This is a genomic window from Thermococcus aegaeus (assembly GCF_055393685.1).
The window spans coordinates 1828599-1883185 of the sequence record NZ_AP042464.1 but is presented as its reverse complement, the minus strand read 5'-3'; the positions used below and the strand labels follow the sequence as shown (position 1 = coordinate 1883185).

The 54587-nt window shown below is 42.5% G+C and carries 64 protein-coding genes and 1 other RNA gene (2 of these 65 cut by a window edge); 39 read left to right on the top strand and 26 right to left on the bottom strand.

Annotation, left to right across the window (positions count from 1 at the left end):
• Both ACZ5NL_RS10390 and ACZ5NL_RS10385 read right to left on the bottom strand, forming a co-directional pair.
• On the bottom strand, positions 1-154 hold the beginning of the coding sequence (locus tag ACZ5NL_RS10390; RefSeq protein WP_464842234.1) for a metal-dependent hydrolase. Its footprint begins 377 nt before the window's first position; 154 of the gene's 531 nt are visible here — the first part of the coding sequence; the start codon lies at positions 152-154; its stop codon lies off the left edge, out of view.
• Positions 151-1353, bottom strand: coding sequence for an ATPase (locus ACZ5NL_RS10385; RefSeq protein WP_464842233.1), 1203 nt, complete (start codon positions 1351-1353; stop codon positions 151-153). Before ACZ5NL_RS10385 ends, ACZ5NL_RS10390 begins: the two co-directional genes overlap by 4 nt.
• 64 nt (positions 1354-1417) lie before the next feature.
• Here ACZ5NL_RS10385 and ACZ5NL_RS10380 point away from each other — a divergent pair, with 64 nt between their 5' ends.
• A complete protein-coding gene (locus ACZ5NL_RS10380; RefSeq protein ID WP_464842232.1) occupies positions 1418-1912 on the top strand; it encodes a THUMP domain-containing protein in 495 nt (164 codons plus the stop codon).
• 48 nt (positions 1913-1960) lie between these two features.
• Here ACZ5NL_RS10380 and queC read toward each other — a convergent pair whose 3' ends face one another.
• The 3 genes from queC to ffs all read right to left on the bottom strand — a co-directional run bounded on the left by queC (position 1961) and on the right by ffs (position 3481).
• Entirely contained in the window at positions 1961-2680 is a 720-nt protein-coding gene (queC, locus tag ACZ5NL_RS10375) for a 7-cyano-7-deazaguanine synthase QueC (RefSeq protein WP_464842231.1), read from the bottom strand.
• A 32-nt stretch (positions 2681-2712) separates the two neighbouring features.
• Positions 2713-3129, bottom strand: coding sequence for a hypothetical protein (locus ACZ5NL_RS10370; RefSeq protein ID WP_464842230.1), 417 nt, complete (start codon positions 3127-3129; stop codon positions 2713-2715).
• A gap of 39 nt (positions 3130-3168) precedes the next feature.
• An RNA gene (gene ffs, locus ACZ5NL_RS10365) (signal recognition particle sRNA) lies at positions 3169-3481 on the bottom strand.
• A gap of 98 nt (positions 3482-3579) precedes the next feature.
• Here ffs and ACZ5NL_RS10360 point away from each other — a divergent pair.
• Positions 3580-3915, top strand: a complete 336-nt coding sequence (locus ACZ5NL_RS10360) for a hypothetical protein (protein ID WP_464842229.1) — start codon at positions 3580-3582, stop codon at positions 3913-3915.
• On the opposite strand, the gene ACZ5NL_RS10355 is transcribed toward ACZ5NL_RS10360, so the two are convergent.
• Both ACZ5NL_RS10355 and cutA read right to left on the bottom strand, forming a co-directional pair.
• Positions 3902-4489 carry an endonuclease dU gene (locus ACZ5NL_RS10355; RefSeq protein ID WP_464842228.1) on the bottom strand — a complete coding sequence of 196 codons (588 nt, stop codon included), beginning with the start codon at positions 4487-4489 and terminating at the stop codon, positions 3902-3904. The genes ACZ5NL_RS10360 and ACZ5NL_RS10355 overlap by 14 nt on opposite strands.
• Complete coding sequence (cutA, locus tag ACZ5NL_RS10350; RefSeq protein WP_464843482.1) at positions 4486-4791, bottom strand: divalent-cation tolerance protein CutA; 306 nt, start codon at positions 4789-4791, stop codon at positions 4486-4488. The genes ACZ5NL_RS10355 and cutA overlap by 4 nt, the downstream gene beginning before the upstream one ends.
• Before the next feature lie 81 nt (positions 4792-4872).
• Between cutA and ACZ5NL_RS10345 the strand changes: the two genes are divergently transcribed.
• Positions 4873-5148: an acylphosphatase gene (locus ACZ5NL_RS10345; RefSeq protein WP_464842227.1), complete on the top strand. Its 276-nt coding sequence runs from the start codon at positions 4873-4875 to the stop codon at positions 5146-5148.
• Here ACZ5NL_RS10345 and ACZ5NL_RS10340 read toward each other — a convergent pair.
• Positions 5145-5738, bottom strand: a complete 594-nt coding sequence (locus tag ACZ5NL_RS10340; protein WP_464842226.1) for a regulator of amino acid metabolism, contains ACT domain protein — start codon at positions 5736-5738, stop codon at positions 5145-5147. The genes ACZ5NL_RS10345 and ACZ5NL_RS10340 overlap by 4 nt on opposite strands.
• Positions 5739-5862: 124 nt before the next feature.
• On the opposite strand from ACZ5NL_RS10340, the gene ACZ5NL_RS10335 reads away from it, so the two are divergent.
• The gene (locus tag ACZ5NL_RS10335) at positions 5863-7851 is read left to right on the top strand and encodes a DUF460 domain-containing protein (protein WP_464842225.1); all 1989 of its coding nucleotides are present in this window, start codon (positions 5863-5865) and stop codon (positions 7849-7851) included.
• On the opposite strand, the gene ACZ5NL_RS10330 is transcribed toward ACZ5NL_RS10335, so the two are convergent.
• Together ACZ5NL_RS10330 and ACZ5NL_RS10325 are read right to left on the bottom strand one after the other, a co-directional pair.
• A complete protein-coding gene (locus tag ACZ5NL_RS10330; RefSeq protein ID WP_464842224.1) occupies positions 7848-8144 on the bottom strand; it encodes a transcriptional regulator in 297 nt (98 codons plus the stop codon). The genes ACZ5NL_RS10335 and ACZ5NL_RS10330 overlap by 4 nt on opposite strands.
• A gap of 4 nt (positions 8145-8148) precedes the next feature.
• Positions 8149-8763: a hypothetical protein gene (locus tag ACZ5NL_RS10325; RefSeq protein ID WP_464842223.1), complete on the bottom strand. Its 615-nt coding sequence runs from the start codon at positions 8761-8763 to the stop codon at positions 8149-8151.
• A gap of 103 nt (positions 8764-8866) precedes the next feature.
• Here ACZ5NL_RS10325 and ACZ5NL_RS10320 point away from each other — a divergent pair, with 103 nt between their 5' ends.
• Positions 8867-9874 carry a radical SAM protein gene (locus ACZ5NL_RS10320; RefSeq protein ID WP_464842222.1) on the top strand — a complete coding sequence of 336 codons (1008 nt, stop codon included), beginning with the start codon at positions 8867-8869 and terminating at the stop codon, positions 9872-9874.
• Here ACZ5NL_RS10320 and ACZ5NL_RS10315 read toward each other — a convergent pair.
• Positions 9861-10826 carry a TIGR00269 family protein gene (locus ACZ5NL_RS10315; RefSeq protein ID WP_464842221.1) on the bottom strand — a complete coding sequence of 322 codons (966 nt, stop codon included), beginning with the start codon at positions 10824-10826 and terminating at the stop codon, positions 9861-9863. The two genes, ACZ5NL_RS10320 and ACZ5NL_RS10315, sit on opposite strands and share 14 nt — an antisense overlap.
• Positions 10827-10940: 114 nt before the next feature.
• Between ACZ5NL_RS10315 and ACZ5NL_RS10310 the strand changes: the two genes are divergently transcribed.
• Positions 10941-11675 (top strand): RAD55 family ATPase, encoded by a 735-nt coding sequence (locus ACZ5NL_RS10310; protein WP_464842220.1) that lies wholly within the window; start codon positions 10941-10943, stop codon positions 11673-11675.
• Here ACZ5NL_RS10310 and ACZ5NL_RS10305 read toward each other — a convergent pair.
• From ACZ5NL_RS10305 to ACZ5NL_RS10285, 5 genes are all read right to left on the bottom strand, one after another.
• Positions 11668-12180 carry a TIGR00725 family protein gene (locus ACZ5NL_RS10305; RefSeq protein WP_464842218.1) on the bottom strand — a complete coding sequence of 171 codons (513 nt, stop codon included), beginning with the start codon at positions 12178-12180 and terminating at the stop codon, positions 11668-11670. The two genes, ACZ5NL_RS10310 and ACZ5NL_RS10305, sit on opposite strands and share 8 nt — an antisense overlap.
• A gap of 4 nt (positions 12181-12184) precedes the next feature.
• Entirely contained in the window at positions 12185-13318 is a 1134-nt protein-coding gene (locus tag ACZ5NL_RS10300) for a site-2 protease family protein (protein WP_464842216.1), read from the bottom strand.
• 139 nt (positions 13319-13457) lie between these two features.
• On the bottom strand, positions 13458-14207 hold the full coding sequence (locus ACZ5NL_RS10295; protein WP_464842215.1) for a lipoate--protein ligase family protein: 750 nt from the start codon (positions 14205-14207) through the stop codon (positions 13458-13460).
• Between the two features lie 126 nt (positions 14208-14333).
• Positions 14334-14843 (bottom strand): signal peptidase I, encoded by a 510-nt coding sequence (locus ACZ5NL_RS10290; RefSeq protein WP_464842213.1) that lies wholly within the window; start codon positions 14841-14843, stop codon positions 14334-14336.
• A complete protein-coding gene (locus tag ACZ5NL_RS10285) occupies positions 14825-15373 on the bottom strand; it encodes a DUF531 family protein (protein WP_464842212.1) in 549 nt (182 codons plus the stop codon). The genes ACZ5NL_RS10290 and ACZ5NL_RS10285 overlap by 19 nt, the downstream gene beginning before the upstream one ends.
• A 100-nt stretch (positions 15374-15473) precedes the next feature.
• Between ACZ5NL_RS10285 and ACZ5NL_RS10280 the strand changes: the two genes are divergently transcribed.
• From ACZ5NL_RS10280 to ACZ5NL_RS10260, 5 genes are read left to right on the top strand one after another with little or no spacing between them, the layout of a single operon-like run.
• Complete coding sequence (locus ACZ5NL_RS10280) at positions 15474-16514, top strand: hypothetical protein (RefSeq protein WP_464842211.1); 1041 nt, start codon at positions 15474-15476, stop codon at positions 16512-16514.
• Positions 16515-16541: 27 nt separating this feature from the next.
• Positions 16542-17474: a dipeptidase gene (locus ACZ5NL_RS10275; protein WP_464842210.1), complete on the top strand. Its 933-nt coding sequence runs from the start codon at positions 16542-16544 to the stop codon at positions 17472-17474.
• A 47-nt stretch (positions 17475-17521) separates the two neighbouring features.
• A complete protein-coding gene (locus ACZ5NL_RS10270) occupies positions 17522-18361 on the top strand; it encodes a class I SAM-dependent methyltransferase (RefSeq protein WP_464843481.1) in 840 nt (279 codons plus the stop codon).
• Positions 18362-18373: 12 nt separating this feature from the next.
• Positions 18374-19189 (top strand): DUF7411 family protein, encoded by an 816-nt coding sequence (locus tag ACZ5NL_RS10265; RefSeq protein WP_464842209.1) that lies wholly within the window; start codon positions 18374-18376, stop codon positions 19187-19189.
• Complete coding sequence (locus ACZ5NL_RS10260; protein ID WP_464843480.1) at positions 19167-20153, top strand: AIR synthase family protein; 987 nt, start codon at positions 19167-19169, stop codon at positions 20151-20153. The genes ACZ5NL_RS10265 and ACZ5NL_RS10260 overlap by 23 nt, the downstream gene beginning before the upstream one ends.
• Here ACZ5NL_RS10260 and ACZ5NL_RS10255 read toward each other — a convergent pair whose 3' ends face one another.
• A complete protein-coding gene (locus ACZ5NL_RS10255) occupies positions 20154-21224 on the bottom strand; it encodes an mRNA surveillance protein pelota (RefSeq protein WP_464843478.1) in 1071 nt (356 codons plus the stop codon).
• A gap of 157 nt (positions 21225-21381) precedes the next feature.
• Here ACZ5NL_RS10255 and ACZ5NL_RS10250 point away from each other — a divergent pair, with 157 nt between their 5' ends.
• The 3 genes from ACZ5NL_RS10250 to ACZ5NL_RS10240 all read left to right on the top strand — a co-directional run bounded on the left by ACZ5NL_RS10250 (position 21382) and on the right by ACZ5NL_RS10240 (position 23223).
• The gene (locus ACZ5NL_RS10250) at positions 21382-21966 is read left to right on the top strand and encodes a 50S ribosomal protein L15e (protein WP_464842207.1); all 585 of its coding nucleotides are present in this window, start codon (positions 21382-21384) and stop codon (positions 21964-21966) included.
• Between the two features lie 163 nt (positions 21967-22129).
• Positions 22130-22585, top strand: coding sequence for an RNA-binding protein (locus tag ACZ5NL_RS10245; protein ID WP_152880772.1), 456 nt, complete (start codon positions 22130-22132; stop codon positions 22583-22585).
• A complete protein-coding gene (locus ACZ5NL_RS10240) occupies positions 22582-23223 on the top strand; it encodes a Ribonuclease P protein component 3 (RefSeq protein WP_152880762.1) in 642 nt (213 codons plus the stop codon). Before ACZ5NL_RS10245 ends, ACZ5NL_RS10240 begins: the two co-directional genes overlap by 4 nt.
• Before the next feature lie 7 nt (positions 23224-23230).
• On the opposite strand, the gene ACZ5NL_RS10235 is transcribed toward ACZ5NL_RS10240, so the two are convergent.
• The 3 genes from ACZ5NL_RS10235 to ACZ5NL_RS10225 form a co-directional block, all read right to left on the bottom strand.
• On the bottom strand, positions 23231-24334 hold the full coding sequence (locus ACZ5NL_RS10235) for a DUF835 domain-containing protein (RefSeq protein WP_463280647.1): 1104 nt from the start codon (positions 24332-24334) through the stop codon (positions 23231-23233).
• Position 24335: 1 nt separating this feature from the next.
• A complete protein-coding gene (locus ACZ5NL_RS10230; RefSeq protein WP_464842204.1) occupies positions 24336-24518 on the bottom strand; it encodes a hypothetical protein in 183 nt (60 codons plus the stop codon).
• Positions 24519-24585: 67 nt separating this feature from the next.
• Positions 24586-25383: a hypothetical protein gene (locus tag ACZ5NL_RS10225; protein ID WP_464842203.1), complete on the bottom strand. Its 798-nt coding sequence runs from the start codon at positions 25381-25383 to the stop codon at positions 24586-24588.
• Between the two features lie 127 nt (positions 25384-25510).
• Between ACZ5NL_RS10225 and ACZ5NL_RS10220 the strand changes: the two genes are divergently transcribed.
• Positions 25511-26788: an AMP-binding protein gene (locus ACZ5NL_RS10220; protein ID WP_152880640.1), complete on the top strand. Its 1278-nt coding sequence runs from the start codon at positions 25511-25513 to the stop codon at positions 26786-26788.
• Positions 26789-26857: 69 nt separating this feature from the next.
• Positions 26858-28108 carry an HD domain-containing protein gene (locus tag ACZ5NL_RS10215; protein WP_464842202.1) on the top strand — a complete coding sequence of 417 codons (1251 nt, stop codon included), beginning with the start codon at positions 26858-26860 and terminating at the stop codon, positions 28106-28108.
• On the opposite strand, the gene ACZ5NL_RS10210 is transcribed toward ACZ5NL_RS10215, so the two are convergent.
• Entirely contained in the window at positions 28101-29057 is a 957-nt protein-coding gene (locus ACZ5NL_RS10210; RefSeq protein WP_042700619.1) for a transcriptional regulator, read from the bottom strand. The two genes, ACZ5NL_RS10215 and ACZ5NL_RS10210, sit on opposite strands and share 8 nt — an antisense overlap.
• A gap of 87 nt (positions 29058-29144) precedes the next feature.
• Here ACZ5NL_RS10210 and tiaS point away from each other — a divergent pair, with 87 nt between their 5' ends.
• On the top strand, positions 29145-30428 hold the full coding sequence (tiaS, locus tag ACZ5NL_RS10205) for a tRNA(Ile2) 2-agmatinylcytidine synthetase TiaS (RefSeq protein ID WP_225807838.1): 1284 nt from the start codon (positions 29145-29147) through the stop codon (positions 30426-30428).
• Here tiaS and purB read toward each other — a convergent pair.
• Entirely contained in the window at positions 30425-31777 is a 1353-nt protein-coding gene (gene purB / locus ACZ5NL_RS10200; protein ID WP_225807839.1) for an adenylosuccinate lyase, read from the bottom strand. The two genes, tiaS and purB, sit on opposite strands and share 4 nt — an antisense overlap.
• A gap of 185 nt (positions 31778-31962) precedes the next feature.
• Between purB and albA the strand changes: the two genes are divergently transcribed.
• The 7 genes from albA (at position 31963) to ACZ5NL_RS10165 (ending at position 37201) form a co-directional block, all read left to right on the top strand.
• Positions 31963-32238, top strand: a complete 276-nt coding sequence (albA, locus tag ACZ5NL_RS10195) for a DNA-binding protein Alba (RefSeq protein ID WP_004067437.1) — start codon at positions 31963-31965, stop codon at positions 32236-32238.
• Between the two features lie 112 nt (positions 32239-32350).
• Positions 32351-32947, top strand: coding sequence for an ArsR/SmtB family transcription factor (locus tag ACZ5NL_RS10190; RefSeq protein WP_464842201.1), 597 nt, complete (start codon positions 32351-32353; stop codon positions 32945-32947).
• A 58-nt stretch (positions 32948-33005) separates the two neighbouring features.
• On the top strand, positions 33006-33539 hold the full coding sequence (locus ACZ5NL_RS10185; RefSeq protein WP_252743089.1) for a CBS domain-containing protein: 534 nt from the start codon (positions 33006-33008) through the stop codon (positions 33537-33539).
• Positions 33540-33637: 98 nt separating this feature from the next.
• Entirely contained in the window at positions 33638-34237 is a 600-nt protein-coding gene (gene psmB, locus ACZ5NL_RS10180; protein ID WP_464842200.1) for an archaeal proteasome endopeptidase complex subunit beta, read from the top strand.
• A 23-nt stretch (positions 34238-34260) separates the two neighbouring features.
• Positions 34261-35352, top strand: coding sequence for an eCIS core domain-containing protein (locus ACZ5NL_RS10175; protein ID WP_464842199.1), 1092 nt, complete (start codon positions 34261-34263; stop codon positions 35350-35352).
• A gap of 169 nt (positions 35353-35521) precedes the next feature.
• The gene (locus ACZ5NL_RS10170; protein ID WP_464842198.1) at positions 35522-36865 is read left to right on the top strand and encodes a cyclic 2,3-diphosphoglycerate synthase; all 1344 of its coding nucleotides are present in this window, start codon (positions 35522-35524) and stop codon (positions 36863-36865) included.
• A gap of 153 nt (positions 36866-37018) precedes the next feature.
• Complete coding sequence (locus ACZ5NL_RS10165) at positions 37019-37201, top strand: PLDc N-terminal domain-containing protein (RefSeq protein WP_464842197.1); 183 nt, start codon at positions 37019-37021, stop codon at positions 37199-37201.
• Here ACZ5NL_RS10165 and ACZ5NL_RS10160 read toward each other — a convergent pair.
• Complete coding sequence (locus ACZ5NL_RS10160) at positions 37198-39129, bottom strand: helicase C-terminal domain-containing protein (protein ID WP_464842195.1); 1932 nt, start codon at positions 39127-39129, stop codon at positions 37198-37200. The two genes, ACZ5NL_RS10165 and ACZ5NL_RS10160, sit on opposite strands and share 4 nt — an antisense overlap.
• Positions 39130-39178: 49 nt before the next feature.
• Between ACZ5NL_RS10160 and ACZ5NL_RS10155 the strand changes: the two genes are divergently transcribed.
• The gene (locus tag ACZ5NL_RS10155) at positions 39179-39463 is read left to right on the top strand and encodes a hypothetical protein (protein ID WP_464842194.1); all 285 of its coding nucleotides are present in this window, start codon (positions 39179-39181) and stop codon (positions 39461-39463) included.
• Here the strand turns inward: ACZ5NL_RS10155 and ACZ5NL_RS10150 are convergent, their stop codons facing one another.
• Complete coding sequence (locus ACZ5NL_RS10150; RefSeq protein ID WP_464842193.1) at positions 39464-40510, bottom strand: M42 family metallopeptidase; 1047 nt, start codon at positions 40508-40510, stop codon at positions 39464-39466. It lies immediately after the preceding gene.
• Between the two features lie 86 nt (positions 40511-40596).
• Between ACZ5NL_RS10150 and sfsA the strand changes: the two genes are divergently transcribed.
• From sfsA to xerA, 3 genes are all read left to right on the top strand, one after another.
• Positions 40597-41289: a DNA/RNA nuclease SfsA gene (gene sfsA, locus ACZ5NL_RS10145; RefSeq protein ID WP_464842192.1), complete on the top strand. Its 693-nt coding sequence runs from the start codon at positions 40597-40599 to the stop codon at positions 41287-41289.
• 66 nt (positions 41290-41355) lie between these two features.
• Positions 41356-42201: a toprim domain-containing protein gene (locus tag ACZ5NL_RS10140; protein ID WP_464842191.1), complete on the top strand. Its 846-nt coding sequence runs from the start codon at positions 41356-41358 to the stop codon at positions 42199-42201.
• A gap of 28 nt (positions 42202-42229) precedes the next feature.
• The gene (gene xerA / locus ACZ5NL_RS10135) at positions 42230-43066 is read left to right on the top strand and encodes a site-specific tyrosine recombinase/integron integrase (RefSeq protein ID WP_464842190.1); all 837 of its coding nucleotides are present in this window, start codon (positions 42230-42232) and stop codon (positions 43064-43066) included.
• Between the two features lies 1 nt (position 43067).
• Here xerA and pfkC read toward each other — a convergent pair whose 3' ends face one another.
• On the bottom strand, positions 43068-44447 hold the full coding sequence (gene pfkC, locus ACZ5NL_RS10130; protein WP_464842189.1) for an ADP-specific phosphofructokinase: 1380 nt from the start codon (positions 44445-44447) through the stop codon (positions 43068-43070).
• A gap of 86 nt (positions 44448-44533) precedes the next feature.
• The gene (locus ACZ5NL_RS10125) at positions 44534-45247 is read right to left on the bottom strand and encodes a maleate cis-trans isomerase family protein (protein ID WP_464842188.1); all 714 of its coding nucleotides are present in this window, start codon (positions 45245-45247) and stop codon (positions 44534-44536) included.
• A gap of 96 nt (positions 45248-45343) precedes the next feature.
• On the opposite strand from ACZ5NL_RS10125, the gene ACZ5NL_RS10120 reads away from it, so the two are divergent.
• The 11 genes from ACZ5NL_RS10120 to ACZ5NL_RS10070 all read left to right on the top strand — a co-directional run.
• Entirely contained in the window at positions 45344-46222 is an 879-nt protein-coding gene (locus tag ACZ5NL_RS10120) for an MEMO1 family protein (RefSeq protein ID WP_464842186.1), read from the top strand.
• 22 nt (positions 46223-46244) lie between these two features.
• The gene (locus ACZ5NL_RS10115) at positions 46245-46667 is read left to right on the top strand and encodes a hypothetical protein (RefSeq protein ID WP_464842185.1); all 423 of its coding nucleotides are present in this window, start codon (positions 46245-46247) and stop codon (positions 46665-46667) included.
• A gap of 69 nt (positions 46668-46736) precedes the next feature.
• Complete coding sequence (gene mntA, locus ACZ5NL_RS10110; RefSeq protein ID WP_464842183.1) at positions 46737-47114, top strand: type VII toxin-antitoxin system MntA family adenylyltransferase antitoxin; 378 nt, start codon at positions 46737-46739, stop codon at positions 47112-47114.
• Positions 47111-47317, top strand: a complete 207-nt coding sequence (locus ACZ5NL_RS10105) for a hypothetical protein (protein WP_464842181.1) — start codon at positions 47111-47113, stop codon at positions 47315-47317. The genes mntA and ACZ5NL_RS10105 overlap by 4 nt, the downstream gene beginning before the upstream one ends.
• Positions 47289-48290 (top strand): mevalonate kinase, encoded by a 1002-nt coding sequence (locus ACZ5NL_RS10100; protein WP_464842180.1) that lies wholly within the window; start codon positions 47289-47291, stop codon positions 48288-48290. Before ACZ5NL_RS10105 ends, ACZ5NL_RS10100 begins: the two co-directional genes overlap by 29 nt.
• Positions 48291-48455: 165 nt before the next feature.
• A complete protein-coding gene (locus tag ACZ5NL_RS10095; protein WP_464842178.1) occupies positions 48456-49217 on the top strand; it encodes a hypothetical protein in 762 nt (253 codons plus the stop codon).
• Between the two features lie 21 nt (positions 49218-49238).
• Positions 49239-51059, top strand: coding sequence for a prenyltransferase/squalene oxidase repeat-containing protein (locus tag ACZ5NL_RS10090; RefSeq protein WP_464842177.1), 1821 nt, complete (start codon positions 49239-49241; stop codon positions 51057-51059).
• 51 nt (positions 51060-51110) lie between these two features.
• Complete coding sequence (locus ACZ5NL_RS10085) at positions 51111-51893, top strand: isopentenyl phosphate kinase (protein ID WP_464842176.1); 783 nt, start codon at positions 51111-51113, stop codon at positions 51891-51893.
• Positions 51887-53008, top strand: coding sequence for a type 2 isopentenyl-diphosphate Delta-isomerase (gene fni / locus ACZ5NL_RS10080; RefSeq protein WP_464842174.1), 1122 nt, complete (start codon positions 51887-51889; stop codon positions 53006-53008). The genes ACZ5NL_RS10085 and fni overlap by 7 nt, the downstream gene beginning before the upstream one ends.
• A gap of 172 nt (positions 53009-53180) precedes the next feature.
• Positions 53181-53573, top strand: coding sequence for a hypothetical protein (locus tag ACZ5NL_RS10075; protein WP_464842172.1), 393 nt, complete (start codon positions 53181-53183; stop codon positions 53571-53573).
• A 255-nt stretch (positions 53574-53828) separates the two neighbouring features.
• On the top strand, positions 53829-54587 hold the 5' portion of the coding sequence (locus ACZ5NL_RS10070) for an RNase J family beta-CASP ribonuclease (protein WP_004067575.1). The gene runs 564 nt beyond the window's last position; 759 of the gene's 1323 nt are visible here — the first part of the coding sequence; it begins with the start codon at positions 53829-53831; the stop codon falls past the right edge of the window.

Genomic DNA, 54587 nt, shown 5'->3' with positions numbered 1-54587 from the left:
AGTCAGAGCCCAAAACATAAACTCCATATCCCAGTATCATGGAAAGTGTGGTCAGTTCAAAGGGGAGGTTTGCATAGTACTTCAAAAAAGATGCAAGAAGGATAACAAGGGGATAGCTTAAGATGCCGCTAAGCACATGCCCTTCGTAGTTCACTCCTCGCCCTCCTTCTGCTCTTCTAAGAACTTTCTAACGTACTCTGGCACTTTATAATTGCCCTTTGGATCTCCCACTAAGAATCCAAGCCGTATGAGCTCTTCAAGGTGCTCATAAACTTGCACTCCAGGCTTTTTGACCTCCTTTGCAACCTGAATATAGCTTACCGGGCCGCCGTTAAACTTGTACACTATAACCTCCACGAGGTCTCTGTACTCTTTGGGAATTCTTGTTAGATATTCTTCCAGACTCTTAGGCTCTTCTAGAATTGTCGTTACAACATAGTCATCTATTGGGTCAAATTTATGTTTGCTGGCTTCGCTTAAAACGTAGTGCAGGAGCCTTAAAATTTGCCTTGGATTGCCTTTTGCAAGTTCATGAATTAACCTTATGGCATCCTCTGTAAAGGGGTATATCGGATCGTCTGTGTCCCTTATTCTAACCTTGTTGAGCCTCTTCTTAACAAGCTCAAAGGTTTCTTCAAGACTCATGGGTCTAAGCTTGAACTCATAGTGAAGCCTCATGAAAAACGCCGGAAAAACCTTGGAGTACTCCTCGTACGCCTCTGGTATGCATGCAAAACCAAAGATGCACCCTGGAGGCATGTTGCTTATAAAGTGCCTGAGCATCTCAAAAAATAGAATCTTGTCCTCTTCACTTGCCGTTTGCATATTCTCCAGCTCATCGAGAAGAAGGGCAGAATAGGGATATTTACTGAGCTCCTTTGTAAGCATCTCTGCAATGTCCCTCGACTTATACTCTTTGGTTGAAGAGAGCATCTTTTCAAGCCTATCTATAAAGCCGAGCTTCTTTGAGAGGTTTTCGAAAAAGATGTTGGTTCTGGTTTTCGGGGGCTTCAACCCGTTAAACATATCCCTCGTGAGCTTTAGGATATCGTTTGTGTCAACTTTGATGTAGATCGGTTTCCCCCCTTGTTCTGATATTGCTTTGTAGATGCTTTTAAGCCTCTGAGTTTTTCCCATTCCAAGAGGACCGATCAGAGAGAAAGCTATTGAACTTTTATTCCCTACCACTTCCGAGATTATCATCGAGAGACGCATGTCTACCTCCTGATAAACGTGTATGCTCTCAACATCCTCTATGCCTTCACTTGCCAGCTGTTCGAAAGGATTTTTTGCTAAACCGTAGACTTCATAAGAGGGAGGGGAATAAACTTTAAGTGTACTCTGCCTTTCCATTTTACCCACCAAGTCTAAGTTTTGGGCAGGGGAATATATAAGTTTGTCCATAGAGGTGAAGAAAATGGCAACACTGCTTGTAACCGTCCCGGGAGGAAGAGAGGGAGATGCCACCCTTGAACTGGAATGGGCACTTGGAGATGCAAGAGTAAGGAGAACAAAGTGGAGAGGTGTGCTGATAGTTAGAACTTCCTTAAATAAAGAGGAGGCCCTTGAGAGAATCAGGGAATTTGAGACAACGGCTATCTTCAAGGTAATTCCCATAGAAAAGTTCGTGGAGAGCAAAAAAGAGAAAATTCTTGAGGAAGCCTTCCAGCTTGCAAGGGAACACATCAAAGAGGGAGACAGCTTTGCAGTAAGATGCAAGAGAAGAGGCAACTGGATTTCATCGGGGAAGGAAATAGAGATAGAGCTCGGAGCAAAAATAAAAGAGGACTTGAAAGCTAAAGTAAACCTTACAAGTCCAGATTGGTATGTCTGGATTGAAGTTCTCGGAAAAAAGACCGGTTTAAGCGTAATCAAACCAGAAGAAATCGTAAAAAAGAGGGTGGAGTTTTAAGCTCTTTATCCTCCTCAACCTTCATAGGTATAAGTTATAAGTTCCAACTTATAACTTAGGCTTAACTTTATAGATGGTTTTGTCTTCTCCGATGGCCTCGATGAGCCCTCTATGTCTTCTTACACAGCTTTCACATTCCCCGCAGTGGATAGGCTTCCCATCTTCCGTAAATCCTTGAGGCATGTAGCAGGAGTTGGAGTACTCGTACTTAGCGTTAAGCTCCTTCAAAAGCCTCGCTATGCCTTTTTTGTCTAAATTTATGAGGGGAGCAACGACTTTTACTTTACTCATTGTTCCGTACTTTAGCATTTCGTTCATTTTCTCTACAAATTCGGGAGTGTTGTCCGGGAAGGTTGCTCCCTCTTCAGCGTTGAAGCCCACTATAATCTCTCCTCCACCGAGGGCATCCAAAAGCGAAGCTGCAACAGCTATCAATACCACATTCCTCGCTGGAACCCATACACTTTTGGCAGTTTCTTGGGCAACCTTCGTCTTTTCCAGATCCTTTGCTGTTACCTTGGGCGTTTCGCCTCCAACCAATGTAGTGCCCCTCAGCCTAGAGAACTCCTCGAGAAAATCAAGCCTGATGACCTTAAGCGGAACGTCAAGTTCTTTTGAGAAAAACTCCGCCACTCTATTTGTAACTCTCTCTTCGTTGCTCCCGTAGTTTATCGTGAGCATTATTAATTCATCATAGTTCTTCTTCGCCCAGTATAAGCAAGCTGTACTATCTAAACCACCGCTAAATAGAACGACTGCTCTCTTCATTTACTTCACCCCTCATTGATAGGATTTTGAGGTTATGAACTTTTCCAAAGAAAGACTATTACAATCAGACATTCAAAGAACAGAAAGCTGTACAGCAGAGCAAAAATAGTGAAGCTGTTAAAGCTAAGTCCTTTAAATAACGTATCAACCAAGGCCCAGGTTACAATACCTCCCATAAAGAGGGGAACCGATAGCAAAAGTAAAATAGGAATATCTATTCTATTAACTTCTACAAATGAATATAAAAGCGTTAAAATACCCCAAAATACCCAGAATACCCCGTCATCCCCTCCCATATCATCCCAGTCGTAGAGAGCTTCATCATACTCCCAAGTGAACTTCATATAATAAGCATAACTCAGATGAGACAACCCAATAAATAGCTCAAGAAGTGCAACAGCTAGAATGAGTTGTTGAATTTTTTGATCTTTGGGAAAGACGATTCCCATCAAACAAAGATTTTCTTGATTTGGTTAAAAGTTTTACGGCGGCGGACACGCCCGAAGGTGGGAACCCTCCTCCAGCGGCTTCCACCGAGACTTGCTCGCCCCCGCTACCCCACGAGCGCCGTACGTCCCGCCTACCGCTGCTCCCTTCCGGGCCTTGCGGGGTTCGGCGGGCAAAGGGAGTTAGCGGAGCCCTTCAGCTCCACCTCTCCCACCGCCGGCCCCGTGGGACAGGGGCTCATAGCTCCTCCCGGCTTCCGCCGCTGGATTTAGGAACCGCCCCTCGGGCTTCGGCCCCCGCATATCGACGGTTTCGGGTTCCAGGGGACGCCGAACCCCCCAGCCTAGTCCGCCGCCATTTAATAATATCCTTGATGCCTATATAAAGGTTTGGTAACTATCTCCTAACAATCTTTATTAGGAGTGAGAACACAATTCCATAAGGGCCTTAAGATGATAGCATCTGAGGCATTTTATTTCCTTCTGCTAGGGATGCTCTTGGGAATGAGTGGACAGATGTTGCGGGTTGTTGTTGGCGTTAAGAAAATACAAGAAAAGGCCATTTCAGAAGGCAGAGAATTCAAAGATGCCTTTGACACAAAAAGGCTTCTTGTAAGCATATTGATCGGGGCAACAGCAGGAGTTTTGGGTGTTGTCGGTCTTTACTGGGGTGAAAAAGAGGTAACCCGCGAAATGGCTCTAGGTTTGATTGCAATAGGCTATTCCGGGACTGATTTCATTGAAGGTCTATTTAGAACAAAGATTCAACCTAAGTCTATTCCCTCTTAGACTCCCCCGTCATCACGGCTGAGGCTATCATATGAGCTAATCTTAAGGGTTCAGGTATGAGGGAGCTCTTCTGGGTTAGTTTTATTATCTCCTCCGCCTGCTGTGGAGGAATTCCATAGGACTGGTAGAACACTCTTTCTGGAATCAATTCCTTTATCTCCCCGGCTTTTCTAAGAAGTACAATTCTCTCATCGGCATCGGAAAAGTGCTTTTTCAGAGCATCCTCCATAGCCTTTAAGTCGGGCTTTTTCCTTATCACTATTACCACAGGCAATCCTGTTTCTCTGCTTAACCTTTCGACGTCAACAACGTTAAATCCAGCATACGTTATTCCCTTAAGCATTATAACCCGCAGATCCTTAAATCGGGAGTTGTTTATCGCATCAATCATTTTTTCAGTTGAATCTCTGCCATCGATTTCAATCCACCTCGTGACAATCCCCACAACATCCTGAGAACCTTTCATAACAACTCCAACTAAAATTGTACGATCTTTTCTGAGCTTGGACTTAAAAGAAAAAGTGCCGTCATCGAAGCCAATAACCCTTATCTGCGGCTTTACTTTCCTGATCATTTTGTTACCTCTAAAAGCCACTCTAAGTATTCCTTATTAACGTGATCCACATCTATTCTTATTATTGCTGGCACGGAATATGGGTGTAGCTCCCTCAGGGCTTCTTTAAGCTCACTCCAGAGATCAACTTTTGTCTTTAGCACTGCTCCGATTTCGCTATCTTCTTCAATTTTTCCCTGCCACCAGTAAAAGGCCTTGTGCTCTCTCAAATTGGCACAGGCAATTAACTTTCTCTCCAGCAGCTTTTTTGTTATTCTTTCAGCACTTTCCCAGTCAGGAAACGTTGTATATACAAGGATCATCTCACCCATTCCACACCCCCAAGAAGAATTGGTGAGGATAAACTTAAATTTTATGGAGGTTACTTTTAATGGGGGGAGTAGATGGAGATAGTGAGAGCACATCTGAGGATATACGGCCGAGTACAGGGAGTAGGATTTAGATGGAGTATGCAAAGAGAAGCAAGAAAACTCGGGGTCAATGGATGGGTAAGGAACCTCCCGGATGGCAGTGTAGAGGCAGTAGTTGAGGGAGAAAGAGAAAGAGTTGAAGCATTGATAGGATGGGCCCATCAGGGACCACCTTGGGCAAGGGTTACTAGAGTGGAGGTTAAGTGGGAGCCTCCCAAAGGAGAGAAGGGATTTAGAGTGGTGGGCTAGCCTTTGTTGTTTAGTCCCTCAATAACAACTTTTTTGGGACAGTAGTTAACTTCACAGTAACTACATACAACTTTTTCTTTGCTCTTTTCGGGAGTGTGGAGGACAAGCTTTCTAAACCCAGGAATGTCCTTTATTTTCATAAAAACCTCTACTGGCAGAGTTCCATCTATAACGATGTATGCTTTAGCATCTTCCTGCCTGAGATTTCTGCTGAATATCTCCATTATTGGGACACCGTTCTCGTAAAGATATCTGAGCAATTCAGAAAGGGCATAGGAGTACTCTTCTTTCTCAAGTTCTATCTCAAGAACCTCCCATCCCATGATGGGGGCTACGTTTATAAGGCTTGGAAGTGGGTTTAGCTTTTCAAATATCATTCGCAGAGGATATGTGTTTTCAATGTAATCTATGGTGTGGTAAATTATTTTTCTATTTACACCTATTACACGAGAAAGCTCGCTTATTGGTATCTCGACATTCCTCAGATAAATTTTCCCATTTTTTACACTTAACCCATTTTCAAAAAGGAACTCGGCTACCTTCCTCCTGGCTGGAAAGTTTTTAAAATAAGCATCCAATACAAGCATCACTTTTGACCACCTCTTATACAATGTTGTGTACAGATGAATATTTAAGCTTTTCTCCGCAGTTCAAAGAGACAATTTTTTAAAGCATGTAGAATCTTAATATGACACGTAAGTGAAGTGAAGGGTGATGCCTATTCTGATCGTAGGGATTGATATAATCAGCGAGGAACCAAAACGTTTTGCTGTGGTTAGCTGGTCCAATGGAAGGATAATCAAGCATGGTGAATTTACTTTTTATCGGCTTCTGAGATTTATACGGGCTAAAAAGCCCGCCATTATTGCTATGGATAACATACACGAGCTTGGAGAGTATCTTAGGAAGTTTATAAGGGCGATTCCACAGGGAACAAAGATAGTTCAGGTAACCGGCAGACCCGGAGAGCAAAAAGCCCTGTGGAATTTAGCTAAGGAACACGGGATCAGAATAGGAAACAAGTTTGACCCTTATGAAGAAGCAAAAATATGTGCTCTCTTAGCCTCTAGAGGGGTAGGCTATGAAGTTCTTCCTTTTGAGGATGAAGTCATTATAAAGGTCTCAAGAGGTAGAAGTCAAGGTAAAGGTGGGTGGAGTCAGGATAGGTATAGAAGGAGAATCCACAATCTGATCCAGAATAAAGTCAGGGAAATTGAAGAGACCCTCAAAAGGGCCAACATTCCTTTTGACCTCGAGATTAAGGAAAAGGATCAAGGATTAGAGAGGGGAGAGTTCAGGGTTTATACCTCCAGAGAGGAACTTGCAGGCCTTATAAAGCCTATGAAAGGAGGAGATGTTGAAATAAGAATTCGTCCGGTAGAGAGGAAGACTTTTGAATTTGTGCCTCTAAAGAGTGAAAGTGCCATAAGAGAAAGAAAAAGCATTATTGTGGGACTCGATCCTGGCATTACAGTTGGGATAGCCGCTTTAGATTTGAACGGCGAGATTTTGGCACTTTACAGTGAAAGGAACATGGCCGTTAGCGATATTGTAAGATTTATAAGTGAAGTGGGCCATCCAATAATAATAGCCACCGATGTGAACCCGGCCCCCGGATTGGTGGAGAAAATTTCTCGCTCTTTTAAGGCAATGCTCTTTGTTCCGCGGGAGAGCTTAAAAGTTGAGGAGAAGAATGAGCTTTTAAAGAACTTAGGCATAAGCGCCGATGATGATCACCAGAGAGATGCGTTAGCTGCCGCTTATAAGGCATACCTTCGCCTAAAACCAAAGCTTGACCATGTAGAAGCAAAACTCAGAGAAATGGGAATTACAAAGAAGGGAGAGGAAATAAAAGCCCTAGTTGTCCAAGGCTACAATCTTGGAGAAGCTATTTTGAAAGTAAAAGAAAAAGAGAAGACCAAAGAAGAAATAAAAACTACTGAATCCGTTGAAACTTCTGTTGACCTTACTCCTTACATCGAAAGGATAAAGGAACTCGAAAATACTATAAACCTGCTGGAGAGAGAAAATCAAGATTTGAAAGCCGTTATTGAAGAACAAAGAAAGATCATAGAAAACTTGGAAAATAAATTAGCAACCTATGACGAAAAGATCAGAGAAAAAATTATCAGAGAGAAGGAGATGGAGATCAGGGAGAAAAGAATAGCATACCTTGAAAAAGAACTTAGAGAGGCAAGATCGATAATAGAAAAGCTCAGCAAAGACTTGGTTCTGGCAAAAAGGATGCATCTGCTGGAACTTAAAGGTACCGCAGTTCCTCTTAAAGTAATTCAAAATCTTACGTGGAAAGAGATTGAGGAGCTAGAGCGCTCTGCAGGCATCAAAAAGGAGGACGTCCTCTATGTTGTCAATCCTTCTGGAGCGGGAAAAAGCATAGCAGAACATCTCGCAGAGAGAGGGATAAAAGCCTTGATTAGTGCAAAAACACTTCCAAACCTTGTGTATGAAACGCTGAGGGAGAAAAAAATACCAATTCTCTATGAGGACGAGATCGAAGTAAAAAGGGTTGACGACTTTGCAATAGTTGATAGAGAAGAGCTTGAGGGAGTAATAAAAGAAAAACTGAAGCGCTGGGAGGAAGAAGAAAAAGAAAGAGAAGTTCAGGAGTTCTTAAGACTTGTTGAAGAATATCGGCTGGAGAGAATCAAGGAGCTTAAGAAAAAAGCCGAAGAAGAACATTAAACCCCATTTAGGAGTTCTCTAAGTAATTTCAAATATTCTCCGGTTTTTTGAGCACCTTTCTCCGTTATTTCAACAGCAGTTCTAGGTCTATTTGTGAAGACTTTTGTTAGCTTCACGTACCCAGCTTTTTCAAGAACTCTGAGATGAGAATCCAAATTGCCCGGAGTGAGCTCAAGTACTCCAAGGAGATCTTTAAACAAAACTCGAGTTCTTGGAAGGAGGTAAAGCATTATAGCTAGCCTAATTGGGTTTCCAAGTACGTGATTATTGGTGAGCTCCTTGAGTTGTTTCATCTTATCACCGCTCGATGGCCCTGAAGGCGGAGTAGAGGTACCAGAGAACGGTGGCCGAAAAGCCTAATGCAACGAGGAAGCCGGCCCAGACCATAGTACCGCTTTCCATCTCCCTGGCCAGGGGTATTCCCAGTGCAGGTAGCAGAAAAGCTGGAATGATCTCATGCTCTGCTCCCCCATAGCGGGCGAACACCAGCCACATCCCAAATATCGAGACCACTATAAAGGTTAGAAAACCCACTGCCAAGCTGGCATCTGGAGTAACGCCAAGGTTCATCCTTGGAACGATGATCCAGCCAAGAACAATGCCTGCTGTCCACGAGAGTGCCACGAGTATGGCTCCAGTTCTCGAGGTCTCCATTTCCCTTCCGGTAACTTTCCCAAGTCTCTTGAGCCTCCCCCAGACCCTTCCCGTGAACGTCATGGCCACAATGAAAGCTACCGACCAGTAGATTAAGTTAAAGCGCCAGTTCACCTCAAACAGCCCCAGTAGGACGAAGTAGAGGAGCATCACAGAGAGCCATGCTCCGAAGTTCATAGCACCGTACATCTTTCCGGCCGCTATCAGCTTTCCCTCCACCCTCTCAAGCACATTCTTAAGTTCCTTAACGTCTTCCATACCCCTCACCTCAATTTAGAATAATCTCCTCTTTTATATATAGCGTGATGTTTCTCTGAATTCCAGAGAAAACCTTAAGCTGAGTAAAAACCAAAGTTCTCTGATGAAGGTTGAAGGACTTTACAAAAAACACAGCAGAGGTGTTAGGTGTCTTGTTTGTGAAAGGAGATGCTTGATAGGGGAAGGCAAAAAGGGACTATGCAAGAACTACACTAATTTAAATGGACAGCTGGTGCATATTGGCTATGGAAAACTGAGTGCCGTTGAGAGCAGACCTATTGAAATAAAACCCTTCTTCCACTATTACCCTAACTCAACTGCATTAACTTTCTCCGGCTTTGGATGCAACTTTTACTGTCCCTGGTGCCAAAATTACCATCTAAGCTTCTCCGATATTCCCAAAGAGGCTATAGAGATCCCACCAGAAGATCTCGTGACTCTAGCCCTAAAGAATGGAGACAAGGGGCTTTGTGCAAGCTTTAACGAACCAGCAACTCTCTACACTTACCTTCTTGACGTTTTTGAATTGGGGAAAAAGAGAGGCCTCTACGCATGCTTGGTCACAAACGGTTATTTTACCATTAAAGCCCTGAGAAGTCTTATCGAAAGCGGAGCTTCCGGCTTCAGCATTGATATCAAAGGTTGCCCTAAGATGAAAGTTCTAAATGTTGATCACAAAAAGGTCTTCAGAAATGCCAAAGAGGCTATCAGGCTAGGAGCTCACGTTGAAATGGTTTACCTCGTTGTTACGAACACCAACGATTTTGAAGAATGCTATCACTGGATTTTCAACATGCACTCAAAAATGCTCGGCGAAGATGTTCCCCTACACATAAACCGCTACTACCCTATGAACTACTGGAAAGAGCCCCCAACACCGGTAGAAAAGCTGATAGAGCTAAAGCACATAGTCCAGAAAGAGTACAGCATCAACTACGTTTACGTAGGGAACATAGGATCGGTCAAGCATGAGACAACATACTGCCCAAAATGCGGCGAAAGGCTGATAATACGTTCTGGATACAGAGTGCTAAAATGGAACCTAAGGGACAACAGATGTCCCAAATGTGGCGAGAAGATTCCAATTTACGGGGAGTTCACTCGATTCTGAAAGTGATCCCCTTTTCCTTTGCCCTATTCTGCACTTGGAGTCTAAAACTGCATGCCTTGCATATCTCCCCCGTTGTCGGCTGGCCGCAGATTTTACAGCGGTTTAAATCCCTATGGGCATAGGCTTTCGCTAAGAGAGGAAACATTTTATCGTAGCTCCTTAAAATCTGATACTTAGTTCCCGGGTGTTTTTCTTCCATTTCGTTTATCCAGTCTCTGATTTCTGCCCTAAAGGCTTCAACTGCATAAGGACACTCACTGAAGTCCACTTCAATGTTGTTTAAAACCGCATAAAGCACTATCTCTTTCTCCGGCACTTCCCTAAGAGGTTTTATCCTCGGTACAAGCCTCTCGTGAATAACTTCATAGTAAGGGCCAGTTCTCCCCAGTCTAGCTACATCTCCACGCATTATGTTCATGAGAAACATCTGAACTTCGTCATCAAGGTTATGACCAACGGCGAGCTTGTCAGCATTGACATCCTGAGCGGCATAGTTTAACAGCCACCTTCTCCAAACACCGCAGTAGGAACATGCCCCAACCCTTTCTCCTTTCTCAAAGCTCCCCATTATATTGACGGTCTCATCAAGGGTAAAGCCTATGTACTCCTTGAAGGAATAGATGCGGTGCTCTATGCCTAATTTCTTCGCGTTCTTCTTCGCTATTTCAACACTCTCAGGTCTGTATCCTTCTATGCCTTCATCTATGGTTATCGCTACTATTTCAAAAGGAAACCTCTGGCTGAGCTTATGGAGTATATGGAGAAGAACAACGCTGTCTTTTCCACCACTTACTCCCACTGCTATTCTATCCCCTCTCTTAATTAGTCCATATCTTCTTACCGTCTGTTTTACTTTGCCCTCAACCATCTCATTGAAATGTTTATGGCAATAAAACTTCCCCTCATATCTCGCGTGATACACTGCCTCTCTCCCACACTTTGTGCATTTCATCTCTCTCGCCTCACTGCAGGAAGAGACTTTTCTTTAAAAAATCTTTCCCCATAGATGAAAAAGTTTAAATAAATCTTTTCGTTACTTGTAGTAATAATTTTGTTGGTGGTTGCTATGGAGCTCATAAATACAAAGATTCCACAACTCGACGAAGCTTTGGGAGGAGGGATACTCGAGGACAGTATTGTCTTAATAACCTACGATACCTATTCACAGGGGTGGACTCTTGCCTTCGAGATTCTAAAAAGAAGAATAGAAGAAGGAGATTTCGGAGTAATAATCAACTCGGTGGTTCCCCTTTCAATGCTGAACATGGAGCTTAGGAGAATCGGTTTTGACATCTTTGAGGAAGGCGAAAAAGGAAATCTTGGCATAATTGACATCTTTGCTTCATTTTATGGAATAAACTACCAACAGCCTTACATTTATTATGCTGACATGGATCAGGAAACGTATCTCCCGAAGTTTATGAGCCTTTACAGACGGATATTGGATGAGAGAATAAAAGACAGGAGACCAATAGGAATACAAGTAACTGCAGATGGATTTGCATTTCTAATAGGCGAGGAAAGAGAGCTTAGAAACCTTCAAAAGAATTTGGCAGCAAAAGAAAACGCTCTACTTCATGAGAAACGGAAGAGACCAATAAATATAACCCTCCTCAACCGGGACAGAGTTTCTCAAAGATACCTTTCATGGCTCTCCCTTTACAGTCAGTATCAAATCGATTTTAGCTCCCAAGAAGGAAGGCTAGAAGAGAAGATGTTTATAAGAAAATCACCTCTGCCGAACTTTAAACCAACCACACGCATATTTAAGTTAGAAAACGGAAAGATAAACATTATCTAGCAAGCTTCAATGCAAGCCTAGCGGCTTCCTTCGCATCTTTTGTAAAGTGCACTTTCACGAGTTTTTTGTGGTCAAAGTAGCCATCTTGAGCAAGAAGTTCAAGTCTGTCGCTTGGATAACCTGTATCTGTGAGCACAACGAGAGGTTTCGAATAATCATATGCCATTAATGCTTCTACCATAGTGCCGATTCCTCCTCCCAAGACCACCAAGACATCAGCTGAATTAACCATAATCGCGCTTCTCTCTGCAAAGTCCATTCCTGTTTTTATTCTTATCGTATTGAACTCGTTTCCCTCCTGCCTCTCTGGAAGGATTCCCACAATGAATCCTCCAAACTTTGCAAATTCCCTGCTTGCTATCTCCATAATGCCCCCTCTGCCTCCGGTAAGGAGAACAACTTTATCTTTGTGCTTAGCTATTTCTTCGATGAATTCCTTTGTCTTTTTGACGGCTTTTGGTAGAGGTTCGCTATCACTCGAGCCTGCTATTGCTATTTGAATCATTTTATCACCCCAGAAGGCTCCTTAAAGCGGGAAAGAGGTTCACAGCAAGCAAAAACAATCCTATCCCTACGAAGAGATACGTTATAGATTTGGCAACTTTGGAAGGAAGGAAGGCTTTCAAAATATCATCAAGCATCTTTCCTCCATCCAGCGGAACTAAGGGAAAGAGATTCATCAGACCTATGCCGAGATTTAGCACGTAAATCCAGTAAAGTGAAAACGCTAGTGGGAGCACGATCCCGTTAAAGCCCACCTTTGAGGTTATATGCTGTGCTGGATAGATCCCAAGATAACCTTTCTCGGGATTGTCTGGGTGAGAGCCTAAGGTAATGTGGAGGACTTCCTTTTTCCCTTTGCGTATTATCTCAACCTCTATTGTTTCACCAGCCTTTGTTTTATTCATTATGTTAAAGAACTCCTCTACCGTTGCTATCTGCTGACCGTTTATTCCCACGATGACATCTCCTTCTTGGAGGTAACTTTTAGCGGGGCCTTCTGGAGCTATCCTAGAAACTTCAACCCCGGCTGGCTGTATTATGGGGTTTAGAGCATAAGTTAAAAGCAGAATAGCTAGAAGAGCTGTTACAATATTCGCCATAGACCCAGCAGCATAAACCCTTAAACGGCTCAGCAGTGGGGCTTTTGTTAACTCTTCCTCGTCCGGCTCAACAAACGCTCCCGGGATCACAAAGAAAAGTACAAGCCCAACAGACTTTAGGGGCAAGTCCTCGGCCCTAGCAACGAACCCATGGCTTAATTCGTGAACGAACATAACCACAATAAGGCCTATCAGCCCGTACCATAGGGGGATTGTAATGCCGGGTATAACAAGTTGAACACCCGGAGTAGCCGCTTTTGTGCGAATATTCTGCATGGCAAGATTAAAGAGGGTGTAGAAGACATAGATCATCCCGGTAAAACCGATTATTATACCAACGGTGGAATACACTTTCCAGAATTTTCTATACTTCGTCCCAACTTTGTCTATGAAGTTAACAAATCTTTTGGTTCTCCATATCGCAACAAAAGCATCAACCTGTAGCCCTTCTTCACTCTCTTCACTTTTCCTTCCAAACGCAAGGTACAGAATCCCCCAGAAGCCAAGTATCAAAGCTATTGCTGTGACCAGGTTCACCATTTTGTCCACCTAATTTCACTCCCAGAGGAAGTTTAAAAAGATAGTGCATATCCTTAAAAACAAAAGCTCACAAGAAAAGTATGCGATGATGAGTGATGGGCGAACCGAAAGATGAGGATGGAAAGGTGATCGCTGAGCGCTATTTTTGAAAGTTCCACTTTTCATTACCATATCTTTCTTCTATAAGCCTCTCTGCAAGTTCAAGTTCATAATCTGTCAGCTTTCCTTCCTCAAGGGGGAACTCCTCAAAGAACTTCGACTTCAATAGCTCATAAACTTCATCTCTGCTGAACTTTGCCCCTTCCCTTTCCAGTGTTGTTACTCTTTCCCATATGCTTGAAACCCCCTTGTCCTGCAGTTTTTTCCGGGAAACTTTGAGTACTGAAGCGAGAACTTCAAGCCGAGTTGCGTACATGAACGTTCCATGCTGTAAGATAACTCCCTTTCTTCTCGTTTGTGCAGAGCCGCTGATTTTCTTGCCGTTAGCCACTATGTCGTTTAACCCCGCGAAACCTCCGTTTATCCCTACTTCCTCAAGCGCTTTGAGAAGAGGAGCAGCTAAAAACCTGTAGCTCCTTTCTATGTTCTTCAAGCTTTCGTGAAAATTCTCCCCTATGATTACGCTGTAAGTTATCTCACCATATTGATCGTGAAAGACACTCCCTCCGCCCGTGATTCTTCTCACTACGGGGATGTTAAGCTCTTTGCACTTATCCAAATTAACGTCATGCTCAATACTCTGAAATCTGCCAATAGTAATGGAACTCGGCTTAAAAACGTAAAGTCTAACGGTATCTTCAACCTTTCCTTCAATCCTTGCCCGCATTATTGCTTCATCTATTGCCATCTGCACCTCCGGTCTTGCAACTATTAGGGGGATGAACCTCATAACATCACCAAAGAGTGAAGAGATCTAGGACTTAAAAATGTGTGTGTCTAAAGGGGAAAATAGAAGGGGAGATGTTCGGTCAGGAGCCGATTAGTTCATCACCTCTTCAGCAACCTACCCTTCACATCATCCCAGTCCAAGCTTTTCTCTCACAAGGAGAGGGGGATACCCAATTTTTGGAAAGACCAGCAGTGCCTTTGCCTCAATGGCTTCTTGAGGGATGCAGGGAAGGAGGTCCCCTTCAGCCAGCCCGATATAGTCTTTAAGATAAGGAAACTCCTTTATGTCAAGAGGATAGAAATCGTGTATCCAATTGTTGTCACCTTGAATCACAAAGCACCTTTTTCCATTGTACTCAATTATATCCCTAACCCTGTGAATTATTGGGTACCTTGTATAAGGTCTCCTGTAAACCACAACGTCCCCAACCTTTATCTCGCTTGGAGGAACCCCTTCAAGAAGAACAACATCCCCCCGGTAAAATGTGGGTTCCATTGAGCCGCTTATCACGATGACCAGCGGCGAATCAGTATGAAGGGCAATCTTCAAACCATTGTGAAGAGCAAAAACAACTACAATGCTGATAAGCAGGAATGCAATATCCCCTTTCCATCCGCTTAATAGCTTTTCCTCCATTTCAATTCCTCCATGATTGTTCTAATCTTCGTTGGTATTGAACCTATGGCAGTGCATGTTTCTAGACTTATTCTCTTTCCATCGGTTATATCTAAATGATAGTTAGCTAACTTAAAGATTTCCTTCGGCAGTCCATGCCTTCCAAGGCCAACAACTAACATAAAACTTTCTCCTTTAAGAGCCCTCTCCGCAAGTTGATGAGAAGAAATTTCCTTGTTTTCATGGGGTTTTCGTGTAGTTGCCACTACATGCCCGAACTGAGGAGGAAAACCCCCTTTTGGAAATTCAAGGATGTGGAACTTGTTTACTCTTGCAAGCTCTATGAGATATTTTCCGCCCTCTCCAATGGTTGTGTTTTGGGATATCTCCTTGGCTATTTCAACAGGTTTCTTTTTTTCAAAAGGGAATCCTATAAGGGCAAGATGGAAATCAAAGGCATAGCAAATGGGAGCTGCCCTAGCGATGGCTCTCAGATGTGCCTCATGAAGCTTCTTAGGATCGTATGAATTGTAGAGGGCTAAGGTAAGCATCTTGACTCCCCCATACTAAGAAAGTGGGAATGTTTATTAAGTTGTTTCTCCAATATATTTTTTGATAACGATGGTCAAGATTGATGATATTGTGTTTTTGGTGAGGAACGGAAAATATGAGGAGGCATTGGAATTAGTTAACAATCTAGATAATAATCTAGATAAAGTATCGGCTCTAAGTGCTATGGCTAAGGCGATTTACCCACAAGATGTGGAGATGGCTTATGGTTTTTTGGAGGATGCAGAGTATTTTTCCGAAAGAATTAAAGAAAAGGGGGAGAAAGCGAAAGCACTCGCAAACATTGCCTCCGCATATTATATGGTGGGGGATACAGAATACGCTCTGGAGCTGTTTGAAGACGCAATAAAGGAAACAGAAAAAATAAAGAAGTCCGAGGATAGAATATATCCTCTTGCAACTGTTGCGTATTATATGGGTATTTCTGGACTTGTGGATTTCTCGTTGGATCTATTTGAGAGGGTTTTTGATATAGTGGTCAACCTAAGGGTAAACTATGTGAAGAAGACCGAGTATCTCATAGACTTAGGAAGCATAATAGAAAGCGTTGGAGACGAACTCCCTTCAGAAGAGGCCATCAAATTTTACGAGAGGGCCCATGATTTGTTTGAAAAGCTACGCGTACCAGCGAAAGCCGCAACTGTTGAAAGGAAAATCGATCTAGCGAGAACCCTTGCCACGGTTGGTTTGCCCGAAATAAGAAAAGCCGTTTCGGAAGGCAAATACATCTACGCCACCAAATCGATTATACGTACATTTAACGATGAGAAGATATTTATTGGCCTTTTAGAAGTGGCACTATGGATGAAAAAGAACGAAACCCTTGGATATACCCATATCGTTGAAACAGCTCTCAAATATCTCCAAGAACTTCAAATATCAGAAAATTATCTGCATTACGTGATAAAACTACTAACCGAGCTTGAAAGGTTTAGAGAAGCGTTAAAGCTTTCCGTAAACATTGAAGACGTGGAGCTACGCTCCGAGATTATGGCAGAAATAGCCATGGGAATGCTGAAAAGTGGGGAAGTTGAGGGTGCTTTTAAGATAGCTGAGCTGATACCTGATATTCATATTCGCGCCGCCACAATGGCAGAATTAAGGAAAATACTAAAATACTGAAGTGGATAATCAAATAGGTGGAAGATCATGATATTCGATGCTCACTCTGATTTACCAACCTATATCTACGAAGAAAGAAAGAATGGCAATGCAGTTTTAGAGAGAAACTTTGAAAGGTTCTTTGGGGAAACAATAAGGTCAAGGGTAATGGCTATTTGGACAACACCAGAAAAAAGAGCCACGGCGTTAAGATATGCCTTGGAAGTGTTGAACAACTTTCACAAAGACGTCCTTGAGAGTCCAAGCTTTGAGCTTGTGACCAGTGTAAAAGACATGAGAAATACTATTAGGAATGGAAAAGTCGCGCTCTGGCTTGGACTGGAGGGTGGAGAGCCAATAGAAGACAGCCTGGACCTGCTCGAAGTTTTCTATGCCTTGGGCTTAAGAGTCCTAACATTGACGTGGAGCCTAAGAAATGCTATAGGAGATGGAGTTTTTGAAAGAACAAATGGAGGCTTAACCAACTTCGGCGTAGAAGTGCTAGGAAAAGCAGAAGAACTCGGTATAGTTGTGGACGTGAGTCATCTAAATGAGCAGGGCTTTTGGGATGTTATCGAGACAACGGCATTTCCGGTTATAGCTTCTCACTCAAATGCTTACTCCCTTTGCCCAAATCCCAGAAATCTCAAAGACGATCAAATAAAGGCCATAGCAGAGAGGGATGGAGTTATAGGCATCAATGCAATCCCGAGTTTTGTTGATAAGGAAAAACCAACATTGGAAAAAATGGTTGCTCACTTGGAGTACATTGCAGATTTAGTAGGCTACGAACACGTTGGATTTGGTTTTGACTTCGTGTATTATCTTAAAGGATGGAGCGGAAAAAGCGTCAAGGGATTTGAAAACGAAAGCAAAATTCCAGAGCTTTTGAAGAGATTGAACGAAACTTTTAGCAAAAAAGAAATCGAAGCAATAGCGTTCAAAAACTTTGAGAGAGTTTTTGAAAGAGTCGTTGGATAACCAAAATCTTTTAACCCATTTGCACTTTTCTCTCTTGAGTGAGGAATATGGAAGAAATTTACTTCCTAACATTCAGAGAAGCCAGAATTATACTGCTTTCCACGGGAGAGGTCAGAGTAAACCTTGATTTAAGGAAGACCAACAGGTCGCATGTAGTTATTGTTAAGGAAGATAGGGCCATCTTTCCGGATGGAAGTGAAGTGGAAAAAGATATCCTAAAGAGAATAGCAAAGGACGAAAACACCGTTTACTTTTTGAGAAAGGGACAGTTATATAAAGCCGCAATTGCCGCTGATGGCTTTTACAAGCTCGTTCCCACAATTCCTCCAACCATAGAAATAAATGGAATCAGGATGCACCGGACAAAGGAGACAAATCCCCTAAAAGACACCCGAAGTAAAGTAGAGGCAGTAAATCCAAAGGATGGGGAATTTGTCTTGGACACCTGCATGGGATTGGGATATACGGCAATAGAGAGCGCAAAAAGAGGAGCTTATGTGATTACAATTGAAAAAGACCCGAACGTCATTGAACTTGCTCGACTTAATCCGTGGAGTAGGGAGGTTTTTACATCTCAGAACATCCAGCTTATTCAGGGAGATGCATTCGAGGTAATAAGAAAATTTAACGATGCGAGCTTTGATGCTATAATACATGACCCACCAAGGTTTTCCCTTGCCGGGCAATTGTACAGTGAAGAGTTTTATGGGGAGCTTTTTAGAGTTTTAAAGCCAAAAGGAAGGTTGTTCCACTATGTGGGAAATCCCGGCAGGAGATACAGGAGAAAAGACCTCCAGAGAGGTGTAATGGAGAGGTTGAGAAACGTGGGGTTTAAGAGAGTTAGAAGGATCGAGGAGGCTTTAGGAGTAGTTGCCTTAAAGCCATAGCCGGTGAGGACTGTGCTCTCTAAAGCTTTGGAGGAGCTGAAAGAATTTGCAAGTAGAGAAGGCCTCTATGAAAAAAAGATTCTGCTAATGTTTAGTGGAGGCAAGGACAGTAGCTTGGCACTTTATCTCCTTAAAAAAGCAGGCTTGGATGTGTCTGCAATAACCTTTCTTCACAGATGGAGCTGGAAGGAGCCCGTTCCCCATATGCTCAAATTTACAGCATCTATGGGTGTGGAGCACTACCTCGTTGACATAACCGAAAGCCTTCTAAAAAACTCCCTCGGAAAAAAGGGCCCCATATGTATTCATTGTAAAAAAGTCATGCTCAAAAACGCCTACTGGTTTGCAAAGATAAACGGGTTTGAAGTAATTGCAAAGGGGGATAACGCAAATGACAAGATAAAAGGCGCGCTTCTTGATCAATGGGAAGGGGATCACAGACTAAGTAACCTTCCAAGAATCGGAATTCCAATTTTAAGACCTCTGATAAATTATCCAGCTAAAGAAGTAGAAAAATTAGCGAATGAGGCAAAGATAAAAGTTTTTAGGATGTATGAATACGGAAGAAGGAGGCAGTGGAGAGAAGGGTGTCCCCTGCAGTATATTGATAAGGAACAAATAATAAGAGAAGAGTATTTTGACCTCGCCTATGTGGCAAATTACGAAATAAGCAAGATTGCTCGGAGGCATAAGGTAAGGATGAGCGTCCTTGTGCCGTCTTTCAGAATAATGTGTCACGGATGTAGCGATGAAGTGCTTAAAGAAGCTAACTCTGCGCTTCAAGAGCTTAAAAGGAGGTTTACCAATGCTCCCACCAGGAAAAGTTAGAAACGAAATTTTGAGAAAAATAATCCTTCCTGATCTCCCCCTTGACGATGGTAAAATTGTTGTTGGGCCAAAAGAGGGCTTTGACGCGGCTGTTCTAGAATATGATGGAGAAAACTACCTTGTGATTGCTACAGACCCAGTTCTTGGGGTTCCAAGGAAGCATTTTGGATTTTTTACATATCATTTTGCTTCAAGTGATGTGGCCGTTTTTGGAGCAAAACCGAGATGGCTAATTGTAGATTTTCTTTTACCCCTTGGAACCAAGGAAGAAGAGCTGAAGGACATTATGGAAGAGCTCAAAGGAGAATGCAAAAAATACAACACATCTATAGTTGGGGGGCACACAGGGGTTTATAAAACCACCAGAGACCTTACAGCCACAACAACCGCCATTGGAATAGTGAAGAAGAACGAACTAAGGCTTCCGCTGGCTAGGGCGGGAGATGAGATCGTCATCACCAAGGGAATTGCAATAGAATTTGCAGTTGGGGCTGCGTGGTTTAAAGCTGAGGAACTCAAAAACATCTTATCCCCTTCAGAAATTTCCGTTCTAAGAGAGATGTACAAGCTTGAGAGCGTTGTTAAAGATGCACTTTTGGCAAGGAAGTTTGCAAGGGGAATGCACGATGCGACTGAAGGTGGCTTAACGGCTCTACACGAGATAGCAGACAATTCAGGAGTTGGATTTGAAGTCTATTATGAGAGGCTTTACATGCATCCTCTTGTAGAGAAAGTCGTGGAATTTTATGGTGCAAATCCGCTAACAGTTTCATCAACGGGAACCTTAATTATTATCTCACCCAAAGAAAACACGAAGGAATTAACCAGAGATCTCCAGGCAAATGGAATAGAGGCTTTCGTAATTGGAAGATTCACAGAAGAGAGGGAGAGGGTATTGATAAAAAACGGAAGAAAAGAGAATTTCCCGGAATTTGAGAGAGATGCCTATGCAGAGATATACTAATCATTTCACTTTGTATCTTAGCAGCGCCGCTATTCCTCCAAGTGCCTTGAGCTTTTCTCCACCTTCGTGTTCCGAACTTACTATCACTATCTCTCCCCTTGTGGTTCTTACGAACTCCATTATTTCCTCTATTTTTTCTTTGTGCTCCCCCTTCAAGAGCTCATCCAAAACCAAGAGAGTCTCTATAGCTCCGTAATTTGCAGCCTCCTCAACCTCCTTCAAACCATAAGCTACCAGTCCATTCTTTGATATCTCCTCAATCACCTTTTCCACAAGCTGAATTTCCTTGGCAACTCTGTTTTCATGATAAACCCTGTCCACCGTTCCCCTCCTAATCACTTCATAGATTCCTGTCCTGCCGGTGACGCTTGTATCTTCGAGAACAACCTTCTTTGCAAGCTCAGGGTAGTTTTCACTCAGGAATTTGTAAAAGTTCTCCTTTGTAAATCCTGGACCGGCTACAATTGCTTTATCTACATTTTCCCTTTCCATTACATCAAGCATCGTCTTTGCCAGCTCGTGGAAGAACTTTTTCTCCTCGCTTTCCCTGTCCGCGTTGTATCTCTTTCCTCCAAGATTTCGGGTTATGTTTGCTATTATCTCAACTCCATATTCCCTAACAACCGCCAAATCTGCCTCTCCATCATCAATGACGACTATCATCACCTTTGCCCTTTGTGAAGCTTTGACTGCCTCTTCAAGTCTCTCCAGTTGATGTCTCTTCCATCTTTCCTTCTGTATTGTTATTGTGCTGTTCTCCTCAACGGCTATTGTGTGGTACTTTCCGAGGGGCACTTCATCTCTTGAAGTGTAAACTATCGGTCCCGTTATCCTTAGGGCGTTTGCAAATTTATGAAAGTTAATTTTCTCTGCTTTGACACCCAGAAACACCGGGATGGCTTCAACCTTTTCGGGTCTCAGCGAATCGCTTCTCTGACTCTGCTTTCGTAAGGTCTTAGCGTAAACAATGTCTCCTTCCTCTACGATGTGATAAAGGTGCCAGAGATCGTCAAGTGTCTCGACCTTTACTTTGATTTTACCCTCCTTGGGATCTTGATGAAGTATCTTCACTCTCACCACCAGATCAAAATTTGTGACCCTCTTTTTAAATAATGGGGCGTAACTTTTAAAAAGACCCCCTTGTTATTCACCACGACTGGGCGGGTTTAGCCCGCGGGATGTTCCGCTGTGCGGAGAACCACAAACAGCAAAAGATGAGGTGGAAAAAATGGGAATGTACAAATACATTAGAGAAGCCTGGAAAAGCCCAAAAAAGAGCTATGTTGGAGAGCTATTAAAACAGAGGATGATTAAGTGGAGAAGGGAGCCAAGCGTAGTTAGAATTGAAAGACCAACAAGACTTGACAGGGCAAGAAGTTTAGGTTATCAGGCGAAACAAGGTTACGTTCTCGTTAGGGTTAGAGTGAGAAAAGGAGGAAGGAAGAGGCCAAGGTGGAGAGGCGGAAGGAAGCCCTCCAAGATGGGTCAGGTTAAGTACTCACCAAAGAAGTCCCTCCAATGGATTGCGGAGGAGAAAGCGGCGAGAAAGTTCCCCAACCTTGAAGTTCTCAACTCCTACTGGGTTGGCGAGGATGGAATGTACAAGTGGTTCGAGATAATAATGGTTGATCCACACCACCCAGTAATAAAGAGCGATCCGAAGATAGCTTGGATTGCCGGAAAGGCCCACAAGGGCAGAGTCTTTAGAGGTCTCACAAGTGCCGGTAAGAAGTCAAGAGGGCTCAGAAACAAGGGCAAGGGTGCCGAGAAAGTTAGACCGAGTATTAGGGCTCACAGAGGAAGAGGAAAGTGAAGTCTTTAGCTTTTCCCTTGTTCCCTTTTCTGTTAGATTTTGTGTACTGTTTTAATCTCTGAGTGCCTAACAATGAAAATGGATATTAATCTCTCTCCGTTTGGTATTTTTGAGAGTTAAAAGCTTTTAAACTATGTTTTCAATCAAATTTGGGGTGAGAAAGATGGCAAAGCTCCAGGCTCATCACATAAGAGTATCAACCTTTGCACATGCAACCGAAGACCCGGAGAAGGTTCTCGAAGCCATGGGGACTTTTTTTCCAGAGGATGTCCCCTCAGATGACATAGAATTTGAGATACTTGAGACCGAAGGCTACTTTGGAAATCCAATAAAGGTCATAAATGCCGAGGTGAGTAGGAGCAAAAGCGTCAGAAAGATGCTGGAGCACATCAAGGGACTTTTAAGCGAGGAGGATAAGAGGTACCTTTTAGAAAACCTCGAAGAAAAGGTTGATGACATGGGAACGTTTTTCATTCGCTTCAGCAAGCAGAAGGCATATCTGGGAGAAGCGGAGGTTAGCGAGGGAGAGGACGTCATCCAAGTTAAGATAAAGGTCAAAGCATTTCCAATGAGAAAGGAAAGTGTCGTGAAGGCCATCAGGGAGTGGTTGAGCGAATGAAGTGGGTTGAGATGGACATAAGAAGCGAGGAAGCTTATGGTAAAGCTAAAGAGTGGTACGATGAGGTGGTTTTTACAAAGAAAGTTTACCTAAAAGACTCTCCAAACTTTGATGAGCTTAAACACGAAGTTAGGGGGCTTAGTGAGAGGTATGGAAAAGTCGCACTGCTGATTGTTACGGAGAAGCCTTCCCTAGTGAGAGAAGTACAAAGAAGGATTTCCAATGCCCTCATCTACGTGCAGGGAGGAAATCTGAGAGTTGTTAGATTTGCAATAGAGAACAGGGTTGATGCTGTGATAGCTCCAGAATACAGGAGAAAAGATTCCGGTTTTGACCACGTTCTTGCAAGGCTAGCAGCTAAAAACAACGTTGCCATAGGCTTTTCTCTCGCTCCTCTGCTAAGGGCAACCCCCTATGAGCGGGCAAACATATTGAAGTTTATGATGAAAAACTGGCAGCTCGTTGAGAAGTACAAAGCTCCCAGATTTTTAACTTCATCAGCAGAATCCAAGTGGGAAGTACGTTCTCCAAGAGACTTAATGAGTCTTGGAATAAGCATCGGTATGGAAATTCCACAGGCAAAGGCATCCCTGAGTTTTTACCCTGAGAGAATGTTAAAAAAAGTTGAAACGGGTTAAAACCCCATTATACGGCATCTTCAAGCAGGCGGGTTAACAGTGTCCATTGCTGCTCTTCGAAGGCATCTTTCTCCGCAACGAGGATTAGAGTTCCGTTATGGCTCACAACGAAGTCCTTCAGCTTGTTCAGGAACTTTATTACACTTGTGAATTCGTTGTACATAACAAGGTATTCCAGACAGTCTATTAGTATAATCCCTCTGCTTCCGACCTCTTCCATTGCTTTGAGATACTTGTATGATAGCTCAGTCATTCGTTCTAAGTTCATGGGTGAAATAGTCTTTACCTCGCCCTCTTTGGTGGCCGTGGTTACAAAATAGTAAGTCCAATTCTCGGGAATATTATTCAAAGTTCTAACAAACGCAAGCACAGGCGCATCTTTCAGCTTTTCTTTTATCTTTTTGTACTCCTCTTGGTTTATTATCCTGACACCGGGCGCTATCTTAACTTCGTGTATTTCCATTGTTTTTAGCCTGAGGAACTCCTCAGAAGATGTGAGCTTTATTGTTAAGAAAGTTAGTCCAAGGATAAGCACCAAGGAGATAGTAGAGCCTATGATGGGGTATGTTTCACTCTCGAGCATAATAGATATCGGAACCGGAAGCAAGTGAAGTCCAAAGAGCACTAACAGTATGGAGAGATACCTTGCCTTTCTTCCGTAGATGTACGTCAGCTCCTTCATGAAATAGCCAGCAGTTGACATAACAATTGCCGCTAGCCCATGGGACACATAGAGACTAACTGTGGCCTTGGATAATCCCTGTTGAAACACGTAATCTGGAATTAAAGAGTAAACTGCAAATAGCAAAGACAGCAGAGGCAGCAACATTTTGGAGTTTATCTTAATACTCAAGTTCTCTTCCCTAATCAGCTCTATAACCCCGCTCAGGAAAAACACACTGAATAGAAGTATAAACATTCCCGCCAGTGGCAGATGCTGGAATGCATAACTAGAAACTGTTAAAAAGTCAAACAACCACGCTAAAGAGAGCAAAAGAGCTGAAGTTCGTTTGTTTTTCAGATAGATGCGGAAGATAAGTAAAAACGCCAGCAAGTCAGCCAACATAACAATGGAACCCTCAGTTATCGTTAGCGTTTGGATGTTTACCATACTAATATCCCTCCCTCTTCGGGTTTGCAAAGCCCTCCCATTTGAATGGTTTCTCACGTTTGGCACGAGTGATATGGTTATCCTCTATCTTTACAATCAATAGTTCTGGTCTTGCAATTATAAGTCCCATTTTGCCCCGTTCTCCCTTCTTCACTACAGTGTATCCATCTGGAGTAGCCTTCAAAGGAAAGATTATAGTAAAGGGATAGTTCGGAAAATATACAATCTCTTCATTTTTAACTATTCCGACATTATCGCCAAAACCGTAGTAACCATAGAAAGGTACAACAAGTGAGTTGGGGGAACTTTTCCTCAGCAAGTTCAATTGCATCTATATTTAAGCTCACGCCACTGAAAATAATAGTTAATATGTCTTCTTTTCTGGAGAGATATAGGTCTAAAAACTGTGGTATAGTGCGAACAAAGTTTATAGGGTCTTTTTCAAGCACCTTTTTTGTGTATTTTACAAAGGGATCATATTTCGTTCTTAATACATGGTTTATTCCCTTCTCCTCAAGTTCCCGTTTTATACCATCTGTTTCCAGACCAATAAAATATAGCATCCCTCCATATGACCACACAAGTTCACTAACTTCTTCTTGGTACCATCCGTAAGGCCCCCCAGTAAGGGCTCGCATTTTATTTTCCTCATAAATCTCGCTTAACCTATATATTTCGTCAAGAGATGCTTTCAGATATTTCACAAGAAGCTTCATATACTCATAGTCCCAATGAAGGATGCTCCTCTCTCTGGTAGTTCCGGAGGATTGGTAAAATCTCACCCTCCCATCATAGCCCTGGGGAAGAAAGTCAAGCCAGTTATCGCGAAGATGATCCTCGCTAACAGCCAGATTTGAGTTGAAAATTTTCCCAAAAATCTCTTCAAGCTTTCCTTCGAAGATTTCATCCAAGTCAACTCTGTCCCTCAGTCTTTTCCAGTAGGGAGTGTTTTCAAAGTGATATTCGAATATTTCTCTGAGATATGAGATAGTCTCTTTTTCTGTTACGTTGAGGGGATCATAGTCCTTTGCAAAATCTTCATACTTCATTTTACCATCCTCCAAGAACTCCCAATTACATAAGTTATAATAGTTGGGAAGTGTTATTAAAGTTTTCTTCAATAGTTTGGAAAAAGTTAAATAGAAAGCAACAGTTATGTAATGAGGTGATATAATCATGGATAGCATTTTGCTTGGGAGGAAAGACCTTGAAGATTTGAGGTATACGGCTGAGACAGCATTCAAGACAACGGAATTCTGGAAAGAAAAGTTTTCAGACATCGACATAGATGACTTGAAACCAGAAATACTCGCTTCTCTAACCGATAAAGTATTCATAGGGCCCCACGATTTATACAAAAGGGATAAAGTCTGGCCGACGTACATAAGAAACCATGAAATTTTTTACAATGTTATGAGAACCAGCGGGACAACAGGAAAACCAAAAAGGATACCATTTACTAAATACGACAAAATAAGAACAAGCAGACAATACTCGTCTTGGATAGAGGAATACTTATACAAACAAAAACTTGCCTCGTTCCTACCTCAATTACCTTCTGGGTCTGGATTTTTAACAGCAGCTTCTCTCGAGTACATGGACGTAAAAGTAGGATTTTATCAGATCCCAATACAATACCTGAGAATGCGAGATGCCCTAATAGAAGAGTTCCGGGACATAGGAGCAACGGCGATTTACACTCTCACAACAGGAGCTTATGTTTTGGGGCTAACGCTACCAGAGGACATCAAAAACGACATACAGGTTATTTTGGTAGGTGGAGAGACGTTGAGTCAGGAAATGGCCAATGCTATACTGGACAGCTTCCCAAATGCCGTTATCTTAGATGTATTTGGAAACTCTGAAGACGATGCCACAGGGAGAAGAATTGTGACCAGAAAAGGAATGGAACCTTTCACTTTCCCAGAATCACTAATACTCTTAAAAGAAGATGCGGATCCGGAGTATAAGGACTACTACGAAATATATATCACCAAAATCATGAGAGAGGGCGAACTTACTGGGTTGCCGCTCTTCAACTACAAGATTGGGGATTTAGCAAGGGTCATTGATGGGAAAGTGATTAACATCATCAGGGTAAAGGATGTAATAAGCCTTGGCGGAGCAAAGCTCCACATAGATCAGGTTATGGACATCGTTCACAGATACCCCTTCTTAGTGGACTTCGTGATAATCTACCACCCCCTCTCACCGGACAATCCAAAACCAAAAGCCATAATAAAAGTCGGATACGTGGGAGAGAAGCCAGCTGGCATAGAAGATGAGATAAGAGGGCTGATATACGAAGCAAACAACCCAGTTAGATATGAAGTAGAAGAGGCCAAGTCATCGGAGCTAATAGTTGAAGCTGTGCCAGCGGAGAAAGTAAGAGAAGGTTTGCCCCAAAAGCCGGGAAAAACAAAGAGAATTTTTATAGTCGGAAGGGACATTTAATCCCATTTTATCTTTTTGTATGGTAAATTATTTAACTTAAAAGTCCCAAGTCTATTCTAGGTGAGAATTATGAAGCCAAAGATAATTCACGACCCCATTCATGGAAGTATGAAGATAAGCGGGCTCATTTTGGACCTCATAAAAACTCCGGAATTTCAGAGGCTTAGAAATATAAAGCAGCTTGGGCTTGCGTATCTTGTCTACCCCGGCGCGAATCATTCCCGCTTTGAGCACTCATTAGGCACATACAACATTGCAAAAAGGCTTGCCATGGAACTGGGACTTAGCGAAGAGGAAAAAACCCTCCTAGAGACAGCAGCGTTGCTTCACGATATTGGCCACGGTCCGTTTTCACACACCTTCGAGCAGATATACGAGCACTATGTGAGGGAATACGATCATATGCATCTCGGCCAGAACATCATCCTTGGAAAGATCGACATAATAGACGGGGAGATAGAAGAAAGGCAGTTCATACCTGAGATACTGGAATTTTACGGCTATGAGCCAAAGGAAGTTGCCGACCTTATTCTGGGCAAATATGGAAAAAGATATCTCGGACAGGCACTGCATGGAGACGTAGATGTAGACCAGCTAGACTACCTCATTAGGGACGCCCACTATACAGGGGTGGCCCATGGAATAATCGACCTTGAGAGGCTTCTGAAGGTTTTAAGGATCCACAACAATGAGCTCGTTGTTGACGAGAAGGGAGTCGAGGCAGTTGAGGGTATGATGGTGGCCAGAGCGCTCATGTACTCTAGGGTTTATTTCCACCACACGGTAAAGATAGCAGAAGGAATGCTGACCAGAGCTCTGGAATTTGCCCTTGAAGACGGCTACCTCTGGGAGTTCTGGAAGATGACAGACTGCAGAGTCCTTGTAGAGCTTGAAGATTTGGAGGGCTATCCAAGGGAAATCGTAAAGCGCATTAAGTACCGCGACTTGTTTAAGGCCGCACTGCTGCTGGGGGCTGATGAACTTACCACTGAGGAAAAAAGAGAATTGTTGGCAGTTTATAGAGATATAAAGAAACGCCAAGAGCTTGAAAGGAAACTAGCGGATGCCGTGGGAGCGAGGGAAGGAGAGGTAATTATAGAATTCTCAACGGCTGACCTAATGCTTACCGAGCCGAGACTGAAGTCGGCGGAAATTGGTGTGGTAATGCACACTGGAGAAATAAAGCCCTTAACAAAAGTTACTCCACTCGCAAACGCCCTCAAGAGAAGGCAAACACCCAGATGGGCCGTAATGATAGCATCTCCATCAAAATATGTGGATAAAATTAGAGACGTGTGGAGGAAGGTTTTCTTCAGCTGAATATCTTTCTCTTTATCTCCTTCTTAAGTTCCTCAATCATCTCAATAAGCTCATCGGCATCCCTAATCTCGTTGAGCTTCTCCTTTGGGATGAGAGGAATTTCTCCCACAACCTCGGTTTTAGTCCTTTCGAGGATAAACAGCCCGTCGCTCTGGATAATTTTGCTAACTTCATCTACTATTTGAGCCCTTTTCACAGTCGATAACGTCTTTCTTTCACTTATGCCTGTTAAAATCTTCACTCCCCCTTCCTTTGAGATGGCATCAAAAGGAGCTTTTTTGATTTTTATGACCCCCATTCCAAACTCTTCCAAGCGTTTGAAGACTTCCCTTTCAAGGTCTGTCTCCGGTTCAACCTCCATCTTGGCCTCGACTCTTGCGTTAAGAACATCGATGGGCTTTGCAACCGGGGCATCGAACAGCTCCTCAAGCCTCAGAGCAACCTCAAGGCTCATGGCCTGCTCTCCTTTCTCATAGTTCTGGAGGCTCTTCCTTGAAACTCCAAGAAGTTCAGCGAGCTCTCCAACGCTATAGCCGTGTCTCTCTCTAAGCTCTCGCAGATATTCACCGTTAACCCTTACGTAAAAACCGCCCCTCTCGGCAAAGATTGCAGGCAGTTCGTTTTCCACAAGGATATCATAAAGAGTCTGTGGGTTTAGAGCATAGATTCCGTGTCTTTCGTAAACAACCCCTTCTTCGAGTTCTTCGTTTTTAGACTTTAACCCCACGATCAGAGGAGAGGCCCCAAAGAGCTTGGCTAGGCGCTTCAAATCCTCTGCCTGCTCCTCCGTAAAGGAGTCTATATTTTGGAGAACTTTCACGAAGAGCAGCAAAAAGAGCCTACTAGCAACTAGGTCAAAGCACGAGCCTTTAAACTCCATTCTCGCAACCTTAAATCCAGTCCCCTTGAATATGGTTTCAACAATTCGTAGCAGTCTCTCTTTTTCCATCATATCATTTATAAATAGGGGTAGGGGATTTAAAAGTTTCCTCTCAATGGATAAACTTTTAACCATTCAGCATATCCTAAGGGAATGATGAAGCTTCACATAGGCATTGACGACACGGATTCACCGGATGGAATGTGCACCACTTATCTAGGTGTCCTGCTGTATAGAGAGATTTCCAGGGTAGCGGAGCCTTTAGACCTCCCAAAGCTCATCCGTCTAAACCCAAACGTGCCGTACAAGACCAGAGGTAACGGGGCAGTGGCAATGAGTTTTGAAGTTGAAGATGACGATATGCCAAAGATAAAAAGGCTTGTTCTGGATATGGTTGAGGAGTTATCAGACTTTAATCATGAGAACACAAACCCTGGAGTCGTATTTCTGGAGGGAGAAATTCCCAGAGACTTGGAAGAGTTTACGTACAGGGCTATATGGGAGCACGTTACCATTGAGGAGGCTGAAAAAGTTGCAAGGGAGGTAAATGCAGAAATTCACAAGTTCAAGCTCGGCAGGGGTATAATTGGAGCCCTTGCGGCAATCGGCCACCCGCTGAAGAACTTTACCTATGAACTCCTAGCATACAGGAAAAGGGAATTCTGGGGAAGTAAAAGAAGAGTCAAGGAAGATAGTGTTTTTGAAACCGATAAATTAACTTATCCCTTCACATATGATAACGTCGACCCCTTCAAGGGGAGCGTTCTGATAACTCCCCACGGAAAAGACCCCGTTCTGGTTGGAATTAGGGGAATAGATAAGAATCGGGTTTTGTGGACATTTGAAAACATCATTATTGAAGAACCCGTAGAGTTCTTCCAGATTTATAAAACAAACCAAAATACAGACGACCATTTGAGGTTTAAAAAGATCGGCGAATTAAAGCCCTTGGAGAGTGCCGTTGTAAGGGGGAGAGTCAGCAAAGAGTACTGGGAGAAAGGAAGGCACGTGTTTTTCGAGCTGAGTGATGATACCGGCACAATCAGGGTTGCAGCCTTTGAGCCCACCAAGGGATTTAGAAAATACGTTAGAATGCTAATTGAAGGCGACGAGGTCATTGCAGCCGGAGGAGTAAAGGAGTTCGAGGGTGTTTTGACCCTCAACTTGGAGAAATTCTACCCGATAAAGCTTGCCGAAAAAATAGTTTATGAAAAGCCAAAATGTCCAAAGTGTGGGGGAACAATGAAAAGCAAAGGGGACTACCTGAAGTGCAAAGAATGCGGACACAGAATGCCAAAAGTTCTGATTCCAAAAAGATTACCCCGCCAGCTTGAGAAAAAAATCTACGAAGTGCCACCTGATGCAAGAAAGCACCTTTCCAGACCGCTCGTCCTTCCGCTTGGAGAGGAAAAAATTTTGGAAGCAGCTGAGAGAAATTAACCTCCCTCTCTTCTCTCGACCTCTTCTATGTAGGCTATTACGTTGTCCACTATCTGTGGAGCCAAGCCTATGTAGTTTTCTGGCCTTAGAGACTCCAAATCCTCTTCGCTGAGGTACTTCATAGCTTCACTCTCTTTAACCACTTCTAACAGATCTCTTCCTTCTTCAAATGCCTTCATGGCAAGCTGTCTCACCAGTTCATGAGCCTCCTGCCTCCCCATGCCCTTCTCCGTAAGCTTGAGCATCAGCGGTTCGGCCATTATCAGGTTCTTTGTGAGGTAAAGATTTCTCTTTATATTCTCAGGGAAGAACTCCAGGCCGGATAAGACCTTCTTCATACTCTTCAACATCTCATCCAAGAGTATAAACGTCTCCGGGAGTATTACACGCTCAACTGAAGAGTTAGTAAGGTCTCTCTCGTGCCACAGCGGATTGTTGAGTAAGGCTGGAATAACGTTGGAATAGATAACCCGTGCAAGCCCGCTGACTTTTTCACATCTTATCGGGTTTCTCTTGTGCGGCATTGTTGAAGAGCCAACCTGCTTCTTTCCAAAGGGCTCACTGATTTCAAGAATCTCAGTCCTCTGGAGGTTTCTTATCTCAAGGGCTATTTTGTCGAGGGTTGAAGCTATTAAGGCCAGAATGCTCATGAGTTCTCCGTAGACATCTCTTTGAATTATTTGGTTAGTTATCAAAGCTGGTTTAAGACCGAGGTCTTCCATGACTAAGCGCTGGATTTCAAGCCCCTTTTCACCAAAAGACGCCATCGTCCCAACGGCACCACTCATCTGTCCCACAAGGATTCTCTTCTTGGCTTCTTCAATTCTATCAATGTGCCTCTGGATTTCATCTAGCCAGATGGCAAACTTCATCCCATATGTGGTTGGAACGGCATGCTGGCCGTGAGTTCTTCCAATGCACACAGTATATTTGTGCTCCTTTGCGAGATTTTTAAGTATTGAACGGAGCTCCCTAAGATCCTTCAGAACAATCTCCAGGGATTCCTTAATGAGAAGAGCATTGGCGGTGTCTATTATATCATTGGATGTCGCCCCGAGATGGACGTATTTTCCATGTTCTCCGCAGACCTCACTTAGGGCTTTAACAACAGCCATTATATCATGGTGAATTTCGGCCTCGATTTCTTTAACTCTCTCAACTTTTACCCATTTTGTGTTTGCTTTTTCGCTGATTGCTCTTGCACTTTCTTCAGGAATGTTGCCAACTTTCGCGTGAGCCCTTGCAAGGGCGGCTTCCACATCAAGAAGTTTCTGGAGTTTATTTTCCTCTTCCCAGATGCGTTTCATCTCTTCACTACCATACCTGTAATCAATCGGATGAATGGCCATTGTATCACCAGCTTTTTGTAATAATCAACCTTAAAAAGATTTTCTAATACACACAAAAATGTCAAAACTAAAACTCGGTTTCTTGGGTTTTTATGGCATATCTGGAAACCCGAGCATTCAACCGAAAAGTATTTAACCACATATCCAAAGTTTGCTATTGACAAAACTTTCGGAGGGTGTCAAAAATGGCAGAGGAACATGTCGTCTTCATAGGAAAGAAGCCTGTTATGAACTATGTATTGGCCGTAATAACCCAGTTCAACGAGGGTGCAAAGGAAGTTAGCATCAGAGCCAGAGGTAGGGCTATCAGCAGGGCCGTTGACGTTGCAGAGATCGTCAGGAACAGGTTCCTTCCAGAGGTTAGAGTTAAGGAGATAAAGATCGGCACAGAGGAGCTCCCAACAGCTGACGGAAGAACAGCCAACACCTCAACAATTGAGATCATCCTCGAGAAGCCATGAATTTAGTTTTTCTTTCCTTTTCATAAATTTACTCAGATTTTTACTTCAATCCCTTTTGAAGTGAAAACAAAGGTTTTAATATTTTTACTGCCAAATATTCTTGGTGTGGTAAGTGGAATTTGAAACAATTGATGTGAGAGACGAGAAGGCTAAAGAACTAGCCCAAATTCTCGCAAATGAAACTTCACTTCTAATACTGGGACTCCTGCAAGAAAAGACACTTTCAATGTCAGAAATAGCAAAGGAACTTGGAATCCCCATGTCAACTGTTTCCTATCATCTAGATAAAATGGTAAGGGTAGGGCTCGTGGAAATTGCAGGAAAGAAGTATGGCAAACGATTGCAGGAGGTAAAGTTATATAGGGCCTCTTCAAAACCAATTCTTCTGCTTCCTAGGGGAGTGCCTGTTAAAAAACGTTTCTTGAGAGTTTTTGAGAAAATACAGATTATAAGCTTGGGAATAGCCGGCCTTCTAGCTTCAGGAGCTTATGTACTATCCAACAAACTCCTCCAAGGAAAACCCCAATTGGTTGCCAAGAACGCAACATACGCTGTTGAACGAGCCCCCTTTCCTGGAGTTCAGGGTACTAACGAAACGGTTACACCTAAGTTAGTTGAGGCTTCACCAATACCCTATATTTTAGCGATTTTAGTATTTGTGGTGGGCTCTCTTCTGATTTCTCGATACCTAATGAAAAAGAAAATTTAATCCCAAAACATTTTTAAGTTTCTTATCGTAGTTCAACATGAATCAGGAGGGAACAACAATGATGCCAAAAATTACTGTGGAGCAAATAGTTAAAAGGAAGGCAGTTGTTGTTAGACCAACCGAAACTGTTGAGAAAGTCGCGAAAATTCTTGCAAGAAACAAAGTGAGCAGTGCGGTTGTCATGGACAAAGACGAGATAATAGGTATTGTTACAGACAGAGACATTCTCAACAAGGTAGTCGCCAAAGGGAAAGATCCCAAAGAGGTAAAAATCAGCGAGATAATGACAAAAGATCCCATAACGATAGAATACGACTACGACATTCAGGATGCCATCGAGCTTATGATGGAAAAAGGAGTAAGGAGACTCCTCGTAACAAAGCTTGGAATGCCAATGGGCTTTGTAACGGCGGCGGATCTTCTTGCGGCAGTAAATGCATACAATCATGAGGAAGAGGAAGCTGAAAAAGAAGAGGGAGAAGTCTACGGAATATGTGAGGTCTGCGGGCAGTATGCTCAGCTTCACAGAGTTGTTCACGAAGGTTATGAAAGATGGGTCTGCGAGAGCTGCAAAGATATGCTTGAGGGTTGAATGCTCCTCCGATTATTTTTTAAATCTGCCTTAACCTAGCCCATATTCCCAAAGGTTTAAAACTCTTCTGAGGAATACACATCTAGAGGTGAGAGGATATGGAAAAGAAAACCGGAACAACCACCGTTGGAATTAAATTGAAAGATGGGGTAGTGCTGGCTGCAGACACTCAAGCTTCTCTTGATCACATGGTGGAAACCCTCAACATAAAGAAAATTTTACCCATAACTGATAAGATTGCAATAACAACTGCAGGAAGCGTTGGAGATTTACAGGCTTTAGCGAGAATGCTCGAAGCTGAGGCTAGGTATTACCAATTCACCTGGGGGAAACCAATGACGGCAAAGGCCATGGCAAACCTTCTCAGCAACATACTTAACGAGAGCAAATGGTTCCCTTACATGGTTCAGATAATCATTGGTGGCTATGTTGAAGAACCAACACTTGCAAGCCTTGATCCATTAGGAGGGCTTATCTTTGATAACTACACTGCAACAGGCTCCGGAAGCCCGTTTGCAATAGCAGTACTCGAAAACGGGTACAAGGAAGATATGACAATCGAAGAGGCTAGGGAACTTGCTATAAGGGCGGTAAGAACAGCGGGTAAGAGAGACGTTTATACAGGGGAAAGGAAAATTCAGGTAGTCACAATAACCAAAGATGGCATGAAAGAAGAATTTGTTGAGTTTAAGGATTAATCTTTGTGTTTTTTGGTGATTAGATGAGGAATAAGACCCTCCTCGCTCTTTTTCTTATAGGCATCTTCTTTATTGCATTTTTGTATCGTGACTACTCTTATCCAAGTGAAGATGCCCAGCAAGTGCTTCAAATAGCCTCCAACATATCAAAAGAGGTAGAGGAAATAAGGGGGCTTAGTTTTAAGGAGAATCCAAAGATAATCGTTCTTACTAGAGAGGAAGCCCTTAAAAAATGGGGTCCAAGCAGAGAGGATTACCAAGAAATCAGAAAGTGGGAGTTAATATACAAGATGACATTTCTCGTTTCGCTTGATTATAACCTCACAAAAACAAAAAGAAAAGAAACTGCCTCATGGATAGCAGTTACTTCAGGAAATAAAGTTTACATAATCTCAGAAAACTTTTTTAAAACGGGAGATACGGCCAAGCGGGTTTTAGCCCATGAATTTACCCATGTGATACAAAAACAGTACTTCGATCCAAAATATCCAGAGACACTTGACGGGAATCTTGCCATTAAAGCCCTAATTGAGGGAGATGCAGATTTAACCGCTGATATTTATTGCAAAAAACATGGCATTAAAATAGAGAAAATAACCTCGCTATACCTCAAAGATCCTCCCATGAACTTTGGGTACTTTCCCTATGTTTTTGGTGACAAATTCGTCGAATACCTCTACCAAAAAGGAGGTTGGGAGCTTGTCAATGAAGCCTACTCTAATCCTCCCCAGACCACCCAACAAATAATGCATCCAGAGCTTTATTTAGCCAAAGTTCTTCCCCAAGACGTGGACGTAAGACTAAGCGGGGGCTATAGAACAATCCACGAAGACCGGCTTGGAGAGTTCTATTTCTATCTCCTCCTTGTAACAAATGGTGTAAGTCAAGAAGAAGCCTCAAAAATATCTATAGCATGGCGAGGGGACAAGGTGGTCTTAGCGGAAAACTCCACGCACTATATATTGATGTGGAAGAGTCTGTGGAGTGATAACAAAGCCCTTCAGGAGATCCAGAATCTTTTCACCAAAAAGATGAGAGAATCAAACAAATTGAAGGCCCAAGTAATAGTTAGTGGAAATGAGCTTATGCTTAAAACAATACTCCCAAAACAATAAGTGTTCTCTTATGTCTAGTTTTGTACTATTATTATCGAAACTTCTTTTTGATTAGCTAGGGCAGAGTGAATATTTTTGGACGAAATATTTCATTAGGCAACAAAAATAGTTATAAATGCCAAAATTCAAACACTATTTGCCTAAACCAAAATATTTTGAGGTGATAGAAATGGCCGAAAAGAAGAGAAAGAGGGTCGTAATTCTTGGTGCGGCAGGAAGGGATTTCCACAACTTCAACGTCTTTTTCAGAAACAATCCTGAATATGAAGTAGTAGCTTTCACCGCCACCCAGATTCCAGACATTGAAGGAAGAATATACCCCCCAGAGCTTGCTGGTGAGCTTTATCCAAACGGAATTCCAATATGGAGCGAAGATGACCTTGAGAAGATAATCAAAGAACACGACATCGACATAGTTGTTTTCGCATACTCAGATGTTTCCCACGAACACGTTATGCACCTTGCCTCAAGGGCACACTCTGCTGGAGCTGATTTCTGGCTTCTTGGTCCAAAGAGCACAATGATTAAGAGCAGCAAGCCCGTAGTTGCCGTAACAGCCGTCAGAACAGGTTGCGGAAAGAGCCAAACATCAAGAAAAGTTGCCCAGCTACTCCAAGAGATGGGCTACAAAGTTGTCGCTATAAGACACCCAATGCCCTACGGTGATCTCAGAAAGCAGGTTGTCCAGAGGTTTGCAACCTTCGAGGATCTCGACAAGTACGAGTGTACAATAGAAGAGAGAGAAGAGTACGAGCCCTACATCGAGAGGGGCATGGTGGTTTACGCAGGTGTTGACTACGAAAAGATACTTCGCGAGGCAGAGAAAGAAGCAGACATAATCCTATGGGATGGAGGAAACAACGACTTCCCGTTCTATGTTCCAGACCTCTGGATAGTAGTGACAGACCCACACAGGCCCGGGCACGAGCTTAAGTACCACCCGGGTGAAACGAACTTTAGAGCGGCCGATGTTATAATCATAAACAAGATCGATACAGCAAATAGAGATGACGTCCAGAAGGTTAGGGAGAGCATAGAGAAAGTTAATCCAAACGCCATTGTAATCGAAGCTGCATCTCCAATCTTTGTCGACAAGCCAGAGCTCATTAAGGGTAAGAGGGTTCTCGTGGTTGAAGACGGGCCAACCCTTACACACGGTGGAATGAAATACGGTGCTGGATATGTGGCAGCCAAGAAGTTCGGAGCCAAGGAGATTATTGATCCAAGACCATATGCCGTTGGCTCAATAGTTGAAACCTACAAGAAATACCCACACCTTGATGTCATCCTGCCAGCAATGGGCTATGGTAAAAAGCAGATCAAGGAGCTTGAGGAGACAATCAATAGGGCAGATGCTGATGTAGTCATAATGGGAACTCCAGTTGACCTAAGAAGGTTTATGAACCTCAATAAGCCGGCCGTCAGAGTCAAGTACGAGCTTGAGGAGATAGGATATCCAAAACTCAAAGACGTCCTCAAAGAATTCGTAGAAAAGCACGTCAAGAAGGAGTGAAACCTTTTCTTCTTCATTTTTTCTTCGATTAACATTCTAAAGCTCAAAATTTATGAATTGCCCTCTCAAGCATGTTGTTTTCTGTGATTTTGTACTATTTTGAGTTAGAAAAATTTATAAACAAAAATAGTAACAACAGCTTGAGGTGAAATCATGGTTTGGTGGTTAATGGCAGGGGTTATACTCGGTCTCTTAGCATTTCTCTGGGTAGTATATGATATCTTCAAGAATCAAAAAGCCATGAGTGCCGGCAAGAAAGCTCTGTGGATTGCAGTGACTTTAATTTTTGGTTTGCTCGGAGCTGGTGCTTATTACCTCGTGGAAAAAAGAGCTTAAGCCCTCTTTATTTCAATTTTTTCATCGCGGTAGAATTTTATAAGATGCCTCTTCATTGATGCCAACGTAACGGGCTTTAGCGTTTCTTTCATCCAGTCTGGAAGGTCTCTCTGAACAGACTTCCAGAGGAGTCTGTAATCTAGAACTATTATCGCCCCTTTCTCCTCCTCACTCCTATGTACCCTTCCAGCAGCCTGAACGAGCTTCCTGTGAGCCGGCAAAATGTATCCATAATACCTGCCCTTTCCAGGAAACTTGTTTTCAAAGTACCTTATTTGGGCTTGAACTCTCGGAGTAGGTCTAGCATAAGGTATCCCAACCAAAACAACCCCGTTCATTTCATCCCCGCTGTAGTCTTGGCCCTCACTGTTCCTCCCTCCCATGACTCCAAGCAAAACGGCCCCATCCTTCTTTGCCTCTTCTTTAAATGCCATTACCAAAAGATCGTTCTCTTTTGAAGAAGCTCCTTTCTTTTCAATGAACACCTTTTTCCCAGTCTCTTCTCTTATCTGTATATCAACATTGGCAGATAAAAGTCCTTCGAGAACTTCGTAAGAGGCCGTGAAGACACCTACATTCTTTGGGATAAGCTTTGCTGCCTCAACAATATACCTAGCAAGTCTCTTGTAAAGGTCAATGTTCCTTTCATCACCTCTTGTAGAGACATCCCTAGCAACTAGAACAAGGGCATTTTCCTTCTTAACCATCCGGGGGAATTTTTTAAGCCTGCCCTCTACTCCCATTATATCTGCAAAAGCCTCTAGAGGAGTCAACGTTCCTGACATGAAAATTGCAGACTGAACGTTCTTAATAAAGCTCAGAGCCTTTGATGGGTCTAGGGCCACAAGTTCGAGGGAAAAGCCCTTATCTCTGCTCATTAAGAACAGGTAATCCTCTTTTCCGATTAATGCAAACCAAAGGAGTAGAAACTCCCCAATCCTTCCTACATAGCTCCTTGGAGGAAGATTTCTCTCAATTTTGTCTTCTCTTATTGCATCCCCAGCCTTTACCATCTGATCGAGGATTCTAACGAGCTGCCTTTCATTAATTCCCAGAACATCAAAAACATGGTAAAAAATACTTTCGGGGAGTATGGGGACCTCTTCAACTTTCATATCCTTCAATTTTTCCTCGTAGAGATTCTCCAGCCCCTTTAGAAAGATGCTCAAAAAATTTGCAATCTCATGTTCTTTGTACTCATCAGCTTCTTTTATTGCCCTGTTGATGCTATGGATGCTTACCTTGTCACTTAGAGCATTTATTGCCTGGTCTGGTAGATTGTGTGCTTCATCGAAGATTACTATCAAATCGGAATAGTCAAAATCAAAATAGCTCATAAAGTTCTCCCTGATGGCTGGATTTATCATGTACAGATAGCTAGCCACTATCACATCAGAATTGAGTGCAATCTTCCGGGTAAGCTCGTAAGGACAGAAATCAAACATTTTAGAATAGGTGAGCACTGTTATGGGTTCCGCAGGGGTTTGGATGAAGTATTGAACGAGTTCATCGAACTCCTCCTTCTTTTTCTTCAGGTTTTCAAAGAATTCACATTTTCCAAGCTTTTTGAGATTCTTGCAGACTATCATCGCGTTGTAGGCATCGGGGGCAAAGTTCTGGATATACTGATGAAGGCAGAGCTCTTTTCTGCTTCTAAATTCGACTCCACTTACATGGGTCTTTTTGCTTATGGCCTTGAGCTCTTCTATGACTCTGTCCATCTGCTTATGCGTTCTTGCTAGGTAAACTATCTTATACCCCATCTCCTTGGCATAGGGCAAAGCTCCAGCTAATACACTTACAGTTTTTCCAAAGCCTGTTGGGGCCTCAATTACAAGATTCTCACCGTTTCTTACTGCATTGTCTACTAACTTGATGAACTCCTCTTGATTTGGCCTTAAGGAATGATATGGGAAGTATTCACTCATCTCAACTCATCAAAAAGGTTATTAATGAAGGTTTTTAACTTTTCCCAAAGTGAAGAGAGGGATTAAAATGGAAGAATATCAAAAAAAGCTGATAGAGGCTGGAATCGAGGGGGTTATAATCATGGCTCTTGCTTATCTCTTCTACTACCAGAACTATCTTCTCTATAAGTGGCACCGAGGCCTTCCGCTACCATCAAAAATCCCCTTCGTAATTGCTGGAATTCTTACAGGAGTAGCTTATTTCATTTACAAACTCTACAGAATCTATCCTATGATGCAAAAAGAGAAAATAGCAAATGTGATAAGGGAGGAAGAGAACTTAGAAACCCTTTAATCAGATTTCAAGCTCGTGTATGTGCTCAAGGACCTTTACCATGAGCTTAACGCTTGCATCGACGTCCCTCTCATCCACAACCTCGGCATTTGAGTGTATATACCTTGAGGGAATGCTTATTGCCCCTGTTGGAACACCCGCCTTGTTGAGGTGTATTGCTCCTGCATCTGTCCCTCCACCAAGGAGGATATCCCACTGGTATGGGATTTCGTACTTCTTCGCGAGCTCCTCCATCCATCTGACTATCTTTGGATGACATATAACTGAACGATCCATTATCTTTATTGCAGTTCCCTTGCCTAGTTGAGTAACTTGCTTGTGCTCTGGAGTGCCCGGAACGTCAGCGGCTATTGTAACATCTATGGCAAACCCATAGTCTGGATCAATGCCAAAGGCACTTGTCTTTGCTCCCCTAAGACCTACTTCTTCCTGAACCGTTGCCACAAAGTATATATCGGCGTTTGATTCTTTTAATTGCCTTGCAGTCTCAACTAGAGTATAGACAGCTATTCTATCGTCAAAAGCAATGCTCACAAAGCGGTGCTTGCCGAGTCTCTCGAGCCTTCCGTCCCATGTAATTACGGTTCCAATTTTAACGCCCATCTCTTCTGCTTCTTCCTTTGACTCAGCTCCTATGTCAATGAAAATTTGATCCCAATCTGGGGCTTTTTTCCTATCTTCGGGCTTTTGAATGTGTGGGGGAACGCTTCCACCAACCCCATAAATGAACTTGCCCTTGTCAATCCAGACTTTGAAGCGCTGGGCAATCAACGTTCTTGGATCAATCCCACCTATTGGGGCAACTCTCAAGAACCCGTTCTTCTCAATGTGTGTTACCATGAGACCTATTTGATCCATATGGCCGGCAATCATGACCTTTGGACCATCGCCCTTCTTGTGGGCAATAACGTTTCCGAGCTTGTCGACTTTGATTTCATCAACGTAATCCTTCAGGGCTTCAATAACAACATCTCTGATCCCCATAAACTCATAGCCAGTAACTCCGGGAGCTTCGACTATTTTCTTTAATAGTTCATAATCCACCATCACTACCACCCCGTTTAGATATTCATCTTAATGTATGACGGGTAATATTTAAGGTTTTAGGTCGATAATCCGGTGAGGGGATCATCATGTTGCTAAAACTTCCAGTAGTCGAGTGCACTTTTATAACAAGACTGAACAGATTTGTGGGACTGGTGGAGGTAAACGGAGAACCTAAAAAGGCTTTAATAACAAACACTGGCAGACTAGAGGAGTTCATGGTTCGAGGAAAGAAAGCCTTCTGCATTCCCAAACAAGGAGGGAAAACAGACTTTATTCTGGTTGGGTTCCTTGAAAAAGATGGGAGGGGAGCCATTATAGACACGAGAATTCAGGCAAAAGCCTTTGAAAGGGCCGTCGAGCTAGGGGCAATCAGATGGCTTAAAGAATGTAAAATCAAAAAAAGAGAGGTCAAAGTTGGCAGTTCTAGATTAGATTATCTCCTAGAGTGCAACGGTGAAGAGATCTGGGTGGAAATGAAAAGTGCTGTTCTACGAGAAGGAGATTACGCAATGTACCCGGACTGTCCGAGTGTAAGGGGACAGAGACATATAAAAGAGCTGATAAGCTTGAGAGAAAAAGGCAAAAGAGCGATGATAATCTTCATAGGTGCTCTACCCGGGGTTAGGAGGTTTAAACCCTACATCAAAGGCGATCCGAAAATTGCCGTGCTTTTAAAAGAAGCAAAGGAACGGGGAGTGGAAATCAGAGGAATATCTATAAGCCTACTCCGCAATGGAGGAGTGATCTTAGAAAATGATGATCTTGTAATTGAGGTATAGCCCAAAGGCTTTTATAACGCTCACCCTATAAAAGCTCGGGGGTAACACCCCGCGGAGGTGTTGGGAATGACTATTGTTGATGTTAGAATTCTAGTAGAAGGAGCAAGCGATGTGGAAGTCGTAAGTAAGGCCCTTCAAGGCTTAGCCCTTGGTAGTGAGTATAACATAACAATTTCTGCAATAATTCCAACAACGAATTTGGAAATAGCTAAAAGTGCCGCAGCAGGGGCAGATCTATTAATAATAGCCACCGATGCAGACAGAGTTGGGCGAGAGCTGGCAGAGAGAATGTTTAGAGAGCTTAGCGAACTCGTTGGGCATGTAGAAAGGATGAAAATACCCCTAGGACATGATTTGGAGCACATAGATGTGGAGCTTGTGAGAAAAGAAATCAAAAATACACTCGTAAGAGCAGGCCTAAAAAGTCTCCAAATTTTGCCCGAGTATATGGCATTGAGAAATCAGCTCCTTGACCTAAAAGGAAAATATGAGATTCTTATTCAGGAAAACGAGAAGCTCAAAAATGACTATCAAGAACTCGAAGGCAAGTATGGGGAACTCCTGGAAGAGTACAGCAAACTGGTTGAAGAGAACAACAAGCTGAAAGAATCCTTAAAGAGGAGAGCCAACGTTTTTAAGATAAGTGAGATATGGAAAGAACTCTTCGGAGAAACAGAACCACCAGAGGAGAAATACATAGCAGAGGCCGTTGAGAAACTTAACCTTGGCGGAAAAATCATTGTCGGACAGGGGTACATATATTCAGATGATGAAGATCTAGTAATCGAGCTGCTTAGAATAGTTCATCTGAGCCTCAGCATAGCAGAAAGCAAGAGGGAAGAGAAAGCCGAAGAAAAGGAAGAGAACACAGAGAAATTAGAGGAGCCCATAGCTGAGTTCGAAAACTTCTGAACCTTTAAAATTTATTTTTGTGATTTATATGGACGTTATAGAAGAATTCAAAACGTACCTTGAACTCGAGGGAAAAAGTCCCCAGACCGTTAGAATGTACACCTACTATGTAGATCGCTTTTTAAAAGAGGTCAAAACTCCAAGCTACCGCTCTGCACTCCGGTTCCTGGCAAAACTTAAACAAAATGGATACTCAAACAAAAGCCTCAGCCTCGTGGTTCAAGCACTAAAGGCGTACTTTAGATTTGAAGGACTGGAGGAAGAAGCGGAACGGTTGAAGTCTCCAAAAGTACCGCGGAGCTTGCCAAAGAGCCTGACGAAAGAAGACGTAAGGAAGCTCATACAAGCTGTTCCACCCACAAGAAAAAGGGATAGGCTGATAATTCTGCTCCTTTATGGAACAGGATTAAGGGTAAGTGAATTGTGTAATCTTAAGGTAGAAGACGTGGATTTCAAGCGGGGGATCTTGGTCGTAAGAGGAGGTAAGGGGGCTAAAGATAGGATCGTGCCTATTCCCGACTTTCTTTTAAAGGAACTTGATGCTTATCTGAAAACAAGGGAAGACGGAAGTGAATACCTCTTTGTTGAAGTTAGAAGGACAAAGAAAGACAGGATTTCTCCAAAGACAGTTTGGTATCTTCTCAAAAAGTATGGAAGCAAGGCGGGAATAAAGGTGACCCCACACATGCTCCGCCACAGTTTTGCAACTCACATGCTGGAAAAAGGAGTAGACATAAGAGTCATCCAAGAAATTCTCGGCCATTCAAACCTCTCAACAACGCAGATATACACAAAAGTCACCGTGGAACACCTAAAGAAGGCACAGGAAAAAGCAAAGCTTATTGATGAGATAATAAAAGAGTAGTCTATTCTTTTCTTCTCAAAAGACTTAGATAGCTTGTAAAAGCTCCAGCGGATATTGTATCCCCTAATCCCACAGTAGATACGGGATTTCTGACAAGCCTTGTGGGGATAATAACTATCTTGTATTCCCTCGTCCTCATTTTTGCCTTTGCCTCTTCAAATCTCAACTTCACGTACTCTCCTTTTTCGTTGAATGGAATGTTTAAGCCAACCTTAACATTTTCCGGCCTTTTAATGTCTCCAAGAAATGCCCTCGTAGCTGCGAGAGTTGTTCCTACTTCCAAGGACTTCATTAGTTCTTCCTCGGTGAGCGGATTGTCGTTGTGGGTGATGTACATCAGGTAGTAAATTGTGTGCACTTGGAGAATTTCGAGATTTAGTTCATCAAGTAGAATCTTGGCTCCTAAAACAGCGTCCTCAATTCTGTTATACGTGAAAATCCTATCGCTTAGTTCTCTATATCCAAGAACACTTAATATGTGCGCTATCTCAGCTTCATCCATTCCTACACTGTCAACGAGAGGAAAGATATTATAAATTACCTTCTTTCTGAGTTCTCTATCTTGAATAGAGGCAAATTCCACATGAATCTTTATATCCTTCTTTTTTCTGAGCAGTTTTATGTCTTCTTTAGCTTTCCTTAGATAGTAGTTTGCGTCTTTTCCGTCACTATAATACCTTCTTAGTCCCTGGTAACCGGAGAGAATAGCCCCATCGACCATCTCTCCTATCTCAGGCAGATGTGGCTTAAGCTCCGGGGAAGTTTCAATTCTAGCGAAATCCTCGAATCTGCAGGCAACGATAAACCTTCCAGAATATGGAACTTCAATGGTTTCGTTTCCAAGCTTGAATTTTGTGCCCGCTCTAAACTCAAAAATTCTGTTGATTTTCACTGGATCATTTTCCCTATATGCTTCCAGGGGCTTCTTTAGGGCAAGTTTTCCATTCTCAACAACCGGATAGAGGAGATTATCCCTATTTACAAACATTTCAGCCTGTTTTCTTCCAAGAAGAGGGGAATAGGCAATCACTTTATTAAAGTCCAAGTTGGCGAGAAGGTTTGCTATTACCCCCACCTGTCCCCCAATTCTCTCAAAATCATATTTAAATCTAGAATTGAACCACTTATCAGTTTCATAACTTACTAAAGGCACGGCTTGGGGCTTTCCAGTCTTGAGGGCGTGGATCAATCTCGCAACGAAGTCTAAAGGCTCGTTTATCTCTCTTGGGTATTCATCGATTCTTTTCTTAATGTTTTCTGCTCCAAATTCTTTTATGAGACTTTCTATGTGTTTTTCGTTCAAATACACTATTGCGTCAACGTTCACGTTGTAGGCCAAGTAAATGCCCATTTTCTGGAAGTCCTTGAGGAACTCCATCATATTATCACCCTCAGTGAATACTTGGAGAAAAGTTTACAAAAGTGCTTAAAAATATTTTCATGAAGATAAAGAGGTATTTAAAGAGGCTAAAACTCTGTAAAAAGCTTTCCAAGCCAGGGAATTTTCTCTCCTACATCAAGCTCTCTCAAAGTAAGCCATAGAGAGGCCTGATTGCTTGTAACAACGGGAACCCCGAGATCCTCCTCGAGGGCCTCGATTATTTCAAAAGTTCTCAAGTTAGTGCAGCTTATGAACACGGCATCTGCCTCGTCAGTAAAGAGTGCCTTAGCCATTCTGTAAGCTTCATAGGGCTCAAGTCTGCCTATTCTGGTGTTGTCAACTATTCCAAGCCCTCTAATGTCTATAACCTCAAATTCATTTGCCTCTAAAAACTCCTTTTCCCTTTGATTTATTTCATCAGTGTAAGGAGTGATGACAAGTATTCTCTGGGAATCAAGAATCTTGAGAGCCTCAACAACAGCTGTGCTTGTCGTTATAACCGGTAGCTTCACCTCGCTCTCTATTTTTTCTGCAAGTTCCCTGTCAAATTCCCCACCACCTATAAAAGATCCACTCGTACAGCCGTAGAGAACCAAGTCAACATTTGCGTCATTAAGCAGCTTGGCACTCTCAACGGCCAAAGCGCTCATCGCTACAAGCTCTTCCTCCGTAACGTTCTTCAAGGGCATCCTCGCTGTGTGAAGTGAAACTCCCTCAGGTAAAGCTGAATGCAGCTCCATCTCCATTGTGGTGTTTGATGATGGCACTATTAATCCAATTCTACCTCTCCATCCGTACATGCTTTCACCTAAAAAAGGTACCCCGAGAAGTATATTAAGCTTTCCAAAAGCAAATTCTAATAAACTCCATAAACAATACACCATTAGGTGATCGTGATGATTAGATACCCAGCAGTTGCTGGTAGTTTTTATCCCGCCGGAAGAGAGCTCATGGAAATGCTTGATGAGTTTTTCAAAGATCTCGGAAAACTCGGGAAAAACAGAAAAATCACTGCAGGAGTGGCACCTCACGCTGGATACATCTTCTCCGGTTACACAGCCTCGAGAACGTATAAAGCAATTTACGAAGACGGCCTTCCGGAGACGTTCGTGATTATAGGGCCAAACCATACTGGACTCGGCTCCCCTGTGGCAATTTATCCCGAAGGGTTTTGGAGAACTCCAATGGGAGATGTTGAAGTTGATGCAGAGCTAGCAAAGGAGATAGCAAAGCACTCGAATCTAGCTGATCTGGATGAATTCGCCCACAAGTACGAGCACTCCCTTGAAGTTCAACTGCCTTTTATCCAGTACATCTCCCAAAAAGCTGGAAAGAAAGCTAAAATCGTTCCTATAACCCTTGGACTGCAGGATGAGGAAGTAGCGGAGGATTTGGGGAAGGCTATTTTTGAGGCAAGCCAGGGACTGGGAAGGGACATCGTTGTTATTGCAAGCACGGACATGATGCACTACGGCTATGCTTATGGTTATGTGCCATTTAGGGCGAGGGGAGAAGATCTATTGGGAAGAATCAGAGAGTGGGACTTCAGAATAATCCAAAAAATCCTCGATTTTGATTATAAAGGAATGTTCGACGAGATACGAAAAATGGATCACACAATGTGCGGCCCAGGAGGAGTGGGAACTGCAATAGTATTTTCCAGACTTGCCGGTGCTGTTGAGGCAGAGGTTCTCCACTATACCACGAGCTTTGAGGTGAGCAGGTCAACGGATGCAATTGTAGGGTATGCAAGCGTCGTTATGAGGAGACCGTGAAGACTCTGACTGAGGGGGATAAATGGAGCAGACTATCCAAAAATTGGTTCGATTTGTAGGAATCGCCCTCTTTATTTTAGCTGCATTGTATTTGGGTGAGCTTTTATTTAACCTGGATAATCCACATTTTAACGACACCGATGCCATAGAGCTTATTGTGAAGTCTGCTATGTCCTTTCTCCTGCTTGGAGGGACATTGGTGGCATTTTCGGTGTTTTATCCCGAGGGCAGTGAAATTGTAAAAGTGCTAGGCACAACAGCCCTCTTAGCCTTAGCGGCCTTACCAGGATATGTCCTTGGCATTAAGAATTCCATAACAAGATGTACCTCCTCGTGCAGTACCTTTGGAATGCACTGGAGCGTAAACGTTCTTGGCTTGGTAATCTTCGTGCTCTCTATTGCTGGCATAACCCTCGCATGGATGCACTCTCTGAAATCCAAATAAGCTCCGTTAGTTTAGGAGTGTACCAAAAGCACCAAAAGAAAAATAAATTCAGGGGATGTACTTTAGATCATGAAAATTGAAGATGCAATAAAGAAAATACTCGCTCTTGACAAAGAGGAGAAAGTCAAGTTCATAATTCTGTATGGTTCGCATGCAAGAGGAGAAGCCCGAAAGGATAGCGATGTTGATTTATGCATTTGTTATGAGGGCACGAAAAGAGAGGCTTTTGAATTTAGGATGAAAGTCCTTGGGGAACTCCCAGATAATTACGACGTTCAGATTTTCAATTTGCTGCCAATTTTTCTCAGAAAGGAATGCTTAAAGGGTGTTGTACTATTTTGCAGGGAGTGGGAGTTCTTATATGACATCGCATACAAGACTATAGAAGAGTTTGAGGACTTTAAGAAGTATTACTATGATTATCTCGGACTGGAGGCGATAGAATGAGAGTTGAGATAATTATCGCTGAAATTCTAGAGAGCATGAAGATTACCGAGGAATATCTGCCAGATGATTTTGAGGAATTTAAAAGATTGGGAATAATTAAAGATGGAATATACAAGCGGACAGAGATATATACAGGTTCATTGAAGTTGTTGAAAGATTCTTGGAGGGTCAAAAATGAGGGTTCTTGCCTCGGCTCCTGCTAAGATCATTCTATTTGGAGAGCACAGCGTAGTTTATGGAAAACCTGCCATAGCAGCGGCTATTGATTTAAGAACATATGTAAAAGCAGAATTTAACGAAAATGGAAGAATTAGGATAGAGGCTAAGGACATAAGGACTCCCGGCTTAACAGTCTCGTTTTCTGAAGACCAGATATACTTTGAGACAGATTACGGAAAAGCCGCTGAAGTTTTGAGCTACGTTAGGGAGGCAATAAATCTTGTGATGGAAGAAGCTGGAGTCCAGAAGGGAGTAACTGTTTCAATAACTTCTCAAATCCCTGTAGGGGCAGGATTAGGGAGCTCTGCTGCAGTTGCCGTTGCGACGATAGGGGCCGTGTCAAGACTTCTTGGGTTGGAACTGGAGAAGTCAGAGATTGCCAAATTGGGACATAAAGTGGAGCTCCTTGTTCAAGGTGCATCAAGCGGTATTGACCCAACGGTTTCAGCGGTTGGGGGCTTTCTCTACTACCAGAAGGGCTCTTTTGAGAGCCTGCCTGTAGTGGAATTACCGATAGTGGTTGGCTACACCGGGTCAAGTGGATCGACAAAAGAGCTTGTTGCAAAGGTTAGGAAGAACTATGAGGAGATGCCCGAAATAATTGAGCCAATTCTCAATTCGATGGGTAAGCTTGTGGAAAAAGCAAGAGAAGTTATTCTTGCAGAGTACGACAAGGAAATCAAGTTTCAGCTGCTTGGGACGCTCATGAACATAAACCACGGCCTGCTTGATGCTCTTGGAGTTTCAACAAAGAGCCTGAGTGATTTAGTTTACGCCTCAAGGGAAGCGGGGGCACTGGGGGCAAAGATTACCGGTGCAGGTGGAGGCGGATGTATGTATGCATTAGCTCCGGGAAAGCAGAGCGAAGTTGCAACAGCAATAAAAATTGCCGGAGGAATGCCCATGATAACAAAGATAAGCAGAGAGGGGCTTAGGATTGAGGATGTTATACAATAATGTTTATTTTTACTCTTTTACTCGGGTTTCTTTTGACTTGAAAGTGCAGTTAGAAAGTAAGAACTCACGAAAAAAAAGCGTAACAAATTAAAACTAGTAAAAGAAAAAAATTTATAAGTCTTGAAGTCAAAAGTATTGTTGCAATGTTTGGTAGGAGGTGCAAGCATGAAAAGACTGCTTGCACTACTTGTTGGATTGTTAATGGTAGGAGCAACAGCAGGAATTGTGCAAGCTGCAAATACTTCAGAAACTCCAGAAGTTAGAGTGCATGCACTTTATGTGCAGGGAAAGCCAGTAAAGATTATAGAGAAGAATGGTACAATTACAGTTGTAGAAACACCAGGATTAGACAGAAAAAAGGTTTTTGAAGCAGTAAATGATTATTTTGTTAGGAAACACAAACTAAACAAAATAAAATCCACCACTATAGATGTAACTTCCACAAGCTTTGTTGGTGAGAATAGTGATTACAGGGAGCGAAAAATTTTTAGCATACCTAACGAGGGTGATGTATACATAGCAGCATACGCATATTGTGAGATAGAATACGACTTGTTCAGCAGAGTGAGCGTAGGTGGGTATTCTGCAGCATATAGTTGGATAGATCCCTACGACTACTGGTGGACACAGGAGTATAAAGCAGATAAATTAACATTATCTATCACTTTGAAGTTTGTTGGAGCTGGAATATCTCTTAATATCCCACTAGGCACAGGTTTCACTGGCACTTCGGATACTGCAAGCTTTTCTGACACGGAGTATTACACTGATTATATTGGGCACGATTTTTCAGGTATAGAAGCAACAACAAGTCTCGGTGGAATTTATAAAGTAGAAGACTATACATACGGCACATTTAAATTCAGTTACACAGGTAATAATTATTACACTCAAGGAGCCGCTGTAATACTCCACAGGGCACTGTAATATCCCACAGGAGGTTGTAAAATGAAAAAGCCTGTTTTGACAACTTTTTTAATATTTTTAGTTTTTGCTGCAGGATGCATTACAGATTTCTCGCAAACGAATGTTAAAATCACAACCTCACAAGAAGAATCATATATACGATGTATCGAAAATTTTGATGTCACCGATTTTTTAGGAGAAAATTGGATCAATCACACTTTAAAGCGCACTTATCTTGCTCAAACACCAAATGGGGGATTCACTGAAATTGTTGACACTGTAACTCCAGACATTGTGTCAACTTACTATTTTACTAAAGCGTTGACTCTGTTAAACCAAACCCCATATAATAAAGCCCAAACTATAAAGTGGCTACATGAGGAAGAGAAAACTTTTTTTAAAAATTCCACCAAGACAAATATGCCCAATTTTATGAGATTGTATTTCGGAGTTATGAGTTTGTCTCTACTTAACGAGACCCCTTCTAATAGGGAAGACATAATCGACTTAATTTTATCATATAAACGAGAAAATGGAAGTTTCGTTGATGAAGAGAACAACGACATGACAGGAAAAGCATTAGAGATGTTGAGTGCTCTGGGATACAATATTGCCGAGCTTAATGACACAAAAATATATGTTTTAAATAAGTGGAGTGACTTAACCCCACCAAACGTTGATGACTTTGCATCCGTTGTAAAGTATATAAGCATGTTTAACATGTACACCAACATGTTGCAAATGTTAGGAATCGACTATAGAAACTTAAAAGATTACAATCAAAAGAGATTTCCTCTCATCTGGATTTCGCAAAATCCCTCTTTCCTTCTGGAAAATCCACCTCCACTCTTTTTGATAACTCCTATATTAGAAGCCCTTAAAAAGGAAGATTTATTGACAGAGGATATTAAATCGGCTACCTCCAGAATCATAATGGATATGAAGCTCTGGGATGGAGGGTTTAATCTCTTCGGATTAGATTATGGGGAGCCCCAAGGGACGTATTATGCTGTTAAGGCTTTAATATTAATTGGAAAAACACCAGACAAGGATACTATCAAGTTTATTCATGAACGAGAAACTCCCCTAGGAGGGTTTATTTTCTGCTATCAATCCTCTGGAGATCCTTTATCGACATACATGGCAGTTTATACAAGCAAAATACTGGGAGGAGAGATAAACAAGGCCAAAATAAAAAACTATCTGAGTAGAGCAGTCTATTCTCGAAAACCATATTCCAGCGATGAGCCATCTCCTCTATACTTTATATACTTAACTTATAAAGAGCTTGATATTAGTATAGATGAAGAAACGTATAAATACATTAGAAATGAAACTGTCCGACTTTTTAACCTTTACCTCACTGAAAAAACTGACAACATTGTGGAAAATGTAGGTTGGATAAGCCTAATAAAACTTGGAAAAGAGGTTGGCATTGTCTTAGATGATAGAACAAAGAAATATCTTATCGATAAGATTTTATCTCAGAGAAATTCAGATGGAACGTTTGGAAGACATTCGGGGAATATATACAAAAAGCTAGTGTACACATCATATGCGATTCTCCTTCTGGAGGAGCTAGGATATAAATATCACGATGACAAAACTATTGAATTCCTCTTAAACTCACAAATAAATGGTGGATGGGGAGCACCAGATCTTTACACAACGTACCAGGTGATTAGAGCATTGAGAGTCATGGAAGTCTGTCCAAAAGATGTTGATGGACTTTTGAAGTTTTTAAAAAGAGTGCAGTACCCATATGGAGGATTTAACTTCTATGAAGAGCAAGAGGATGCCTATGGTGGTCTATATGAGACATATCTCGCATTGAGAATACTGGAGTTGCTTTCCTCATCGTAAATTTCAAAACCCCTATAAACCTCGGTCTATATTAGTTATTTGGTGTTCGCGATGATAATCATTAAGCTCGGAGGAAGTGTGATAAGCGATAAAAATGTCCCATATTCGTTTAATCGGGAAACCGTTGAGGGAATAGCAGAAGAGCTTGCCCAGTTTTATCCAGAAGAGAATTTTGTCCTCGTGCACGGCGGTGGGAGCTTTGGACATCCAAATGCAAGAGAGTACAGAATCAGGGAAGGACTAATTGGAGACGTAAAGCGCAAAATGATCGGCTTCTCAAAAACCCATCAGGCGATGCTTAAGCTTAATGATTTAATAGTCCAAACCTTCTTAGAAAAGGGGTTACCTGCTTATTCCCTCTCCTCCTCATCAATATTTCTCATCGAAAGAGGCGAGATAGTTTATGGGGAGCTTGAAGTTTTAAGAAAGCTGTTAGAAATGGGCTTTATCCCAGTGCTTTTCGGCGATAGTGCAGTTGCCCTCGACAAAGGGATAGACATTCTCTCTGGGGATCAGATAGTTAGCTATTTAGCAAAGATGCTCAAGCCGAGAAAAGTTATATTCCTGATGGACGTCGATGGAATCTACGACAAAAATCCAAAGGAGAAAGGAGCAAAGCTCATCAAGGAGCTCACTGGAGAGGATATTGAGCACCTGCTTGAAAGCCCGGAATCAGCTGGGATAGACGTTACCGGAGGAATTGGAAACAAGCTAAAGAAAGCCCTCGAGATAGCCCACTATTCAGATGTTTACTTCATAAACGGAAAGGTTAAAGGAAACCTCATGAAAATCTTCAGGGGGGAAAACCCCGGGACAGTTATCAAGAGGTGGTAAACGTGGATAAGGAGGAGCTCACGATAATTAGGAAGTTTGAACACATAGAGCACTGCCTAACTAAACAAGTTGAAGCCCATGTCAGCAATGCTTTTGAAAACATCTACTTCGTTCATCAAGCTTTACCTGAAATTGACAAGGATGAGATAGACCTAAGTGTTGAATTTTTCGGTCATAAGCTTGACTATCCAATAATGATCACTGGAATGACGGGAGGAACAAAAGGCTCACAGCTTGCTGGAAGGATAAACAAAACCCTTGCCAAGGCAGCTCAAGAACTCAACATCCCTATGGGTGTCGGGAGCCAGAGAGCTATGATAAGAAAGCCAGAAACGTGGGAGAGCTATTACGTTAGAGATGTCGCTCCAGATGTCTTTTTGGTCGGCAACTTAGGTGCGCCTCAGTTTGCCGAAACAATGCCCAACCGTTATGGAGTTGAGGAAGCCCTAAAAGCCATTGAAACAATTCAAGCCGACGCTTTAGCTATTCACATGAATCCTTTGCAGGAGAGCGTCCAGCCCGAGGGAGACACCCAATACAGAGGAGTTCTTAAAGCGTTAGCTGAACTTAAGAATGAGATCCCCTATCCAATAATAGCCAAGGAAACCGGGGCAGGGGTTTCGATGGAAGTTGCGATAAGGCTTGAGAGCATTGGCATAGATGCGATAGATGTCGGTGGACTTGGAGGCACGAGCTGGAGCGGTGTTGAATACTACAGGGCTAAGGATGAAAGGAGTAAAAATTTGGCCTTAAAGTTCTGGGACTGGGGAATTCCAACGGCTTTAAGCGTGGCTGAAGTTCGCTACGCAACTTCACTCCCAATAATTGCTACCGGTGGGATAAGGGATGGCATAATGGTGGCAAAGGCTTTAGCACTTGGAGCAAACTTAGCGGGAGTTGCACTGCCTCTCCTTAAGCCTGCAGTAAAAGGAGACGTTGACGGAGTGATTAAGGTTCTTCAGCGCTACATAGACGAGCTGAGGAATGCCATGTTCCTCGTAGGGGCAAGAAATGTTGAGGAGCTTAAGAAAGTTCCTCTTGTGATTACAGGCTTTGCAAGAGAGTGGCTTGAACAGAGAATTGATCTATGGGAGTTTTTGAAGAAGAGGGGTTAAGATAAAGTATTTTTAAAATTTTCTGAGTTCTTTTTTGTTCATTCTTTATCCAATGCTCTTCTGATCAGGAGGGGTTGTTAGCGTGGATAGTGTCTGGGTACAAATACCTAGATGACAACAGCACAAAGCTTATATTCACCTCTATCCAAAAGGACAATTAGTGGTGATTAACATGTATCATTTGAATTTTTCTAAGTTCCTTTTTGGAGTTTTGGTCGATTTAATTATCATAATCTTTCTCTCAGCAGTAATAGGGGTTACATTTTACCAAATTGCGGTATATCTTGGAGTGCCGAAACTTGGGAAAGCCCTTGTATTTTCAACTCTAGCAATTGTTTCTGCATTGGTCTTCAGCTCAGGAACTTTCAAAAACTTCAGAAAGTTCCACACAGGTACTCGAGCTAAAGTGATATTCTTAACTTTCTTTACAGCTTTGATTGTCCTACTTTTCTACTTTGATCAGCATGCTATTGCGAGTGTGTTATTGGGGATGTTAGTGTCCTTATATCTCAATCTAACATTGGATCAAGAGACATTGCAAAGAAACATAGGACAAAGCAAGTGATTATGGAAGATGTTTGGCGGAAATATGAAAAAATTTAAGCAACAACACTAGGCTTTCACTGAATAGCAAATAAAGCAGTAATGTTAGTATGAAGCTCACCACTCTCAAAAAGCTTCTCTTTATCTTTTTTTGTCTCTGTTTTGTCCTCACATCAAAACCCAAAAAGCTTAGCTTTTTAAATCCTGCTTTCAATTATTACTTAGCTCGACCTTATGCTTGTGAGAGCCTAGAGGTCAAACATAGGGAGGAACTAAAATGATAAAAGTTTACACGCTAGGTGGTTATGAGGAAGTAGGAAAAAACATGACTGCCGTTGAATATGAAGGAGAAGTTGTGATTATTGATATGGGAATCAGGCTTGATAGGGTTCTTATCCATGAGGATGTTAACTTTCAGCAGATGAGTTCGAGGGATTTAAGAAAGTTGGGTGCAATCCCCGATGATTCCTCACTTAAAAATAAAAAGGTCGTTGCCATTGCACTTTCTCACGGCCATCTCGATCACATAGGAGCTATAGCAAAGCTTGCTCCCCACTATCCAAACGTTCCAATCTACGGAACTCCCTACACGATAAAATTGGCAAAAGGAGAAGTGAGGAGTGAGCAGTATTTTGAGGTTACAAATCCGATGTATGAGACCCAGTATGGGGAGATTGTTCAAGTTAGCGAGAATTTAGCTATAGAGTTTGTTCAAATTACCCACTCAATCCCGCACTCCTCAATGGTAGTCATCCATACGCCCGAAGGTGCTGTAGTTTATGCATGTGATTATAAGTTTGACAACCACAACCCCCTTGGAGAGAAGCCAGATTACAAAAGGCTCAAGGAAATAGGCCAAGAAGGAGTAAAAATTTTGATACCAGAATCCACAAGGGCAGCTGAAGAAACAAAAACGCCAAGTGAAGCCTCTGCGAAGCTCCTCTTAGAGGACTTTTTCTACTATGAAGGGATGGAAGAGAAAGGACTAATAACCACAACATTTGCCTCTCACATCGCCCGTCTACAAGAGCTGATA

Excerpts from the sequence above, each read along its gene's own strand:
- ACZ5NL_RS10120 (WP_464842186.1), top strand. The coding sequence starts at position 45,344 with ATGATTAGATACCCAGCAGTTGCTGGTAGTTTTTATCCCGCCGGAAGA.
- pfkC (WP_464842189.1), bottom strand. The coding sequence starts at position 44,447 with ATGATGGAGTTCCTCAAGGACTTCCAGAAAATGGGCATTTACTTGGCC.
- ACZ5NL_RS10225 (WP_464842203.1), bottom strand. The coding sequence starts at position 25,383 with ATGAAGTATGAAGATTTTGCAAAGGACTATGATCCCCTCAACGTAACA.
- ACZ5NL_RS10250 (WP_464842207.1), top strand. The coding sequence starts at position 21,382 with ATGGGAATGTACAAATACATTAGAGAAGCCTGGAAAAGCCCAAAAAAG.
- ACZ5NL_RS10345 (WP_464842227.1), top strand. The coding sequence starts at position 4,873 with ATGGAGATAGTGAGAGCACATCTGAGGATATACGGCCGAGTACAGGGA.
- ACZ5NL_RS10085 (WP_464842176.1), top strand. The coding sequence starts at position 51,111 with ATGATAATCATTAAGCTCGGAGGAAGTGTGATAAGCGATAAAAATGTC.
- ACZ5NL_RS10295 (WP_464842215.1), bottom strand. The coding sequence starts at position 14,207 with ATGAGGTTCATCCCCCTAATAGTTGCAAGACCGGAGGTGCAGATGGCA.
- ACZ5NL_RS10235 (WP_463280647.1), bottom strand. The coding sequence starts at position 24,334 with ATGGTAAACATCCAAACGCTAACGATAACTGAGGGTTCCATTGTTATG.
- ACZ5NL_RS10215 (WP_464842202.1), top strand. The coding sequence starts at position 26,858 with ATGAAGCCAAAGATAATTCACGACCCCATTCATGGAAGTATGAAGATA.
- ACZ5NL_RS10245 (WP_152880772.1), top strand. The coding sequence starts at position 22,130 with ATGGCAAAGCTCCAGGCTCATCACATAAGAGTATCAACCTTTGCACAT.
- ACZ5NL_RS10240 (WP_152880762.1), top strand. The coding sequence starts at position 22,582 with ATGAAGTGGGTTGAGATGGACATAAGAAGCGAGGAAGCTTATGGTAAA.
- ACZ5NL_RS10300 (WP_464842216.1), bottom strand. The coding sequence starts at position 13,318 with ATGGTGAACCTGGTCACAGCAATAGCTTTGATACTTGGCTTCTGGGGG.
- ACZ5NL_RS10095 (WP_464842178.1), top strand. The coding sequence starts at position 48,456 with ATGAAAAGACTGCTTGCACTACTTGTTGGATTGTTAATGGTAGGAGCA.
- ACZ5NL_RS10165 (WP_464842197.1), top strand. The coding sequence starts at position 37,019 with ATGGTTTGGTGGTTAATGGCAGGGGTTATACTCGGTCTCTTAGCATTT.
- ACZ5NL_RS10125 (WP_464842188.1), bottom strand. The coding sequence starts at position 45,247 with ATGTACGGATGGAGAGGTAGAATTGGATTAATAGTGCCATCATCAAAC.
- ACZ5NL_RS10220 (WP_152880640.1), top strand. The coding sequence starts at position 25,511 with ATGGATAGCATTTTGCTTGGGAGGAAAGACCTTGAAGATTTGAGGTAT.
- ACZ5NL_RS10210 (WP_042700619.1), bottom strand. The coding sequence starts at position 29,057 with ATGGAAAAAGAGAGACTGCTACGAATTGTTGAAACCATATTCAAGGGG.
- ACZ5NL_RS10325 (WP_464842223.1), bottom strand. The coding sequence starts at position 8,763 with ATGGAAGACGTTAAGGAACTTAAGAATGTGCTTGAGAGGGTGGAGGGA.
- ACZ5NL_RS10320 (WP_464842222.1), top strand. The coding sequence starts at position 8,867 with ATGAAGGTTGAAGGACTTTACAAAAAACACAGCAGAGGTGTTAGGTGT.
- ACZ5NL_RS10270 (WP_464843481.1), top strand. The coding sequence starts at position 17,522 with ATGGAAGAAATTTACTTCCTAACATTCAGAGAAGCCAGAATTATACTG.
- ACZ5NL_RS10355 (WP_464842228.1), bottom strand. The coding sequence starts at position 4,489 with ATGATCAGGAAAGTAAAGCCGCAGATAAGGGTTATTGGCTTCGATGAC.
- ACZ5NL_RS10335 (WP_464842225.1), top strand. The coding sequence starts at position 5,863 with ATGCCTATTCTGATCGTAGGGATTGATATAATCAGCGAGGAACCAAAA.
- ACZ5NL_RS10115 (WP_464842185.1), top strand. The coding sequence starts at position 46,245 with ATGGAGCAGACTATCCAAAAATTGGTTCGATTTGTAGGAATCGCCCTC.
- tiaS (WP_225807838.1), top strand. The coding sequence starts at position 29,145 with ATGAAGCTTCACATAGGCATTGACGACACGGATTCACCGGATGGAATG.
- queC (WP_464842231.1), bottom strand. The coding sequence starts at position 2,680 with ATGAAGAGAGCAGTCGTTCTATTTAGCGGTGGTTTAGATAGTACAGCT.
- ACZ5NL_RS10310 (WP_464842220.1), top strand. The coding sequence starts at position 10,941 with ATGGAGCTCATAAATACAAAGATTCCACAACTCGACGAAGCTTTGGGA.
- purB (WP_225807839.1), bottom strand. The coding sequence starts at position 31,777 with ATGGCCATTCATCCGATTGATTACAGGTATGGTAGTGAAGAGATGAAA.
- ACZ5NL_RS10100 (WP_464842180.1), top strand. The coding sequence starts at position 47,289 with ATGAGGGTTCTTGCCTCGGCTCCTGCTAAGATCATTCTATTTGGAGAG.
- ACZ5NL_RS10380 (WP_464842232.1), top strand. The coding sequence starts at position 1,418 with ATGGCAACACTGCTTGTAACCGTCCCGGGAGGAAGAGAGGGAGATGCC.
- ACZ5NL_RS10075 (WP_464842172.1), top strand. The coding sequence starts at position 53,181 with ATGTATCATTTGAATTTTTCTAAGTTCCTTTTTGGAGTTTTGGTCGAT.
- xerA (WP_464842190.1), top strand. The coding sequence starts at position 42,230 with ATGGACGTTATAGAAGAATTCAAAACGTACCTTGAACTCGAGGGAAAA.
- ACZ5NL_RS10170 (WP_464842198.1), top strand. The coding sequence starts at position 35,522 with ATGGCCGAAAAGAAGAGAAAGAGGGTCGTAATTCTTGGTGCGGCAGGA.
- ACZ5NL_RS10260 (WP_464843480.1), top strand. The coding sequence starts at position 19,167 with ATGCTCCCACCAGGAAAAGTTAGAAACGAAATTTTGAGAAAAATAATC.
- ACZ5NL_RS10360 (WP_464842229.1), top strand. The coding sequence starts at position 3,580 with ATGATAGCATCTGAGGCATTTTATTTCCTTCTGCTAGGGATGCTCTTG.
- ACZ5NL_RS10140 (WP_464842191.1), top strand. The coding sequence starts at position 41,356 with ATGACTATTGTTGATGTTAGAATTCTAGTAGAAGGAGCAAGCGATGTG.
- albA (WP_004067437.1), top strand. The coding sequence starts at position 31,963 with ATGGCAGAGGAACATGTCGTCTTCATAGGAAAGAAGCCTGTTATGAAC.
- ACZ5NL_RS10315 (WP_464842221.1), bottom strand. The coding sequence starts at position 10,826 with ATGAAATGCACAAAGTGTGGGAGAGAGGCAGTGTATCACGCGAGATAT.
- ACZ5NL_RS10305 (WP_464842218.1), bottom strand. The coding sequence starts at position 12,180 with ATGATTCAAATAGCAATAGCAGGCTCGAGTGATAGCGAACCTCTACCA.
- ACZ5NL_RS10275 (WP_464842210.1), top strand. The coding sequence starts at position 16,542 with ATGATATTCGATGCTCACTCTGATTTACCAACCTATATCTACGAAGAA.
- ACZ5NL_RS10370 (WP_464842230.1), bottom strand. The coding sequence starts at position 3,129 with ATGGGAATCGTCTTTCCCAAAGATCAAAAAATTCAACAACTCATTCTA.
- ACZ5NL_RS10290 (WP_464842213.1), bottom strand. The coding sequence starts at position 14,843 with ATGGAGGAAAAGCTATTAAGCGGATGGAAAGGGGATATTGCATTCCTG.
- sfsA (WP_464842192.1), top strand. The coding sequence starts at position 40,597 with ATGTTGCTAAAACTTCCAGTAGTCGAGTGCACTTTTATAACAAGACTG.
- ACZ5NL_RS10105 (WP_464842181.1), top strand. The coding sequence starts at position 47,111 with ATGAGAGTTGAGATAATTATCGCTGAAATTCTAGAGAGCATGAAGATT.
- cutA (WP_464843482.1), bottom strand. The coding sequence starts at position 4,791 with ATGATCCTTGTATATACAACGTTTCCTGACTGGGAAAGTGCTGAAAGA.
- ACZ5NL_RS10385 (WP_464842233.1), bottom strand. The coding sequence starts at position 1,353 with ATGGAAAGGCAGAGTACACTTAAAGTTTATTCCCCTCCCTCTTATGAA.
- ACZ5NL_RS10330 (WP_464842224.1), bottom strand. The coding sequence starts at position 8,144 with ATGAAACAACTCAAGGAGCTCACCAATAATCACGTACTTGGAAACCCA.
- ACZ5NL_RS10285 (WP_464842212.1), bottom strand. The coding sequence starts at position 15,373 with ATGCTTACCTTAGCCCTCTACAATTCATACGATCCTAAGAAGCTTCAT.
- ACZ5NL_RS10175 (WP_464842199.1), top strand. The coding sequence starts at position 34,261 with ATGAGGAATAAGACCCTCCTCGCTCTTTTTCTTATAGGCATCTTCTTT.
- ACZ5NL_RS10185 (WP_252743089.1), top strand. The coding sequence starts at position 33,006 with ATGATGCCAAAAATTACTGTGGAGCAAATAGTTAAAAGGAAGGCAGTT.
- ACZ5NL_RS10090 (WP_464842177.1), top strand. The coding sequence starts at position 49,239 with ATGAAAAAGCCTGTTTTGACAACTTTTTTAATATTTTTAGTTTTTGCT.
- ACZ5NL_RS10150 (WP_464842193.1), bottom strand. The coding sequence starts at position 40,510 with ATGGTGGATTATGAACTATTAAAGAAAATAGTCGAAGCTCCCGGAGTT.
- mntA (WP_464842183.1), top strand. The coding sequence starts at position 46,737 with ATGAAAATTGAAGATGCAATAAAGAAAATACTCGCTCTTGACAAAGAG.
- psmB (WP_464842200.1), top strand. The coding sequence starts at position 33,638 with ATGGAAAAGAAAACCGGAACAACCACCGTTGGAATTAAATTGAAAGAT.
- ACZ5NL_RS10160 (WP_464842195.1), bottom strand. The coding sequence starts at position 39,129 with ATGAGTGAATACTTCCCATATCATTCCTTAAGGCCAAATCAAGAGGAG.